Below are 56,372 nucleotides of genomic sequence, written 5' to 3' on the forward strand. Positions count from 1 at the left end.
CCAGCGGCCAACCAGAGAGCAAGCCGTGGCAGAAAGCTCCGCCGAAGGAGTCTCCGGCGCCTAGTCCGTTGGCGGTCTGCACCGGAACCGGCGCGGAAACCACGCGTTCGGTGCGGGTTTTGGCCATGACGCCTTCGGGGCCGAGCTTGACCACGGCGATCTGCACCCCGGCCTCCAGCAGGCGGTCGGCCTGCTCATCAGGGGTTCCTTCGCCAACGGCTACCGAGCATTCGGTATCGTTGCCAATGGCCACTGTGGCCGAGGGCAGAGCCCGGGCTACTTGCTCGCGGGCCTGCTCAACCGAGTCCCAGAACATTGGGCGGTAGTCCAAATCCAGGATGGTGAACTGCCCTGGGGCCAGCGAGCCGGCTGGGCGGGCCTCGTAGGCCGCCAGCTGCGCGGTGCGCGAAGGCTCTCGGCTCAAGCCGGTGACGGTGCTCCAGAAAATCTTGGAGTTCTTGACCGTGCGGAAGTCGATGTCGCTGCTTTTGATGTTCCAGTCCGGCGCCATCGGGAAGCGTCCATAGAAGTACAGCGGGAAGTCATCTGGTGGCATGATGGCGCAGAAGGTGACTGGCGTCTGCAGGCTGGCATCGCGGGTTACATGTGCGCGGGACACTCCGTAACGATCCAATTCACGTTCCAGGAACGTGCCGAAGTCGTCGTCACCGATTTTGGTGATCACCCCAGCCGTGCGGCCGTGCCGGGCAGCTGCCACTGCGACGTTGGTGGCAGAGCCACCGAGATACTTGCTGAAGGAGTTCACGTCCGCGAGGGATACACCGATGTCGTTCGGGTAGACGTCAACGCTGATGCGTCCGAGGGTGAGTACGTCGTAGGTCACGCAGATCGACGTCCTTTCGAGTCAGAAGTTCAGGGATCGGCCAGCTGCCGAAGATGTGAACGGTGCCACAAGAAATACTTTGCACTATGGATCTATCCCTGTCAAAGGTTTGTACTGACATATTTACAACATGAGTAACACTGTGGGTGAAAAACCTTGAAATTCTGCGGATATTGACCAGGCCAAGTCGACGAAGTTTATGATTCCATGGATAACTATGTCCTGACGTTAAGACCTGAGCGGCTTGGAATTCCTACTCCGAAGCTGACGGTGCCGCGTTCGATGCGGGCGGAACGCTAGGCTCTTAACGAGAACCCGGACCAAACCCAGGAGGCACCATGGCACTAGAACACCGCCGCGCGACAATCTACGATGTCGCCCAAGCAGCCGGTGTCTCCAAGTCGCTTGTCTCCTTGGTGCTGCGCGGCTCCCCCAGCGTCTCCGAGCAACGCCGCGCCGCGGTGCTGGCTGCCATCGAGCAGCTGAACTACCGCCCGAGCCAAGCCGCGGCCGCACTGGCCGGCGGCACCAGCCAGACCGTCGGCGTGGTGATCGATGACTACACCAACGTCTGGTTTGTCGAATTGCTTCGCGGACTGCAAGAGGGACTGGGCAACGCCGGACTGCGCATCGCCGTCTCGGACCGCACGCTGAACGCGCACGTGGAGTCAGACCCGCTGGATGGATTTCTCAGCACCCGCGTCGAGGCCCTGGTCCTGGCCACCGAGCCCACACCGGCCATGCGCTTCCCCTCCCAAGTTCCGGTGATCGTGGCAGGAAATCGAGCAACACAGGTGACCGGAGCGGATATTTCCGCGAGCGACGACCGGCTTGGCGCACGTCGAGCCATCGAATACCTGATTTCACTGGGGCATAAGCACATCGGGCACATCGGCGGCGGCGGCGGCGCATCAATGCTCAGGCGCAATGGCTACCGGGACGCGATGAGCGCGGCAGGTCTGGACGAGCACATCATGGCCCTGAGCGAATTGACCACCGAAGACAGTGGCTACCAGTGTGCTCAGCAGCTTTTGCAGGAAAACCCGGGAATTACCGCCATCTTGGCCGGCAATGATTCGATGGCCATGGGCGCCTTGGCCGCGGCCCGCGAGAATGGTCTCTCGGTCCCCGAGGATCTTTCGATTATCGGCTACGACAACTCCCCACTCTCCGACACGCACCTCCTGCGCCTGACCACCGTAGACAGTCGCAACCGCGAGCTCGGCATGCACGTGGCCGAACAGGTACTCTCCCGGCTCGCGGACCCTGAACGCGCATCGCAAAAGGTGTCGCTGGAGCCAGCACTAGTTGAACGCGGCACCTGCGCCCCTGCTCGCACCGCGTAGATAATCTCCACTCAAGACCCCTTGACCGCCGCCTGGATTCGGCTTTACACTTTTTTGGAGCGCTCCAAAATTTCTCTCTACTAACTTTCATTCAGGAGAACCCGTGACAAAAAGCATCGGAATCGCAGTCATCGGCGCAGGCATGGCCGGCTTGTCCCATATCGCCGGCTACCGCACCGCGCCCACCCTTTACAGCCCCGACCTGCCGCCGCTGCGCTACGTTGCGGTTGCCGACGTGAACACCGAGCTCGCAGCCAAAGTGGCCAAGCGTTACGGCTACGAAAAGGCACTGGGCTCCTGGCAAGAGGTGGCGAATGATCCAGATATCGACGTCGTTTCGGTAGTTATTGCCAACCGTTTCCACCGCGAAGCCGTTGAAGGTCTGCTGGCCGCCGGCAAGCACGTATTGTGCGAAAAGCCGTTGGCTGACACCCTAGAAGAAGCCGAGGCAATGGCCACTGCGGCCCGCAACGCTAACTCCATTGCCCGCGTCGGTTTCACCTTCCGCCGAACCCCGGGTATCGCCACTATCCGAAACCTGATCACCGATGGCACCCTGGGCAAGGTTTTGCATTTTTCTGGTCGCTATTGGACCGACTACGGCCACAATCCACAGGCTCCAATGAGCTGGCGCTTCAAGGGCGATGCCGGCTCTGGCGCATTGGCCGACGTGGGAAGCCACCTGTCCTATGTCGCCGAGTTCCTGGCCGGGGGCATTCTCTCGGTCAGTGGTGGTCAACTGAGCACCAGCATCACCGAACGCTTCCTGCCGGCCGGGGCCGTGACCGGACACGACCTGGTGGAACTAAGTGATAAATCGGAACCGGTGGAGAACGACGACTACGCGGCGTTCAATGTCCAGTTCGCGGATGCTTCCGGCAGTCTGGAAGTCTCCCGCGTGGCAGCCGGCCACCCAAATACGCTGACCTTCGAGGTCTTTTGCGAGAAGGGCGCGGCACGCTTCAGCCAGCTGCGTCCGTCGGAAATCGAAATCCTGCTCACCGAGGGACCTTCGGCAACCAACGGCTATCGCACGGTGAACCTCGGATCGGAACACGCTTACCTGGGCGGCGGGCTCCCCATGGACGCACCAGGTGTCGGCTTTGGCCAGAATGACGCCTTCGGCTACCAGGCCCGCGCCTTCCTCGACGAGGTCTGCGGCCTTAACACCGCACTTCCCACCAACGCAACATTCGACGAGGGCGTGCACAATATGCAAATCCTGCAGGCCGTCGTCCAGTCTGCAAACAATGACGGAAAGAAGGTCACCCTGTGAAACTCGGTGTCTACAACGCAATCCTCCACGACCGCTCACTACCCGAAGCACTGAAGGTCATTGCCGATCAGGGGCTTACCGGCATCGAGCTGAACACCGGTGGATTCTTGCCTCCGGTACACGTGCCAAACATCGATGAGATCTTGGAAAGTGACAGCACTCGGGATGACTTCCTCGCCCAATTTGAGGGCAGTGGCGTGGAAATCTACGGGCTGAACTGCAACGGCAATCCATTGCACCCAAACCGAGAAATCGGTGCGAAGCACGCCGAAGACATTCGCCGGTCAATCAAGTTGGCGGCACGCCTTGGCCAGACCCGAGTCGTCACCATGTCCGGCCTTCCCGGTGGAGAACCCAACGCCTCCGGCCCAAATTGGGTGGTTAATGCCTGGAATTCGGCTGCCCTTAATCAGTTGGACTACCAATTCGGCATCGCCGCGGAATTTTGGAAAGACATTGACGCGCTGGCTATCGAGCACGGAGTTAAGGTCGCTCTAGAACTACACCCCCAAAACCTGGTGTTCAATCCTGCCAGTTTCCGCGAGCTCATCAGCAGGGCCGGGACCAGCAATATCGGCGTTGAGCTAGATGCTTCACACCTGTTCTGGCAGCAGATGGATCCTGTGGCCGTCGTCCGCGACTTGGGCAAATGGATCTTCCACGCCGCTGCCAAAGACGTTCGCATCAATGCCAATGCCGCAATCCAAGGAGTGCTGGACAACAGCTTCCGTAAATTGCGCGAGGACGAACCCCGAACCAACCTCGGCGGGGACGAGTGGGCCAACGAATGGCCGAAGAACTCTGCTTGGGACTTCGTGGCCTTGGGCAAGGGACATGACACCGCCTTCTGGACCGAATTCCTACGCGCCCTGCACGAGGTGGACCCTGAGATGCTGGTGAACATCGAGCATGAAGATACCGAGCTGGGGGCCGTTGAAGGCCTCGAAGTAGCTGCCAAGGTGCTGCTTGACGCCGATGCCGCGCTGACCTCGTCGCTGATAGCAAACTAGTACCGCACCAATGAGCGCGCATCCTTAGAGTTTCGTCCTCGCCACTGAAATACGCCGAGAGCCCGGCGTTCACGAAATGTGAACGCCGGGCTCTCGGCGTGGAGTAAGTCATACACCCCGGGTCAAAAATCAGCCAGTACATGCAACGTATTCGCAAGAAATTATCCTACTGCCCGTGCTATGCGGTGTCGAAGTTGAGGATTGCTACCAGCGCAGCCACGACGGTCTTGGCCTGATATCCGTGAGTCAACGTGTCTAGAACAGACAAAAACTGTCCTCAGATACTAGTTGGTATCCCTCCGGTTGGGAGCCCCACCCAGCGCCGATGAAGCAAAGCGCACCCCGCCGCGCACAGCGCAATGACCACACCAAAGCAGGTCACTGCCATCGATTCGCCGGCGAGTTGGCCTATCCATCCTAACCCCAAGGCACCCAAAGCGGTCAGCGCGTAGCCCAGCACCCAAAATGCCGAGCTAACACTAGCTCGATGGCGCAATTCAATACGTCGCAACACGACCCCCAGCCCTACCGGGAACAACGCGCCATGGCTAAGTCCGGCAAGAATCAACCCGGCAAGATATACCGCCATGGCCGGGCCACCGGCCAACTGCGGGGCTAAAGCAATCAGCAACGCACCGGTCCCCAACCCGATATAACCTAAGAGCCCTCTCTCGCTGACAATCTTGCCGCCAAGTTTCTGTCCCACGGTTGTGGCGGCAAAGATCAACGAGCCAATCAACCCCAGAAGACGCAGGTCTGTAATGTCAAAAGCGCGGACTACCAGAATTGAGGTCATTGCGGTACATCCACCCATCACCGCGAAGCCCAGAGTCATAAAACCTCCCGCGCAAAAGTCGCGCCGGGCAAGGCGAGGCACCCGCGGAAGGCTGAGCGTCAACAGGTGTCCACGGTGCAGCACACTGTCCCGGATCAGTGCCAAAAGCACAATGCACAGGCCCGAAAGCACCGAGTGAACGCCGAAAGCAATCATGGGAGCACTCGGAAAGAAAAAGGTGAGGAAAGCTGCCATTGTTGGACCACTGCCCAGACCCACCATATTCGCCGCACTTGAAATGCTGGCGCCGCGGGCGGAACTGGAGACTAGATCTGTCAGATAAGCGGTGGCCGTTCCGGTTACTAATCCAGCGCACACTCCAGAGAGGACCCGGGCCATAAACAGCATGGGTGCCTCGGTCGCCACGGCATAAAGCATTCCGCTGGCCGCCGCGGCAAGTAGTCCGAGGATCATTACGGGTTTGCGACCAATGGCATCGGATAAAGAACCAAAGGTACACAACACGACTAGGACCACGATGGCATATATCGCGAAGAGCTGCGTGGAGGCGGCGGTGCTCAGACCATACTCGTCCTGAAGCATCGGATACAGCGCAGTGGGCATGGTGGTGCCACACATGGCTACTGCGTAAGTCACCAAAACCACGACTAACGGCCAATGAGGTCCCCCGCTTGGCCTATCTCGCAGAAGCATGCCAAGTCCTCGATCTCGTGATGGATAACATCACGAGCCTAGATAAGTCCTAATGTCCTGTCAATGTATTTTGTTATTTTCTGTTCTCTCGCGCCAGATCGGCGGCACCAATAAGTCCAGCTGCCGGCCCCAGCTCCGCCTGACGTATCCGAGCGAATGGACGATATCCTCGACCAGACAGCGTTCGGCGGTAGGTTTCTTCTGCCTTGGCAATTAACTGTTGCGAAGCTGTTCCAAGTCCGCCACCTATCACAACCATGCCGGGGTCTAGTACCGAGGCCAGATTTGAAATCCCCAAACCAAGCCATTCACCCATGTCAGATATTAGGTCCCGGCAGGCTGGATCCCCGGCTGCCGCCAGTTCGGTGACCACGATGCCACTGACCGCTTCTGGATCGTTGCCCACAGCGGCTCGAAGTCGAAAGGCAACCGGCGACTTAGTCCGGACCAGTTCGGCACCGTCCCTGCCTAACGCATTTCCCGATGCGTATTGTTCCCAGCATCCGCGATTACCGCAGGCACATCGATGCCCACCGGGAACAATGACCTGGTGGCCAAACTCCCCTGCGATTCCTGACTTTCCACGATGGATCTGCCCCCCAAGAATGACAGCACCGCCTATGCCAGTGCCGAGAGTCAGACACACCATGTCGCTCTCTCCACGGCCCGCGCCATAACGGTGTTCAGCCCAGCCAGCGGCGTCGGCGTCGTTAACTAGTGTGATGTCATGCCCAACAAGGTTCATCAGGCGTTCGCGAACTGGCTCATTCCGCCAAGATAAGTGGGGACTAAAGAGGACCGTCTTACCCTTTTTGTCCATCCACCCAGCCGCGCCAATCCCGACGGGCAGATCTTCGTGTCCCTCGGAGAGTTCCTTGATTAGTTCCGCGAGAACGTATTCCGTGGCCGCGACATCGTGTTGCGGAGTCTCCCGATGGATCTGTCCCGAGATGCTTCCGCGCTCGTCCACTAATGCCGCGAGTATTTTGGTGCCACCGATATCAACGCCGATGGAAAGATTAGCTGAATGCACAGTTTCCAATACTAAGAGTATTAGGTGTTCAAAACACAAGGCGAAACTCTTTAGGACTGTCGCCGTTGACATTAGTCGCACGATAACCAGACCGAATTTCCTGCTCGCCTTGACTTGATGGCTTTAATAATCAGCTGACATCCGGTGTAATTCGCTCCTAACTACAACTCGCACTTGCTATTAGAGCTTTCACGTGAAACCCGCGAAGTAGCAGCTAGAATACTAGTCTCTAGCCGCTACTTCGCATCGCAAATTATCCGTTGTCCCGTGGTTCACCATCATCTTCAACGACTCTGGCCTCGTCGTCAGTGCTCCGAGGTTTTGGCAATTTTGGGTACAGGCATCTCGATGGTCCCCGTCTGAATCTGTTCGAATTCTTCGGGTGTGACAACAGGGATCTCGTAACCTTCTTTATCGATGAGCTTTCCACCTTCATAGTGGTCACCCTCGATCAGTCCACAGATCTCTTCTGTCTTCACCATGCGCGGCGGGGCGGCAGAGAACACCGAAGAGTTCTTTGAGTTTCCGATTTTGAGTTCGTTGAACAACAGGTTCAGCAGAACCGCCATGATCGCGGCCGAGGAGATCCCCGAGTGGAAGATGGTTTCGAACCAGGTTGGGAAACTCGAGTAGAAGTCCGGTTTGACGATCGGGACGCAGCCAAAGGAGATGGAAGCTGCCACAATGACTAGGTTCATCCCGTCATATTTGATCTTGGACAGGGTACGAATTCCGGAAGCCGCCACGGTGCCGAAGAGCACGATTCCGGCTCCGCCGAGCACCGGGGTAGGAATCGCGGCAACCACACGTCCAAGGATCGGAAGCAGGCCGAGCACCACCAGAATACCGCCGCCGGCTGCGACCACGAAGCGACTGGTGATACCCGTGATGGCCACCAAACCAACGTTCTGCGCAAAGGCCGACTGCGTGAAGGTGTTGAACAGCGGAGCCACCGCGGAGGAGGCCATATCGGCACGCAGCCCGTCGGCGATGCGCTTTGAATCCACCCGGGATCCGGCGATTTCACCGACCGCGAGAATATCGGCGGTGGTTTCGGTCAGGATTACCAAGACCACGATGGTCATTGAAATGATCCCGCCCAGTTCAAAGACCGGCATGCCAAAGGCCAACGGCTGCGGGAAGGCGAAGACCGCTCCGGTTCCCACCTGGGAGAAATCTGCCATCCCCAGCAATGCGGCACCGACGGTTCCCAGCACAATAGCGAGCAGTATGGACATCCGCGAAATTGCGGCATTGCCGACCTTGGAAAGCAGCAGCACGGCGAGCAGCGTGCCAGCGGCGAGCCCGATGTTCGGCAAGGAGCCGTAATCGGGAGCCGCGGCGCTCCCTCCCATGGCCCAGTTCGCCGCGACCGGAGTCAACGAGATGCCGATCATCGTAATCACCACCCCGGTGACCACCGGCGGGAAGTATCTAATCACCCGTGCAAAGAACGGCGCGATGAGGAAGCCGATGAGCGCGGCAACCAGAACCGCGCCGAAGACCGCTTGAATGCCTCCTCCCCCGTTGACGATGGCAACCATCGTGGCGACCGAGGCAAAGGAGGTTCCCTGGACCAGCGGCAGCTGAGCTCCGAAGAAGGGAATTCCTACGGTCTGCAAGATGGTTGCCAGGCCGCCAATGAACAGGCAGCTGGCCACGAGCAACCCGACTTCTTCGCTGCTCAACCCCGCCGCCCCGCCGATGATCAACGGCGGGGCGATGATCCCGCCGTACATGGTCAGGACATGCTGGAGCCCGTAGGCCAATGACTTGCCAAATGGTAATCTAGCGTCCTCTGGCCGTCGTGCTTTGATAGATTCATCAGGTGTAGCGCTCAAGGCTGACCTCCTACGTCAGTCGCTGCCAAAAAGGGTGTGCCGGTGTGTCCGCACCGGCACACCCTTCTCACATCGGGTTAGATAAATGCAGGGATATTGGCCCACACCGGATGGTTGGCCTCGGTTCCCTCGCGGGAGAGGGTTGCTTCGATCAGTCCATAAGGCCGATCTGCGGCAAAGAACACTTCATTTGGGTTGTCCTGGCCGAAAACTTCCAGATCCACTAGGAAGTGGTGCTTGTTCGGCAGTGACATCTTGATCTCTGCAATTTCTGGATGCGCCTCAAGAACCGCTTGGCCCATGTTGTACATGCTCTGCTGCAGCGCGTACGAATGGGTCTGCGCGAATTGGGTCAGCATCAGCGAACGCACCGAGCTGTACACGGCGTCGTAGTCGATACCGGCTTCGACGGCTTCGGGGTTGTAGCGCCATCGGGCGGTGACGTCGGTGGCCAGAATGCGATCGGTGGTTTCCTTCAAGGTTGTGTACTTGTCAACCGGGAATCCATGGAACTCGCTGCCTGTGGACTTGAGGACCGTGAGGCCTTCGAGCCCAGCGACAATGCTCTTTTCACCGTCGGGTCCGATTTCCAGCACAGCCGTGCGTATTTCGGACTTGTTTTGCGAGAAGGCGTGATCGTGGTCGTTGATTCGGTCCCAGAAGAACTGCTGCGCCGCCCAGCGTCCGCCGGTGATCCACTCGAATTCTCCGGTGAAGTGGTCACCCAGCTGAACCAGGAACTCTTCGATGGCATCCACCCCATTTCGGGCCAGACCGTAGACGGTGTTCTTCTGGGTGTCGGTGGGAACAACTCGGCCGTTGTCTCCGTCGGTGTGCGCCGCCGTGAAGTCGCCGTGTAGCTGGCTGGTGACGTTCAGATCCTGAATCTGATGGCGGTCGGTGTCGCGGGTGATCTTCACCAGGCGGACCTCGGCCTTGCCGTACTGGTTGGATCCAAGCACAATTTTGGTTCCTGCTGGGGCATTGATTTCGGTAGTCATGGTTCTAACTTCCTCGGTACGTGGAATATGCAAACGGGCTGATAAGAAGAGGTACGTGGTAATGCTCGGCTATGTCATTGACGTAAAAGTCGATGCTTACCGTGGGGAAGAAGGTTTCCGTTCCCTGCTTCCCGAAGTAGTCGCCGGTTTCGAAGGAAATCCGGTAGCGTCCTGCTTCAACCTGAGTCGGTCCCATTGCCTTGATGCGGCCGTCCGCATCGGTGAGTCCGGATCCGATTTCTTGCCAGCCGGATGCCGTGTTGGCTTCCAGCGTGGCCTTGACACCGGAGGCTGGCCTCCCGGTCCCGGTGTCGAGAATGTGGGTGGTGATGTGGCTTCGCACTGCGATCGATTCATCCATGAAGAACTCCTGAACTCAAGGGTTGGCTTTAGTCGCTGACCGCGCTGGACATTCGAAGAAGCGCAATGGCGCGCAACTGCTCAGCCACTTCGCGCAACTCGGTGTCGTCGTCATTGTCGAGGCGGCGTTCGCATTCAGCGAGTATTTCGTTCGTGCTTCGGCCTGCTGCACGGATTAAGAAAACCCGGTTGAAGCGCGCTTCATAGCTGCGATTGGCTTCAGCGAGACGCGAGGTGACATCACCATCGAGATTCAGACTCGCTTGTTCACCCCGGGAAAGTGAGGCTTCGGCGGAATTCCCCGAGGCTCGTTCACCGATGCGTGGGTGATGCGCCAGGGCGGCAGAGATTTCAGACTCGCTGAAGGACGCCGCACTTTGCTGGGCGGCAGCCGTTAGCCCAGCACTATTTGCATAGGGGCGAGCGGCAACAAGGCTGGTGATCCAACGTTCCACATCAAGGCATGGCCGCAAGACGGCGGCAGCATCTGCCTCGGGAAGGTTGTTAAAAACGCGCAAGTCCATCGGGTGATCAGCTCTTTTCTTACTTCACGATCCGATGGCTGAACACCCTTACCACCGATGGTTCTATCGGCTTCGACTCGATGTTTTTGGATCGTGGAATCTTCGTTCCACTACTGTAAGCCACCTCACACCACTTCCGTCAAGTGCTTTTCGCGGCAATCTTTCTGAAGTGTGATTTATTGTCCGAAATTTCGGTCAAGAGAAGTTTTTACCCCAAATCCCTTGCCATGCCCCATGCTAAGCCGACATACTGTTTTCGTAGAACAAAAATAAACTTCCGTATTACGGAATCAAGTTATCGCAAAAAGGAGGGTCGCCATGACCGCCAACCAGTCGGCTAGCATCAACTACTCACCAAAGGAAGCGCGGGCCCTCTCGGCGACCGCGGCGCTCCGGACGGGCATGTTCCAGCCAGTCGAGAACCTGGATCCTGACATGTCCCCGCGGGCACACATCAACACATCTGCGCCAAGCTTCCTAGACCGCCTGCTGCGCAGAAGCTAATCCGCCGACCCTAAATAGGTTAAAGCTTCATAGAGACCATGCTCCGGAGGCGCCGAGCATGGTCTCTATGTTCTTAAAGTTGCGCGCTTTAGATGGGCCTGGAATTCGAGGCTGGCAAGAGATATCGATTAATGGCGCACTTGATGCCGAGAGCAATCCAGCAATCTGCATCGCCGCGGCATTCAGCCGTCCAGAGAAATGCCACCTACGAAGACCTATTTGAGCACCAGCTGCGCCAAAACTGGAAGCGCGATTACCGACAGAGCGCAGGTAATAACGATGGCCAGCGCCGTCGGCTCACCGTCGCCGGTGTCATTTTGAGCCATTATGTAGGCCGTGGCCGAGGTGGGCATAGCTGCCATGAGTACCGCGGTATTGAACCACATCGCTTCGAGATCCGGCGCGAGAATCCAGAGCAGCGAAACGGTCAGCAGGGGCAGAGCCGCCAGTTTGCCAACCACCATGATCAGCATGGTTCGCTTGGCGCCACGCACTTTGGTTTGTGTCGTCCCGGCGCGGCGATCCAAGGTGCGCTGAACGGTCCTCCGCAAGGAAAGGCCGATCACGAATAGCGCTCCGGGGGCGGCCGCGGCGGCTATGAGGTCCACTGTGCCATCCAGCGGTTTCGGAATGGGTATCCCCCAAATTACCACTGCGCCGCCAAACACCATGGCCCAGGTAACCGGGCTGTAGATCAGTGCGTTGCGAACAGTCAATGCGATCCGCCGCCCGCTGGGCTTATGCCTATTTCCCGGACCTGCCGGCATCATCAACTGCGCCAGAATGGGAAAACCCACCATAAAAATAACGTTGTGAACCAATTGCCCCATGCCTGCGGCGAGACCGGCTTGGCTACCGAGCACCCCGAGGATTACCGGAATTCCTAAATAGGAGACATTGCCGAAGCTGGTGCTGAGCATGCCAGCTAAACTTCGCCCGCGATCTACGCGTAGCAGATAACGAAAAAGCACCCAGCAGATGAGGGCGAACGCCAACGTCGAGGCGACGGTGACCCATAGGAAATCGAAAGGAACTCCCCGGCTTATATCGGCCCGGGCAACCACCTTGTACAGCAATGCCGGCAGTGCCACATAAAAGACAAAGACGTTCAGCGCCGGTTCTACGCTGGGCGGGAATTTCGGTGAGTAGCTGACCGCGTAGCCAATGAGCATCACGAAAAACAACGGCAAGACACCGAACAGCACGTCGAGGAACACAGGACTCCTCCAAAGTTCTTTTTTGAGTCTTCCTAAGCCTAGTAGCCATTCCCGGGTCTACCTGCATCGACTTTGCAGGTCATACAGAACTTCATGCATGCTTCGGGCGATTCACATGCACGGCCGCCGGAGGCAGCTGCGACTAGGCTGGAAGCCAAAAGGAGCAAATATGCCAACTGCTAACACGCCGGCTTCCACCATCCTTATCACCGGTGCCGGCTCCGGAATAGGTCGGGCCACCGCACGTACGCTACTAGCCCAAGGCTGGAATGTGGTCTTGGCCGGGCGCACCGAACAGACTCTGCACGAAGCGTCCCAAGGCCACCCAAACGCTTTAGTCGTCCAAACCGATGTGTCGTCCGCGCAAATGGTCAGTAGTTTATTTGCAAAAGCTACCGAACATTTTGGTCGACTCGACACGCTATTCAACAATGCTGGGACTTTCGGTCCGGCGGTCTCCATCGATGAACTAAGCGAGGAAGACTGGGACAAAGTCTGCCAGGTGAACCTCACCGGAGCGATAAATTGCGCCCGAGAAGCATTTAAACATATGAAGCTGCATGGCGGCGGAAGAATTATCAACAATGGATCAATTTCCGCTCAGGTGCCCCGGCCGCGGTCGGTGGCCTATGCGGTTACCAAGCACGCAATAACTGGACTGACTAAGTCCATTGAACTCGACGGCCGCCCGTTTGGTATTTGCGCTTCGCAGCTCGATATCGGAAATACGGCTAGCGACATCATGGACGAACTCGGCACCTCGCATGGAGCCTTGCAAGCCGACGGCTCGCGCAAGGTAGAGCCGACGTTTGAACTGCAGCAGGCAGCGCAGGCCGTAGCCTTTCTGGCCAATAGCCCTCTGACCGTCTCGGTCAATCAGCTCACGATTACCGCTGCAGGAATGCCCTATATCGGCCGCGGCTAGTTTCTACGCCCGCTGAGTTCACCGGGTGGCTATAGTGGGACGAACCATTTGGAGTCCAAACTCAGGCAAGTGAGAAGATGAGCGCCGAACCATCAGCAATGCAAGTGAGCTACCCGGCCAATTGCGGTAATGCCCCACGCCACCTGGTGATTCAGGATGTGATCGTGGCGCTTCACGGTCGCGATCTGGATCATCTCAGAAGGTGGCTCACCGAAGATGTCGAGTGGGAGATTGTTGGTTTCCAGACGCTGCACGGGATCGATGCACTTTGTAACTGGGTGATGATTTCAGGAGATATAAAATCTCTCGAATTCAAAAGCGTGCTCACGCACGGTCGCGAAGGAAGTGTCGATGGAAATATCACTAACGGTCAGAACATCTCAGCGGCTTTTAGCCACGTGCTGCGTTTTACGGGAGCCGTGAAAACCGCACGCATCAAGTCCGCGCGCAGCTATCTAGTGCCGAAGCCGGTTTAGAAGTATTCGGCCAAGAGTGATTCAAGCTTTGCAAACGCCGAATTCCACGCCTTGTTACTGCTCTCGATTACTTCATGTGGAAGCGGGCTCTGCGTCAGGGTCACGTAGGTCTGACCGGCGAATTCCTTGAATTCCACTTTGGTATGAATGATCAGATCTAGGGTCATCTCATGCGGTCCATCGGCGCTGGCAAAGCATTCCAGTTCGTCGAAGATCGTGACCACTGCCTTGAGTGGTACCTGAGCTTCCGGATTATCGCTTTGAGCCATGGTCAGCTCGTGGCGTCCACCGACCTTTGGCTCGAGAAATACCGAGCCTTCTTGCACGGTCCAACCGTGAGGCCCCCACCACTGGGAAATAATCTCCGGCTCGACGAATGCCGCCCAGACCGCGCTACGTGGAGCGGCGAATTGCCGGGACAATACAAGTTCATTCATTTCCTGCATACTCAGATTTTACCGTGCTCTTGGCAGGGAATCTAAAGCCGACTATTTGGGGCGACGGGATTCCATGCGGCTAGCGGTATATATGGTTAATTCATCGGCCTGAGTACCGGAAGCTTCGTGGGCACGCAAGACCATCATGGCGCGGTCCCATTTAATGCGTTCGCGGGGGCTACTCATGATCGAGCGTTCGGCCGGACCAAAAATACTCAAGCCCAAGTACTTCAAGCGCCATCGAGCGCGATACCCAAGGCTTAGGCCGGTGGTGTCACTGATGATGGGCAGTGGTGACTCATCCATGGGGAAACCTCAATTTATTGGGCACAGGCGCCGTATACGTCCGTAACTAAAGCTTACTCCAATACTTGGTGCACCAACTATATTCTTCATCACGCCGTGGGCGCCGCGATTCCCGCATCCACTACTCCGCTAAGAATTTCACACAACTCGACAACCTTTTGCTCACTCAAGTTCAGCCGATTCATCATCTCACTAGGAACGTTCAATGCCTGCTCACGCAGTTCTTTACCCCGTTCGGTAGTCTCAATTATGATCGCGCGCTCATCGCGCGGATTCTTTCTGCGTTCGAGCAACCCGGCTTTTTCAAGACGTTTAACTAGCGGGGAGAGAGTCCCTGGATCCAGGTGCAGCTTTTCGCTGAGCTCTCGCGCGCCGATTGGAGCAGACTCCCACAGAGCCAGCATCACCAGATATTGCGGGTGAGTCAGTCCCAGTGGGTCCAGTACCGGCTTATATGCTGAAATCACCGATCGTGACGCGACTGCCAATCCGAAACACAACTGCCGCTCAAGCTTGAGTAGATCATCACGACGAAGATTGGCGCTGTCCACGATGTTTTGTTCTCCTTGGGTCATGCCGCTACCGACACTTAGATCGTACGCCAGCATCCTGAGTCAGGGCTTGGTGGCAGAGCGTCGCAAGCGTTACCCTCAACATCGGGATATGAAGACTTCAAGGAGACCTAGGTGAACCCAGAACTGCGTGATATCCGGTCGCGATTCACGCGATGGGTAGCCACACTTGCCCCGTCGGTGTTTTCTAGCGTGATGGCCACCGGCATCGTAGGCATGGGTCTGGTTCTTTCCGGATTTTCCGCCCTGGGCCAGGCATTCTGCATCTTGGCCAGCTTCATGTTCCTCGGGCTGCTCGTGGTGTTGATGCTGCGGGTGGTGCGTTATCCGTCGGCAGTTCAAATAGATATGTTGAACCCCGCCGTTGGCTTTGGGTTCTTCACAGTGGTTGCGGCGTCGAATGTCTTAGCTCTCGCGTTGGCGGTGTTGAACCTCCCGGGCGCCGCAGTGACAGCACTGATTTTTGGGTCGCTCATCTGGCTGGTCATCACCTATGCAATTCCCGCCGGGTTGGTGCTGCATGAACGTCCAGAACCGGCACTCACCCATGCGAATGGGTCATGGTTCTTGTGGGTGGTAGCCACACAATCCGTTGCTGGTGGCTTGGCGCATAATACGAGTCTTGGCAGTTGGACCGCCATGTTTTCCTTAGCTATCTGGTTGCTAGGCTGTGCACTGTATTTGCTGACAGCTACCCTCGTGACGGTGCGCATGATCCGTTATCCTAACCGTGCAGAGACGCTCTCACCGACGTATTGGATCTTCATGGGCTCCACTGCAATCAGCGTACTGACCGGCTCACAACTACTTGGCTTGGCGAACCGCGGAGAGATTCCGAACTGGCTTCAGGCAAACATCGCCTTCACCACCTTGGCGTTGCTCGCCATCGGGTTATGGTTCATTCCCATGCTGCTGGTCTTCGGTTTCTGGCGGCACATCATTCATCGTCACCCTCTTAGCTATGAAACTAGCCTCTGGGCGATTGTTTTCCCGTTGGGCATGCTTGCCGCTTCATGCCTTTCTCTGGGGTCCATTCCGGATTTTTCCGCTCTCTTCATACTGGGGCAGTTTGTGATTTGGGTTGCCGTGGCTGCTTGGGTTGGAACCACCGCCCTGTGGGTGGCACGAATCAGATATCCTGCCTAGTCTTAGGTTATGAGCAACCTTGAACAGGCTCCGGCGGAGATCGACTGCAGCAACCTCGACGCACGGGCAGAGGTTCAAACACTGGAACCCCGCTTAGTCCCCCTCGGCGGCCCGCGAGCCATGACAGTCTCCCGGACTCTTCCGCAGAAACAGCGCAGCTTGATTGGCGCTTGGTGCTTCCTCGACCACTATGGACCTGACGAAGTATCAGTCACCGGTGGAATGAACGTGCCACGGCATCCTCACACCGGGCTGCAGACCGTCTCTTGGCTTTTTTCCGGCGAAATAGAACACATCGACTCGGCCGGGCATAAGGCCATAGTGCGCCCCGGTGAACTGAACCTCATGACCGCCGGATACGGAATCACGCACTCTGAAATACTGTGCGAAGAAACCACGATCCTGCACGGAGCCCAGCTCTGGACCGCCCTGCCCGATCGGGTGCGCAATATGGAACCAACCTTCGAAAGCTACAGTCCCGAACCGGCATACGGCAACGGATGGATGCTCAACGTTTTCCTCGGCACTCTCGCGATTGGCGAGAAGAGCCTCACCTCCCCGGTCAAGACGCATACCGAGCTCAGCGGGGCCGAGCTGCACCTTGACCCGCACACCGAGGTGGAAATCACGGTCCCAGCACATCACGAACACGGCGTACTCGTTGATCAAGGCCGTCCGACTGTCAACGGCCAACTACTAGAGCACCGTGAACTGGGCTTCGTACGGGCAGGGTGCAAGACGCTGCGTATCAAGGCCGGCGGGCAGCCGCTCCGTGCCTTGGTAATCGGTGGAGAGCCACTGAAAGAAGAGATCCTCATGTGGTGGAACTTCGTGGGCCGAAGCCATGAAGAAGTCCTCGCATTCCGCGCTCAGTACCAGGCGGAAATTGGTGCCGAGCCAGGAGACAGTTCTGAGGACCGGTTTGGGCCGTTCCCAGCAAATACTCCGGCGCCATTGCCAGCCCCGGCACTGCCTACAGTCCGACTACGTACGCGAGTTAACCCCTCATAGAAAGCGGTAATCAAATGAGTGAGATCACCCCGGTATTCCTCCCCGAACGTCGGCGGTACGCGCTGGACGATGATGGAAATCTTATTGGTGCGGCCCATTTTCGTGACTTCAGCGGTTCTGCTGGCATCGAGCGGATCTTCTTCCACACGACCGTGGATGAGAAATACAGCGGCCAAGGATTGGCCAGTGTGATGGTGAAATTCGCATTGGAGAATACCATTGCCGGTGGAGCCAAGATCGTCGCAGTCTGCCCATACGTCAAGGCCTACGTGGCCAAGCACGCAGAGTACCAGCCGCACCTCGTCGCGACGACCCCAGAACACCTGAAGGCCTTGCCGAGCGCCTAATCCTGCATTTCAAGGCCCCGCTCAGCTAAGGCTTCGCGGAGGATGCTGAGCACTTTTGGACCGACACCATGCAATTCGAGTAGTGCTTGCTCGCCGGTTTCACCTGCCAGTTCGAGGTTGGTGATGCCAACGCTTAGCAGCGCCCGGGTGGCGGGTGCGCCGATGGCTGGGAGTTCATTTTTCATACGCCTAGGCTACCTAAGGTCCGCCGTCGCAGAGGATGTGATCCGCGGCGTAATGATCAACAACGCGACCATGAGAAACAATGAGAAGGCAAAAACTGCGGCGAAGCCCAACCCCATGGCCACCGTGGCGAAGATGACTCCGCCAAGTGCGGTCACTCCCGCGTTGCCCAGCCCATCTGCCATGGTCATTGCCGATGAATTGAAGCCTTGTTCCTGCTTGCCCGACAGGGCCAGCATATTCACGTTCTGGCGTGGAAAGATCATCCCCATTCCGAACCCGCCTACTGCCCAACCAACCACGATGATCGTCACTGGCGGATGGAGCAGAGCAGCATAGAGCGCCGTGGTGATGGCCAAGGCCCCCGCCAGGGCGCCTACTCTGATGCAAGTGGAATTGTTCAAACGCCCAGCAAATTTCCCTTGAAGCCACGAACCGAGGGCCCAGAACAATGCGGAGGCGGTGAGCACCAAACCCGCTCTGTCCGGTGGCAGAAAATAGTCCTCGCGCAGCAAATAGGGCAGGTAGATTTCTGTGCCGAAAAATGCTCCGGCTACCAGAGAGCGGGTCAGCACCGTGGCTGGCAGTCCACGCCGGGCGGTGAAGGTTCCTGCGGGAAGCAACGGACGAATTGCCATAAGTGCAAGCGCCATAGCTGCCAGGAGTGCAACGATGGAGAACCACCCGTTGTCCATAAGGCCCAAAAGGTTCATGGCGATCACCGACGCTCCGGTGAGAGCCGCGAGAAATAGCCGCTTGATTGAGACTGGTCCGAGGGTTGTATCGCGTTCAGAATTCATCCGTTGCAGGGTCGGGACAACCGCCATGATCGCGAAGGCAATAAAGATCAGCACCCCAAGAAACACCCAACGCCAACCGAGATATGTGGCGATCAGGCCCGCGATCCACGGTCCGAGCAACGCAGGGATCACGCCCGCGGCGGCGAATAGTGCGAAAATTTTGCTGTGCAATCGTGCCGGGTAAGCCCGGGCGATCAGCACGAATAGTGCCACGGTCACGGCGCCGCCACCGATGCCTTGCAAAATTCTTCCCAGGATCAGCACTTGCATGTCCGCAGCGGTGCCGCAGATCAGCAGTCCCCCGGCAAAAATAGTTACGGAGCCGTACAGCGGAATTTTTGGGCCCCGTCGGTCCGAGATCTCTCCCGCGGCAACCATGCCAAGCATCGCGCTAGCGATCGGTGCGGCAAAGGCCAGCGCGAAGTATTTCTGCCCATCGAGAAGCTCGCTGACCAGCGGCATGATCGTGGAAACCGCCAATGCTTCGAATCCCACTAAGAAGACCAAGACGAACATGCCCAGGGTGGTTGCCAAATATTTGGCGGCATAGATGGACTCGACGGCTGCGGAATCTACCGCAGAGTCACGTGGTGATGGCATGCGGCCATTCTTTCATTGAACGTCTCGGACACCGATTCGGGACCGGTAGTTAGTGGTTGCACTGCATTACTTTGTAAGCTGGGCCCATGCTTAACGAAGATACGCGTCGCCGACTGGTCAAGATCACCGCGCTCTGCCTGGCGCTCATGGTGGGAGCTACCGGGATACTTTCCAGTGGTGTCCTAGGTCTATTCTAGGCAGCCGACCATATGTGCTGCGCGAGTGGGCAGAGTTAGATTCTCATTTGCCTGCATTCAGCGATGCAAAGCAACCAACAAAAGTGCAGAGGCCAAGGAATCTCGCGGATTTCTTGGCCTCTGCACTTTGTTTTTGGTCAGCTTCGGTTGGTTAGCCGTCGTTCTGCATGTTGCTGAAGCGCGAGTAGTGGCCTTGGAATGCCACCGTGATGGTCTTGGTGGGACCGGCACGGTGCTTGGCGATGATCACGTCGGCTTCACCCGGACGGTTTTCCTTGTCATAGACATCGTCACGGTGCAACAGGATGACCATGTCGGCGTCCTGCTCGATGGAGCCCGATTCACGAAGGTCCGAAATCATTGGCTTCTTGTCGGTACGCTGCTCGGAACCACGGTTCAGCTGCGAGAGGGCAACCAGCGGAACATCGAGTTCCTTGGCCAGCAGCTTGAGGTTACGCGAGAACTCGGACACTTCCTGCTGGCGCGATTCCACGCGCTTGCCCGAGCTCATCAGCTGCAGGTAGTCGAGGATGATCATGCGCAGCTCGTTGCGCTGCTTCAGCCGACGGCACTTGGCGCGGATTTCCATCATGGACATGTTCGGTGAATCATCGATGAACAGCGGCGCTTCATTCAACCGGCCCATGGTGGTGGCGATCTTGGTCCACTGCGCGTCCTCCACCGAGCCCTTTCGCAGATCCTGCAGCTGGATGGATGCTTCTGCCGAGAGCAGGCGCATCGCAATTTCGTTGCGGCCCATTTCCAAGGAGAAGAAGACGGTGGCCATGTTGTGCTTGATGGCCGCGGAACGGGCGAAGTCTAGGGCGAAGGTCGACTTACCCACAGCAGGACGGGCAGCGATGATGATCATCTGGCCACCCTTCAGCCCCTGGGTCAGTTCGTCGAACTCGTAGAAACCGGTGGGAACACCGGTGATGCCGTCCCCGGCGTTCGCAGCGTTTTCGATTTCATCAACAGTGCCTTCAATGATGTCCGAGAGGCGCACGTAGTCTTCACTGTTGCGGTTTTCGGCAACCTTGTACACCTCGGCCTGGGCTTCGTTGACGATTGCGTCAACTTCGCCGTCTGGTGAATAGCCCATCTGGACGATACGGGTTCCGGCGTCGACTAGACGGCGCAATACGGCGCGCTCGCGCACGATCTCAGCGTAATAGCCGGCGTTCGCGGCGGTGGGCACCTGCTGGATGAGGTTGTGCAGATAAGCGGCGCCACCCACGCGGGCGATTTCGCTGCGTTTGGTTAGGAGGTCGGAGACCGTCACGGCATCGGCGGGTTCACCACGTCCGTAGAGATCGATGATCGCATCAAAAATTGATTCGTGAGCCGGACGATAGAAATCTGTTCCGCGCAGCACCTCAACAACATCGGCGATTGCATCTTTCGACAGCATCATGCCGCCGAGAACCGACATTTCGGCAGGGATATCCTGCGGCGGGGTGCGACCCGCGTCCGAACCCTGGCTTTCGTAGACCGGCTCCGCGCTCATAACAGACACTTCCATCCCCTATTGACCCTCTGGGAAATACCCTTGTGCCATGATGGCAACACTCAAGCATGTCATCGCCGACCGACGTTATCGTGTTGGCGGTACCTGTGGATATATCAGTCCCAACGCCAACAGTAGGTCTCTTATCCATAGCCGCAAACTCTGTTATCCACAGGATCTGTGGATAATCCCCCTCTAGCTGTGGATAACCCTGTGTGCGACTTGGGGAGAAGCTTGTGGATTACCCCACTTAAACTCCATTAAATCTCAGTTGACTTGGCGTTTACTATTTTCACACCTGTGGATAGAAAGTTAATTTCTTTGTAGAGACAACCTTCGCGATTAGCGTTATCCACAGGATTATTAGCGGAATCCCGGTGTTTTTCAACCATAATCACGACTTATCAACGCCCCATCCACAGAGGTGTGGATAGTTTTGTGGATAGAGCCCTCACATAGAAAGCGGTAGTCACCGCCTCAAAAAGTTACTAAAGCGTAACTTCGAGGCAAGTAATCCACAATTCGATGCCAGACATCTCTGCGCGGCTATGTGAACTCGATGTGTCCATGGGACGTGAACCTAGCTGACCTATTAAACGACTTCGCGCCACTTGTCGGCAAGAGTGACAGGTGGCGCGAAGCGAAGAAAATTATTTAGACGAGTTCCGGGACTGGTAACGAGTGAAATCGTGAATCATGGAAAATCGACGGCGAATGCTGGGCGACCTTATGGCCATGGACCTGCAACAGAATGACCCAGTGGTCTCCAGCCTCAACCTCGTTGTAGACCGTCGTGTCGAGCCACAGCGTTGAGCCCTCGATAAACAACGAACCGTCGGCGCTGGTGTGGGTGTCAACGCCACGGAATCGATCTCCGCTCTTCGAAGCAATCTGCCCACAGACACCTTCGTTGCGCTCGCTGAGCACCGAAACGCCGATTCGCTTTGCGCTACGCAATTTCGGCCAAGTGTTCGATGATTTCTGCACTGCGAACATCACCAACGCCGGTTCCAGCGAGACGCCCACGGTGAAGGAAGATGCGACAATTCCCGTCTTTTCCCCGTTGACCTCGGCGCACAAAGTTGCAACGCCCGATGGGTGCTGCGCGAAAACTTTGCGCAGCGTCAGTGGGTCAAGTTCTTGATTCAAAGACATGCTTTGTTTCCTTTGCTTCGTGCCCACCGGTACGGCGACGGTCGACGGCAGGCTAAAGCATCTATTAGTTGCTCTTACCCGCCGACGAAGGTTTTACGCCTCGATGTGCGGTACTTGTATCGTGCTGTGTTGCGCGACACCGAATCTTCACCTGGAGCACCCCGCTACCGTATAGAGGGTTGCCGGCCAGCTAGCCAGGGCCTTTAGCTGACGCTCATGATTCTGATATAAACGATATTGGCCGGGACTCCTGCTCGTCAAACAAATTGCTTCGCAAATCGAAATATTCAACCTAAAATTCGATGGACGCCAAATATTCAAGGGTCTATCAAAAATTTATTCAATCGCCGGAGTGGGCGGGGTAAATGCGCAGACCGTGTTAAGTACCTTTTCTGATGCCTTTAAGAATCGGCGGACCTCTTGCGTAGCGAAAGGATCTTGCTAGCCTGAAACAATGCGGCCTCGAATAGCTGGTAGTCCAAAGATCACCGTCCGCCTCGGGGTCCTTGCATGCATCGCACTGCTCACCGCATGCGCTTCCCAAACCCCACCCGCACCCAGCGTTACGACAAGCAGCACCGCTATCGATACGGAGCCGCCCGGAGCGCGAACCATTGCAACGGAACTCAACGCTCCTTGGTCCATGGTCTTCGCCGAAGGTGCGCTGATCGTTTCCGAACGCGATTCGGGGCGAATTGTGGAAATAGATGCAGCCGGTCATGCCCGGCAGATCATCCACCTGGACGACGTGGTGCATGGCGGCGAAGGTGGACTCCTCGGATTGGCCTTTCAACAGCCCTATCTGTTCGTGTACTCCACAGCACAGGACGGCAATCGCATCCAACGATTCGAGCTTGCCGGCAAGAGTGGCGCTCTCACTCTGGGTAATCCACGGACAATCCTGTCCGGATTGCCTTCAGCACGCGTTCACAACGGCGGGCGCCTGGCCATTGGCCCGGATTCAATGCTCTACGTCACCGTGGGCGACGCTGGCAACGAATCCTCGGCCCAGGATCTGGAAAGTTTAGGCGGCAAGATTCTGCGGCTGACAGTTCAGGGCGAGGTACCCGAAGATAACCCGTTCCCCGGTTCTCCGGTTTTCAGTTTCGGCCATCGCAACCCCCAAGGTGTCGCTTGGGCTCCCGACGGAACCATGTATGCCAGCGAGTTTGGGCAGAACCGTTGGGATGAACTGAACATTATCGAGCCTGGTGGAAACTACGGCTGGCCGGTGAATGAAGGCATTGCGGAAGATGCCGAATTCCGCGACCCCGTCCAGCAATGGAGCACGCAGTCCGCGAGCCCCAGCGGAATCACCATTCATGATGGGGTCCTCTACATCGCTAACCTGCGCGGAGAGCGTCTGCGATCAGTCGATTTGAGTGCACCGGACGATTCATCCGAGTACTTCGTAGGTGAGCACGGCCGCCTTAGAGATGTGACGATTAGTGAAACCGGCCAGCTCCTGATCCTGACAAATAACACCGACGGCCGTGGCACCCCGCAAGAAGACGATGACAGGATTATCGGTATTTCCCCAGAAGTTTTGACCGACTGAACTGTCACTTGCCGCTGATATCCACCCACTGAACGAATTGATACTTCGGTTCCTGCTTTGACCCTGCGGTTCATGTGAGGATGAAGGCCCAAGTGCTTCAGCTCACACGCTTTGGCTGAAGGATTCCACGGATAAGAATCGAAGGACATCGCACACATGGTCATGACCCAAGCTAACCATTCGGAACTCACACCACTGCGATTCCTGCAGCGCTCAGCCGAGGTATATCCGTCGAAGACTGCGGTGATCCACGGGACCCGTAGCTATAGCTATGCTGAATTCGAGAGCCGCGTGCAACGCTTCGCCCAGGTCATCAAGGCAAGGATCCTTCCCGGGGACCGCGTCGCGGTGCTGGCGCCCAATACTCCCGAGATGCTCATGGCCCACTACGCGGTACCGCTGGCCGGGGGCGTTCTGATCGCACTGAATACCCGCCTTTCAGCACACGAACTGCGCTACATCATGGATCATTCCGAGTCGAAGCTGCTCTTCGCCGATACCGAACTGTTGGCTAACACCTCCACTCTGCGTTCCGAGCTCCCCACATTGGACGCGTTGATTGAGATTACCGACGACCAATTCACCGGAGAGCGACCGGTTGTCGCCGTGGACGCGGTACTTTCCGAACTTATGGATGAGGCCAGCGAGGAACGCCTGAGCTACGAGGTGGAAGATGAGCGCGCACCGATCACGTTGAACTACACCTCGGGCACCACTGGCAAACCCAAGGGCGTGCTTTATTCGCACCGAGGCAGCTACCTGAACTCGCTGAGCGAGGCCCACCACCAGGGCTTTAACGCAAAATCCCGTTACCTGTGGACCCTGCCGATGTTCCACTGCAACGGCTGGTGCACCCCTTGGGCGGTCACCGCAGCGGGTGGCACGCACCTGTGCTTGCGCGGGGTGCGCGAGGACTCGGTATGGGACGCCATTGAGAATCTTTGCGCCACGCATCTCTGCGGAGCGCCGACGGTCTGCTCGATCATTGCCGATTCAACGCGCGCCCACGAGCTGAGTGATCCACTGCGCATCACCACCGCCGGAGCTCCACCTTCCCCGGCAATTATCGCGAAACTGCAGAACTTGGGTATCGAGGTGATCCACGTGTACGGGCTGACCGAGGTCTATGGCCCCTACACCATCTGTGAATACCAGGATGACTGGGATGAACTGGATGAAGACACGAGGGCCTCCATGCTCTCCCGCCAAGGTGTGGGCATGCTGACCGCCGAAAGCGCACGCATTGTTGACGAGAATATGGTGGATGTCCCAGCCGATGGGCAAACCATGGGTGAGATCGTCTTGCGTGGGAACAACGTGATGATTGGCTATTACCGTGATGAGGCAGCCACCGAGCAGGCATTCTTTGGCGGTTACTTCCATACCGGAGATCTGGGGGTGATGCACCCGGACGGCTACATTCAGGTGCGGGACCGCGCCAAGGACATCATCATTTCGGGTGGGGAGAACATCTCGACCATTGAGGTCGAACAGGCTCTCGCCTCGCACCCGCAGGTGCTGGATCTCGCGGTGGTGGGCGTCCCCGATGAAAAATGGGGCGAGCGTCCGGTCGCCTATGTCATTCGCACCACCGGTTCGAGCCTCGATGAGGCGAGCCTGATCAATTTTGCCCGCGAACGGCTAGCGGGATTCAAGGTGCCGCGCACCATCGTGTTTCCGCAGGATCTTCCGCGTACCTCCACTGGCAAGGTGCAGAAGAACGTGCTGCGCAGTCGCAGTCTTGCAGAGGATCGGGAAGACGTTTGATTTAATGCCCGCTTTAAGTTCCCCCACGTACCTGCGAGGCGTAGGCTGGTGTGCACTTAGCGCCAATTTCACTGGGAGTTCCCATGGCAGCGACATACACCTTTGACATTTTCACTAGCCTCGACGGATTCGGCAGCGCGACCGGAAATTGGGGTGGATACTGGGGTAAACAGGGCCCGGAGCTGCTCGCTCGGCGCCTGGAGCACTACTCGCCACCCTGCCGGATGGTTTTCGGCGCAAACACCTATCGGCTCTTTGCCCAATTCTGGGCCGAGGCGGATAAATACACGGATGTTGATGATCCTTGGGGCGAGGCCATGCACGAACAGCCTGCCACCGTCATTTCCAATTCCCTCGTCGCCCCGCTGAGCTGGCCGGACGCTGTACTCGAACGCGGCGATGCCCTTGCCGTAGTACCGCGGCTGAAAGCCGAATCCACGGTGCCGCTGCGCTCCCATGGTTCGCTGTCAATGAACCGTTCGCTGTTGGCAGCCGGCCTTGTCGACTACATTCAGGTCACTATCTTCCCGGTGCTCACCGGTTTGACCGGGCAATCACCGATCTTCGAGGGTGTCGAGGACTTCGACTTGGAACTCGTAGAGTCCCGGCTGCTCGATGGCCGGACGCAGGAGCTCATCTATCGCCCAAGCCTGCATCGCTAGCGCTCCCGCGAATCCACCAAATACGGCTGCCGGATATTGGAAATTCGGCCGTCAAATGGTTTTTTGCCCTACCGGGCTCGTGGCGAAAGTCGGCCCACCAGCCAGAGTCCGAAACCCCGGATAAATAATTGACCGGGCGGTCAATCAATCATAAATTGGAACTTGACTCCCAAAGGGAGCATTTCGACCACTAGGAGGGCGATTTTCAATGAAGAAATGGACTCGGTGGCAAGATTGGGTAGTCGTGGTGGCAGGAGCCTACGCCGCACTGTCTACAATTTGGGTCACGGGCACCACAATGTCCATGAACCTGATGGTGGGCCTTGGGGCCCTGATGGTCGTCGTCGGCGTATGGAGTGCCGCAATGCCACGGCTAGTCAGCCTGGAGTGGCTTCTGGCCGCGATCAGCGCACTGTTGATCGTCTCGCCTTGGCTCGGATCCTACGCCAGCAGCTATGCCACTGCTTCTTGGGTCTCGTGGATCTGTGGCGCCGTTGGCTTGGCTGCTTCGCTCTGGGCCGTAGCACCGGCGATGAACTTGCGCCACGAAACCCATGGCGGTACGCGGGCCGCGCACTGACAACCATCATCAACACGCAACCGGACGCGTGCGGGACGACGGGCATAGCCCGCTGAGTCGCACGCGTCATTCTTGCCCGCAGCTCAACCGCTCAAGGATCCCTCAATGCCCCTGCGCACTCCTACCCATGGTGGCAAACACTCGCCCCGCGCCAAGGATGAAACCGGGGCCGCCGCACGCACCCGCATCCTGGACGCCGCCGAACAACTGTTCGCGAAGCAGGGATTCGATGGGACCCCTACATCGCATATCGCGAGAGATGCTGGCGTGCCCAAAGGGCTGCTGTTCTATTATTTCCCAGCGAAGTTCGCGCTACTCACGGCGTTGCTGGAGGAGCGTTTCCAGGGCGAAAAGATCGACTCCGAGCCGTTGGCCGTTCCCGGCGATCCCGTTCTTGGCCTGGTGCGGATCGCCGAGCGCTACACCGCGGACCAAGCGCGTTCGACGATGCTACGCGTGGTGGTGTGGCGCGAACAGCATACCCACTTAGAGGTGGCAGATGCCTTGGCGCATTATCTGGAGAACCTAGAGCAGTCAATCGAACAGCTGCTAGCTACGAGCGTGAGTTCCCCTGTGGATCAGCGAATTCTGCAGACCACCAGCCGGCTCTGGGCCAGCTATCTGACGACTCGACCGCTGCCGGGCGCATCAACTGGCGGGCCGCGGTCCGGGTCGGAACTGCGCCTGGCCGCGGGCCTAGTCTATTCGGGGATGATTTCAGAGTTGTGAAAGAGCGCGAGCCCGCGAAAACCTTCGGGTTCCCACGGGCTCGCTGCACGGGATGCGAGCGGTTATTCGGCCGGGCGCATGTCCCCGGTCTCGTAGTAGCGCTGGTGCCAGCTCAAGGCTTCGCCTAACAGGTGTGGCGTGTGCTTGCCGTAGCTGTCCTTGCGGGCACGGTCGAAGTAATCCTGCAGCATCGGACGGTACGTAGGGTGCGCGCACTTGTCGATAACCAGCTGGGCACGCTGCTTGGGTGAAAGCCCACGCAGGTCGGCTAGGCCCTGTTCGGTAATCAGGATCATGGTGTCGTGCTCGGTGTGGTCCACGTGGCTGGCCATCGGCACGATGCCCGAAATCTTGCCGCCCTTGGCGGTCGATGGGGACATGAAGACCGACAGGTAGCCGTTGCGCGCAAAGTCGCCCGAGCCGCCGATCCCGTTCATCACATGCGAACCGAGCACGTTGGTGGAGTTCACGTTGCCGTAGATATCCGCCTCGATCATGCCGTTCAGCGCGATACAGCCTAACCGGCGAATGATCTCCGGGTGGTTGGAGATTTCCTGGGCACGCAGCAAGATGCGTTCGCGGTAGTGGTCCACGTGCTTGTTGAACTCATCGATGCCGTCGGCCGACAATGAGAAGCTGGTGGCGGAGGCGAACTCGATGGTCCCGTCCTTGATCAGCTCCAGCATTCCGTCCTGGATGACCTCGGTGTAGGCAGTCAAGCCCTTGTAGCCGCCGCGGGCCAGTCCCGCGAGCACCGCGTTGGCAATGTTTCCCACCCCCGACTGCAGCGGCAGCAGCTTCTCGGTGAGCCGTCCCTGGCGGATCTCGTAATCCAGGAAGTCCAGAAGATGATCGGCAATCTTCGTGCTGGTCTCGTCCACCGGAGCGAAAGGGCTCAGGCGGTCAGGCGCGTCGGTTTCGACGACCGCCACCACCTTGGTGACGTCGATGTCCATGTACTTCTGTCCGATGCGGTCGCGCACCGTGGTCAAGTTGATCGGTTTGCGCCGCGGTGGCAGCGCGGTTCCGTAGTAGATATCGTGCATGCCGTCCAAAGAGGCCGACTGCTGGGTGTTAACCTCGATGATGATCTGGTCTGCCATTTCCAACCAGGTCTTGTTATTGCCTACCGAACTGGAAGGGATGAGGTCGCCTTCTGCGGTCACCCCGACCACCTCGACGATAGCTACATCGATCTTGCCGTAGAAGCCGAACCAGGCGTGCTGAGCGACGTGGGACAGGTGAATGTCCATGTACTCCATGTTGCCTTCGTTGATCCGGCGGCGTAGCTCCGGATCGGACATATAAGGCAGGCGCAGGTTCATGCCCTCCGCCTTAGCCAGGACCCCGTCAAGCTCGGGAGCGGTCGATGCGCCGGTGAGCACATTGATCTTGAAGTCTTTGCCTTCGCCATGCTGGCGTTCCATCTGCGCCGCGAGCGCGCCCGGGACCGCTTTGGGGTATCCCGCACCGGTAAAGCCACTCATGGCCACTGTCATACCGGGTTTGATGAAAGTTGCCGCCTGTTCGGCACTCATCAAACGGTCAGCAAAGGCTCGGTGGTGAATACGCTCGTGCAAAATAACCCCTTCTAAACTTCCTTGTGATTCAGGTCTATAACCTGCATCTCATCGGAACACTTTAGCCGTTATTTGCAGAGAATGAGAACGCCACTAGGCCTTATTCGCGATAGGTGGGGATTTTAGCGACGAGGTGCGTTCAATTTGCGCTGACCGGTCTGACCGGAGTCGACCCTATGCCCTAGTTCAACTCCACGTGGATGGCTTCGCCGACAGCCTTTATCTGCAGCCTGCCGCCCATTGCTTCGACGTAACGGCGCAAGGTGGCGAACTGCACGCGGTCTATGTCTCCGGTTTCCATGCGGGCAACGCGATCAACACTCAACTTCAGCAAGGCGGCCAGTTCCACCTGGCTCAATTCCGCTTCTTCGCGCATTTCGCGTAGCGACAGCTTGCGCGATTCTTCCTGCACGGTGCGCCGGTGTTCGGCTACCGCGTCGCGTTGGGAATCAGTTAATACATCTGGATCGGCATACGCAAAGCCCATGTGTTCCACCGCTTCTTTTATTTTCGTCAGTCATAGTCACTCTCACCTTCGAGATTATGGGCGGTGGCATCGATCCCCAATGATTGTGACGCCATTAGTTCGCCACAACTAGATGAATTGTGCACTAACTCCGGGTTATGCCACGGCGTGGAGCCACAGCAAGCCCGCATGACTTGGGCGGACAGGGAATGTCATCCAAAAGTTGGACGAAAACGCATCTATGTATGAAACATACTTAAGGCATGAACGAGAATAAGGTAGTTCATCAGGTCAAGCGTTCCATGCTGCCCGTCGTGATCCTGAGCCAACTACTCCAAGAGCCCAGCCACGGTTACTCCATGCTTTCAAAACTCGAAGAGCACGGCATCACCGGGATCAAGAGCGGCACCTTGTACCCCCTGCTTCGCACCATGGAAGAAGCCGGAGACATCGCAGCTGAATGGGAAATCGCAGCTCGCGGACCGGCACGCAAGAACTTCAAAATCACCGAACAGGGCCAACAGACTCTGCAAGAAATTCGACTCTGGCTACGCCAGATTGGTTAGGAGCTCCACATGAAAAATATCGACACTTACCTCGAAGAGCTGCGTTTCAACCTCTCCCTGCGCAACCAGAATACCGATACCATTCGCGATATTCTGCGCGAGGTGAGTTCGGAGTGCAGTGACTACGAAGAGGCAACGAACAACTTCGGCACGCCAAATGACTACGCCCAAAGCTTCCCCAAAAAAGACGCGGCAAAGGGCCACCAAATGTTCATGATGATCGGACTAGCCCTGGGAATACTATGGCCGGTATTTCAACTTATCAATCGCGACCAAGATCCCGAAGGGCTCAATGGACTTGGAACGATAGCCAGAACCTGGCTCCCAGCTTTGGGCTTTATCGCACTCGGAATCCTCATCGACTTCTCCCGCGCTTTGGGCCGTTCTCGAAAGAGCCGTTAAACGCCAATGGGTGGTGCATTCCCTTTCGGAGAATGCACCACCCATTGAAAAGAGGTGAGTCTAAGAAGACTTACTTCTTGGCAGCAGCTACAACCTGAAGCTTCAGGTTTGCAACAACATCCGCGTGAATGCGAACGGTTGCGCTGTAGTTGCCAGTCGACTTGATGTGGTCGTTGACCTCAACGTTGCGCTTGTCGATCTTACCCAGACCGGCAGCCTCAACTGCGTCAGCGATGTCAGCGGTCTTAACGGTGCCGAACAGGCGGCCGTTAGCGCCAGCCTTGACGGTGATCTTCACCGGCTGGGACTTCAGCTTCGCTGCAATTGCCTGAGCTTCCTCAAGGTTTGCAACGGCACGAGCGGCACGAGCAGCCTTGATGGACTCAACCTGCTTCTCACCGCCCTTGGTCCACACGAGTGCGAACCCGCGTGGAAGGAGGTAGTTACGGGCGTAGCCGTTCTTTACCTCAACAATGTCGCCTGCAGCACCCAGACCGGATACTTCGTGAGTCAGAATGATCTTTGCCATTTTGCTATCCCTCTTCCTTAGCCTCGGCCAGCGCCGGAGTAAGGCAGCAGGGCTACTTCACGTGCGTTCTTGATTGCCTGTGCGATCTTGCGCTGTTCCTGAACCGATACACCGGTCACGCGACGAGCGCGGATCTTTCCGCGATCAGAGATGAACTTGCGCAGCAACGCTACGTCCTTGTAGTCGATGACGGTGATGTCAGCGGCCTTCAAGGGATTGGACTTTGGTTTGGGCTTACGGATTTCAGCCTTAGCCATCGTGGAGCTCCTTAGGTTTGGAGCCCGCAGAGAGATCTGCGGGATGGTGAATAAATAATTGTTAGAAAGGTGGCTCGTCGTTGCCTGGGTTGCCCCAGCCACCGCCGCCGCCGTTGTTACCGCCGGAGTTGCCTCCGGTGCTCCACGGGTCGTTGGATGGAGCATTCCATCCACCGCCCTGCTGTGGCTGCTGTTGCGGCTGCGCTTGTGGGGCGTTTTGCTGCGGCGCGTTGGAGAAACCTCCACCGCCACCGTTGTTGCCAAAGCCGCCCTGGCCACCGCCGGAGCGCTGGGTGCGGGTTACCTTGGCAGACGCAAAGCGGAGCGACGGGCCGATTTCATCGACCTCTAGCTCCATGACGGTGCGACGTTCGCCTTCCTTGGTGTCGTACGAACGCGAGCGCAGACGACCCTGAGCGATGACTCGCATGCCCTTGGTGAACGTCTCGGCTACGTTTTCTGCAGCCTCACGCCACACCGATGCACGCAAGAACAGGGCTTCCCCGTCCTTCCATTCATTGGACTGGCGATCGAAGGTGCGAGGAGTCGAAGCGATCGTAAAGTTCGCTACGGCTGAACCGGATGGCGTGAATCGCAGCTCCGGATCGGCGGTCAGATTTCCGATGACGGTAATAACAGTCTCGCCTGCCATTGACTCTCCTTACTCAGAATGAACGTTTGTCGTACAACGAAAGATGTTGCAAGCGTAATTAAACGCGAGCCTCTTCCGGACGGGTGACCTTGTGGCGCAGGATCTGCTCGTTGATCTTGAGCTGACGCTCAAGCTCGAACGAAGTAGCTGGATCCGCGGTGTAGTTCACCACGATGTAGATGGCTTCTGCCTTCTTCTGGATCTCGTAAGACATCTTGCGACGTCCCCAGATATCGACCTTCTCGATCGATCCACCAGCAGCGCGAACAACCTCGAGGTACTTCTCGATGGTTGGCTCTACGGTGCGGTCATCGACCTCTGGATCGATGAGGACCATAAGTTCATAAGCACGCATGTGAACCCACCTCCTTTGGGCTAAACGGTCGCGGCATTTCCGCAACAGGAGGTTCTTGCGTTATCAATGCTCCGCGGCACCCAAGTTTCGGGCGTGCAGTAGCACAGACCTTTCAATCCTACCCGAGATGTCGGTCGGGACAGAACCCTTGGTGTCCTAGATCATGAACTCATTTTTGTTTGCCGTCCATTGCGGCTTCCAGGCGTTCGCCGAGCACCGGCGCCAACGTGCGCATATAGGTGTCAGAGACATGATGCTTATCCCGGTAAACAAGGACATTTCCGATGACGGCCGGGCAGCGCTGGGCAATGCAGAACTGGTCGCTGAAATCCAGCACCTGGACCCGGGGTTCAAGCTTGGCGGCCTGGCGGGTGGCATCCCCCTCTTCGAAGGCGGATTCCTTGTCAAAGGAACACTCTTCTGGGTTGGATGAGTGCTCCTCCACGCAGTCGCGCGCATAGGAATCCTGAGGAGGTCGCGGCGTATCAACCACCGCGTACACCTGGCGTCCGCCGTCCTCTAGCTTGCCCCACTGCTCGGCGTACCCCTGAGCCGCGTCCCCGACGAAGCTCGCGCCGCCCCAGTTGGCCGCAACAATCGCGTTGAGGTCCTCGCGTTCGCCCAGTTTCTTCAGTGTCTGCTCATTGGCTTCGGCGCAATTGATCCCTCCGTCGCGTTCGGCGGTGCGGCTTTCGGCGCTGAACGGGCAGGAATTCTTCAAATAGGTCACGACTTTCCAGCCGCGTTCCTTGGCATGGCCGGCGAGCGCCTCGAACCAGTGGGCTGCGTGGGAGTCGCCAACTAAGGCCACGGTGAAGGTGGCATCCTCACTGCCGAATTCGCATTCCTTGATCTGGGTGGATTGCGGGTCCTGCACGCAGTCGCCTAAGTCCGGCTGATCGTCTTCGGCTGTTGCCGGCACCGGAATGATCTGAGGCTGGTCTGCCAAATAGGCCGGCGCGCCCACCGATACGGAGGCTGCGCCAAAACCGGCCGGAGGGTCCTGCAGCATCGCGGCGACTTCTTGCTGATCGCGTTCGATCGATTCGCGTTGCGCAACGCCCGGAATCAGCGCCACGGAGGCAACCACCGCGATCAATGTGGCACCTGCAAGCAGCGAACGCTTCGCGGAGGCGGCCACCGGCCGCCAATTCCGTAGCGGGGTCTCGACGAAACGCAGGCTGGCCCAGGCTAATCCTAGTGACCCTGCCAACAGCGCCAGGGATTCCACCGGGGTCGGATCATGCCCGGTGAGGTGGGTGGCGAAAACTATCAGCGGCCAGTGCCAGAGATACAAAGAGTACGAGGCCAAGCCCACCCATTGCACCGGAGCAAAATTCACCAGTGGGTGTAGCGAGCCGGGGCCCGAGGTAGTGCCTGCGGCAATGATTGCCGCGCAGCCAAGCACCGGGAGGGCGGCGGCGATTCCGGGGAATACGGTTTGCGCGTCATAGGTGAAGGCCGCACCGAGAATTGCCACGAGCGCGAGGAGTACCAGCGCATTGCGCACCGACCATGAGCTAGCCCAGCGCGGAAGTTTGAAGGCGCCGTGTGCATGCCCATCGGCCGCAAGGGCCAGCAGTCCCCCGGCCGCTAGCTCCCAGATGCGGGTAGTTGTCATGAAGTAGCCGGCGGCATCCCCGGAGTATCCGGTGAAGATCGAATAGCCCAAGGAGACGAGTGCGGTAACCGTAAAAACGATCCACAGCATGCGACGGCGGGAGGCAAAGCGATCGGTTCGTGGACCGGGGAGATTGTGTTTGACCAGCATGCAGACCGCCAGCACCAGCAGCGGCCAGAATAGGTAGAACTGCTCCTCAACCCCTAGGGACCAAAAGTGCTGCAGGGGCCCTGGCGCCTGCTCAGCTGCCAAATAGTCTACGGAATCCGCGGCCAGCACCCAGTTCTGCACCGAGAAGGCCGAGGCGAGCGCCTGCACGCCGAGTGTCCCCCACTGAGTTTTCGGGAGGATGAGCAGAGCCGCCGCAACGACCACCAGAATGACGAGCATTGCCGCCGGCAAGATCCTCCGGGCACGCCCGGCGAAGAAGGACGCTAGGTTCACCGTCCCGGTACGCTGTGCCTCCCGCAGAAGGTGCGAGGTGATCAAGAAGCCGGAGATGACGAAAAAGATGTCCACGCCAATATATCCGCCGGGCAGCAGTCCAGGCTCCAGGTGATAGGCAACCACCAAAAGGACCGCGAGGGCACGCAATGCCTGGATTTCGGGTCTGAAATTTTTGGTGTTTGCCGAAAGTGAACTCATATTCTTTGATCAGACCAGCTCCTGGTTAACAGCAGGTAATCGCTGGGCGTCTGCAAACAAAACTACAGGTGGGAAACTCATGGGTGCTTGTAACCCGCATATGAGTTGCCAACAGCCTTAGTTAGCCCAAGAGTTTCCTATTGGCCATGGAGAGTGGATATTTGGCATCCAGCTTTGGATCAATTCTCAGACGGAACACCGCTTCAAGCAGCAACCGTCCCACTGCCCAGTAGGCCGGTATGAGAAGCCAGATATACCAGCCAAAATTTCCTACCGTGGCAAGAATGAGGGTTGCGAAAGTAACTAGTATTCCCAGTCCTCGATAAATCAGCACGATTCCTTGCGTCGCCGAATCCCGACGCTCTTGATCTACCCGAGTTCGGGACTCTAATCCGTCGACGGCCTCTGAGAAGCGTGGGGTTTGCACGCTGATAAAAAGCTCGCCAACCTGCACGTCCAACGCTTTGGCGATCAATGAGAGCGTCTCCAGGCTGGCATCATTGCCGGCTTCCAGTCGCTGAACAGTTCTGACAGTGATGCTGCTTTCCGTGGCCAGACGTTCTTGCGTCCAACCTTTAGCGCGGCGAAGTTCTGCAATCCGTGATTCATTCATGGAACTGACACTACTGGCGGCACCCACGAAAGCACCACGACTTGCCCCCGACTGTTATCCGACAGCAACCCGACAGGCCACGACAACTAGGCCTTATCCACAGATGACAAGCAGTTAAAGGTATTCCTCCTGGCGACTATTTCTGCCGCCAGAACTTCCCAGTTAGCTACGCTGGCGCTTTTCCCTGATGAGGTCTAACGCCAAGACCGACCCGATGATCGCTTGGCGTTGCTGCGTGGTGAGGTTTTCAGCCAACTTCAACGCATAAGTTGATTTGCCCATCAGAGCGTTGCCCATCCCCGACCATTCGCGGGTCACCGTACCCAGAACACCGCCGGGACCGGTGATCTGGAAATCAAAGTCCCAGACGCTACCGAGCAAATCCAATTCTTCGCCCTGCATGGACATGGTGACTCGCGTCTTGAAGAAGGTGACCCGTTTGACGAGACTCGCCAGTGGAGCCCCCTGGCCGTCTGAGATTTCGAAACGGTCGCGGCCCATGGTCATGGTGTCCTTGACCTGGATAACAGGGTTATCCGGGCCATCAAAGACCGTCAGTTGCCGCGCACCGGCAAACATGCGGCCCAGTGCGCTGCCGCCCGTTTCAACGTGTGCGATCTGCCCGCCAGCGCCGTCCATGATGGCGAAGTCATTCCTTGAGATGTTCTTGGTCTGTTGGAAGACCAGCAGGTCTTGAGCGAAGATCGTCATGCAGGCGATTATGCCATCATGTGCCACGACATATGAAGGAGCGCAAACGCCATAGATCTCAGCCGTTATGGCAACCTCCAACCCCAAATGAATTCAGCATCAAAAGATCCTGAATTCATTTGGAGCGAGGTAGATTTTCTAGGCTCCGAAAAATACCCGGGAGACCTTCGAGAGGTACCAAGGATCATCCACGCCGCACATCTCGCGAGCCGAGTGCATCGATAGCAGCGCGACACCCACATCCAAGGTACGTATGCCCAAACGGGTGGCGGTCAGCGGGCCGATGGTGGAACCGCACGGTACGCGGTTATTCGAGACGAACTCTTGGTACGGGACTCCGGCGCTCTCGCACCAGTTCGCGAAGGCTGCGGCCCCGACCGCGTCGGTGGCGTAGCGCTGATTGGCGTTGATCTTCAGCAATGGACCACCGTTGAGCTGCGGCCGGTTGGCCGGGTCATGACGCTCCGCATAGTTCGGGTGCACCGCGTGACCGGCATCCGCGGAGAGGCAGATCGAAGCGGACATCGCGCGAGCGGTATCTTCGGTGCTCGCGCCGAAGGAAGCCTGAATCCGCCCCAGCAGCTCTTCCAAGAATGGTCCGCTGGCACCGGAACGTGATGCCGAACCGATTTCCTCGTGGTCAAAGGCGGCGAGCATGGCGATGTGGTTGCCCGATGGGCTCCTGGAGTGACCGGTCAACGCGATCAGTCCAGCATGCACGCTGGTGAGGTTATCCAGTCGTGAACTGGCGAAGAAGTCTTTGCCGTGACCGAATACCTCGCCGCGCTGAGCGGGAGCGGTGAGCACGTCGTAGCCCGCAACCAATGCCGGATCCACGCCCGCTGAGGCCGCCAGAATTCCCAGAATGTCTGCGTCTGCCAGATCCCCGGCACCGAATATCGGGTTCGTGTGGGTCTGCTTGTCCAAGGTCAGACCCTCGTTCACCTGTCGATCCAGATGAATTGCGAGCTGCGGAATGCGCAGAAGCGGTTCGGTCTGAGCCAGGTGCACGGATCCGTCGCGCAGCACCAGACGCCCTGCGAGCACCAGTTCGCGGTCCAACCAGGAATTCAGCAGCGGACCACCGTAAACCTCGACGCCTGCCTGCCACCATCCGTTGGAGCTGGTGGTTGGTTTGGGCTTGAGTTTAAAACCTGGTGAATCTGTGTGTGCGCCGAGGATGTGGAAACCACTGGTCGCGGTGGCTCCTTCGGGCTGAACCCACGCGATGACGGCGCCGTCACGCACCACGTAGTAGGAGCCCGCGCTCAGAGTCCACGCGGCGGATTCGTCCAATGCAGTAAAACCCGCAGCGTCCAATCGTTTGGCAGCGCTGGCTGCCGCATGGAAGCTCGACGGGGAGGTCGCTACGTATTCGGCCAGGTCTGCAATGTGGGCCATTGCTGCGGCTTGTGCCATAACTGGGTGCTCACTTCTTTCATCAGGTTGCGGTGTCGGCCTGAATTGCCGAGCTTTGTCCAGCTTAGTGGGCTTCAACAGATACCGGCTATGCCCGCGGATGCTCCACGGAGTTTTCGGCAACTTGCCTGCCGATCTTTCGGAGTCAGTAGTCGTTGCGGCAATCCACAATCGTGATTGGCCGCCTCGTGACAAGGAGCCCGAATGTAGCCTGCCGCGCCGCTTCAAGTTCCGATTGCGCTGATCGAAGTGGCGGAAAGTGTGCAGGAAACTTCACAGGCCACGGTGCAACGCCTCTCGCAGCCTGCGCCAAAGGGGCAGGAACACCACGAAGCACATGGCCCAACTTCGGCATTCTCGAGCCACGACGACCTCTGACCAGCGCATCAAAAGGTATTGCACTTGACGAAGTGCCCATTTTCCGGCAATGCTGGCAGAAAGTAGCCAACTAGGAAACGAGCGGAATCATGACATCGACTCCTCACAACCCAGATCAGATCCCGGTAGGTCACGAGCCAACACCACATCCAGAAGAGGTTGCGGCAACGAAACCGGTGCCTGCCCCGGTTGATAAACCGAAGAAATCCAAGGGTAAGACCGCGCCGCCGGCACCAGAGACAAAGTTGCCTGCAACAAAGCTCGGACGGATCTGGACCGCATCCGTTCTGGGCCTCATTGTTCTGGTGCTGCTGATCATTTTCATTGCCCAGAATCAGGATCAGGTGACGTTGCGCTACTTCACCTATGAGGGTCAGGTGAATCTCGGCTTGGCACTGTTCATCGCGGCAGTTGCAGGTGGTTTGCTCATCGCGGCTGCCGGGGCGGCCCGCGTGATTCAGCTGCGCGCCACAGCCAGGAAAGACCGTAAGGCGCAGAACCGCCGTTAAGCTCGACAACGCCGCTGGCTGCACCCGATGCGGGTGTAGCCAGCGGCGTTTTTCTTTGTTCGAACCTTAGAAGTCCAGCCCCTGGGAAGGGATGACCAACCCGGTCTCGTAGGCATAAACCACGGCCTGCACTCTGTCTCGCAGATGCAGCTTGGTCAGAATGCGCCGCACATGTGTCTTAACTGTCGCCTCGGAGAGGAAAAACCGATGCGCAATCTCCGCATTCGACAACCCTTCGGACAGGGCGCGCAGCACCTCCTGCTCACGAGGTGTCAGATCATCGAGCAGTGGATCGCGTTCCGGAGCCTCGGCGTTCTTCGCCGGCTGTCCCTTGGCGCCGTTACGCACATAGGTCTCCAGCAGCCGAGCGGTCACACGCGGGGCAACAACGGCATCCCCGGAAGCAACCAGACGCACCGCGGAGACGAGTTCCTCGGGAGCCACATCCTTGAGCAAGAAAGCACTCGCACCCGCCTGCAAACCGGAGAATGCGTACTCGTCCAGGTCGAAGGTGGTCAAGATGATGATCTTCGTATCCGGGTACTGCTTGGCAATCCGTTCGGTAGCTTCCAGGCCATCCATCTTCGGCATCCGCACATCCATGAGCACCACGTCCGGGTTCAATGCGGCGGTCTGCGTCAACGCTTCCAAACCGTCTGCGGCCTCCCCCACGATATGCATATCGCTTTCACCTTCGAGGATCAGCCGGAAGCCCATGCGCAGCAGTGGCTGGTCATCGACCAGCAGCACCTTAATATTTTCTTCCATGAGCTACTCCTTGGGACTTGGATTCTGGTTGCTGCATTCGGGCAATTGCAAAGTGGCTTTAACGATCCAACCTCCATTGGCCGCCGGCCCAGCGTTTACCGTTCCATCAAAAAGCGCCACGCGTTCACGCATCCCGCGCAGCCCCTGGCCGGTACCGACACTTGGCACACGGGTCGCATCACCGTCATCGATGATTTCGATCCGCACCTGGCTCGCGCAGCGTTCCATCCGCACCTGCACGTTGCTGACATTGTGGGCGTAGCGCAAGGAGTTAGTCAATGACTCTTGGATAATGCGGAAGACCGTCAGCTGGAAAGCAACGTCTTCGGGAAGTGGCTTGCCGGAGTACGTGTAAGTCAGTGGCAATCCGGCAACACGGAAGCCTTCAAGTAATTGCTCGAGGCTGCCTCCGGTTGGTTTTAGCTCCGGCTCACCGGTCTCATTCTGGCGCAAGACCCCGAGCATGCGCCGCATATCGGCGAGCGCCGCCCGGCCGGTGCCAGAGAGTTCTTTGAGCACCTGCTCCGAGCGCTCCTGGTCGCGCCGACCGACCACGCGCGCCCCCTCGGACAGCGCAATCATCACCGAGAGCGAGTGGGCGACCACGTCATGCATTTCGCGGGCGATGCGATTTCGTTCCTGCACCTGGGCTAGGCGCGAGACCTGCGAAGCCCAATGGTTGAGCTCGGCTTCGTGAATACGCGCATTGCGGATGTTCGTTCCAATGGCAGCGGCCGCCGCGTAGATTCCGATCAGGAATCCGCCGGTGACACCGATGAGGATTCCGGAGGCTGCGGCGTCATCGAGGTTTTCTTCACCTGGTTCCGCCGTCAGGTCCGACAGGTCCGGGTAACCCATCAGCACCATCATCAACAGTTGGAAGCAGCCGGCAAGCAGTGCGATGGGGATCGCACGCCGTCCGGAATAACTGGTTCCCACCGTGTACAGGGCAATGGCCATGCCGACCCCGCCCATTCCGCCGCTTTGGCCGGCAATCAAAATGCCAACAAATTCAAGGACGAAAACGATGCTCAGCACGGTCAACGGCGCCTTGCGGCGCCCGAGCAGCACCAGCCCGATACTCACCGTCAGCAGCAAATAGAACGCCGAAGGCACCTGCGGCAAGTAGGCCATCATGACGGTGTTGGGGAGGGCCAAGAAAAAGTAAATAACTACGGTTCCCACAACGACCACACGCGGATGGGTGCGCAGGTACCTGCGTACCCGGCCCATCCGCTTGGCCGCCAGCTCGTCGAAGGAGACTATCGGCTCCTGCAGCGATGTTTGGCTCATGTCATCCAGTCTAGTTTGTTCAGTTATTTCAACGCGTCTTAGACGTCGCGGCTCTTCAGCAACCACGCACCGAGAATTAGCGGGATCAGCGTCCATCCGGCTACCCCGAGCAGCTGCTGCCATTGCTCAAGCTCGCTGGGGTAGGACAGCGGCAGGGCCAATGACATGCTCAAATTATCTGGAAGGAAACGCACGATGTCCTGAACCCAGTCGGCAACCAATGTGAGCAGCCCGGTGACCGCGGGAAGAACGAAGAACAATGCCACCAGGGAGGTAATTCCACCGGCAGAGTTGCGCAGCAGTGCGCCCAGCGCCAAACCGATCAGCGCAGCCATCACCACGGCCAAGACTCCGTACCAGAGCACATTCTGGAAATCGCCGCCGAAGTAGTCCAGCTTCATGTTGTAGTTCTTGGCCAGTGGCATGCATACCAGGTAGGCAAGGGTTCCGCCGATGACCTGGACTATGGCGCTGAGCAAGGTAATCAGCACCACCTTGGCAGCCAGCACGCGCAGGCGCTGCGGGCTGGCCAAGAAGGTGCTCACCGCGGAACCTGTGGTGAATTCACCGCTGATGAGCAGCACGCCCAAAACGCCGAGGATCAGTTGGGAGAAAGCCAGGCCGGATCCGACGAGCTCCGCGGTAAAGGCCGCGCTTGTCATATCCGGGACCCCTGGCATCGGCGGGGTATCACCGGCAAAGGAGCCAACTCCCCACACGCCAATGGCGGCAATGCCCATATTGAGCACGATCGCCACAAGCAGCAGAATACGAGTGGAATTCAGCGAGAAGAAACGAATTGATTCCGAACGCAGCACACCGCCGAAGGTGACCTTGCCGCGTGTTGGGGTTGCGAGGTGAGTACTCATTAGTTCGTTCCTCCGGCAACTGCTTCGTTGAGTATTTGTGATTTGTATTCGACCTCGTCGCGGGTCAATTCCATGTACGCGTCTTCCAGGGTTCGCTGCAGCGGGCGAAGCTCGCTGAGCACAATTCCCGCCTCCAAGGCGCGGCGGCCGATTGATTCGGAATCCGGGCCGGAGACCCGCAGGGTTCTGGCATCCAGGCGGGTCAGCTGCACTCCATCGGCCGCCAAGCTGCTCATCAACAGCTCCAGATCGCTGGCGCGGACAATGGTTTGCGATAGCCCGTCATCGATGAACTCGTTGATCGGGGCATCCGCGAGGATCCGACCGCGGCCAATCACGATCAGATGATCAGCGGTCTGCGCCATCTCGCTCATCAAGTGCGAGGAGATGAACACGGTCTTCCCCTCGGCTGCCTGCTGGCGGGCCAGGTTGCGCACCCAGGCGACACCCTCGGGGTCCAGTCCGTTGACCGGTTCGTCCAGAATCAGCACCTGCGGGTCGCCCAGCAGTGCCGAAGCGATCCCCAGACGCTGTCCCATGCCCAGCGAGAAACCGCCAACCTTCTTGCGATTCAGTTGGCTCAGGCCAGTGAGTTCCAGAACCTCATCCACCCGGGAAGTGGGAATTCCGCCGGTGGCCGCCATGGCTCGCAAATGGGAGCGTGCGGAGAGCGACTTATGCACAGATTTGGCTTCAAGTAACGCGCCGACCTCAGTCAGCGGGTGCTTGGAGGAGGTGAAGTTCTTGCCGTTCACGGCGACCTGCCCAACGGTCGGCTTGGCAAGGCCCACGATCATGCGCATGGTCGTTGACTTACCGGCGCCATTGGGGCCGAGGAATCCGGTGACCATTCCGGGCTGCACCGTGAACGACACGTTGTCGACAACGGTTTTCGCACCATATTTTTTGGTTAACTCATGTGCCTGAATCATACTTCCAGCTTAGAAACCGAACTGCAGGAAAGCACCGCCCCGAATGCTGATTTTGGCTCTCACTCCAAAGACTGAGCCGGAGGCTCAGCAACGATCCGCATACACCTATAGGTGCACGTTCGCGCTGTTTAGAGCACGTGATCGTAGTTCAGCAGAAGCATCAAGGCTCCGATGACCGCCGCGGCGAAAGGTAGTGCAAGCAACCCCATGATCAGCTTGTGGTCTCTCACAATTGCCACGCATTCACGCAAGAAGGCACTGGGACGATAATAGGCAGCGGTTTTGCCCCCGAAAGCCCGGGCGTCCAACCCGAGCTGGCGCGATGCGAATCCTGCCCGCAGCGCGTGATAATCGCTGGTCACCACCCATAGCTGGCCTTCACCTGTCCGTTGGCGTACCAACGCATCGGAGAAGGTCAGATTCTGGATGGTGTCCTTGGCCTGATCTTCGATCATGATCTGTTCCGCAGGTATCCCCTGTTCCTGCAGGTAGCGTCCCATGCTGACGCCTTCGGGCTCCACCTCGTCGCCACCTTGTCCACCGCTTGGAACTAACAAGGGTTTAGGCTCAGCTGCGGTTTCGTAAAGCGAGATTCCCCTATCCAATCGCCCACGCAGCAAGGGAGTGACTTTGCCTTTAATGGTGCGTGCCCCCAGCACCACCACCGCGGCTGCCTGCCCCTTGGAGGGGAACTTCGCCTGCACCCAGGCATAGAGCAACAGCATGGAGAAGAGGCAGGCTGCCAGCGAGGACGACATGAACAGAACAAAGGCGAACGCATAGGCCCACCAAGTGTTAATAGACAAGATCACGAACGCGGCGACGGGCAGTCCAAGCACCGCCAGTCCCGCGGCCAGCGAGAGCAAATTCGACATCCTCGGGCCCTCGCGGCGCCACATCACGACACCGTTGTGGATTAATGCGCCTGCAAACAAGATATAGATCAGTGGAGTGAGCAAGAAGACCAGCACAAGCACCAGTCCGAGGCCGGGAACCAGACTGGTAAGCAGGTTGATGCACAGCGAGATAGTCCCCAGCACCAATGGAAAGAGCAATATCGCGTTGCTCAATCGGCGCGGGTCCTTGCGGTAACGAACAATGAAAACCGCCCACAAGATCAACAAGATGAACGCCGGGAAAATCCCGTAGTACGTCGAATCCATCAACAGTCCTTAGATCCTATATTCAGTGAGAGTATTCGCGACGGAGCATTGCTTTGGCTCCGAGATATCCGGCCATGCCATGTACCGACGGGCCCGGAGGCGTTGCCGAAGAAACTAGGTATAGTCCCTTGGACTGCAAGTACCAAGGCTCCGGGGAGAACCGGGGACGCATGACGCTGCCGAGCAGGTCCATGGTTCCGCCCGAGAGGTCACCACCCACCAGCGCTGCGTTCTGCCGTTCTAACCCGGTGGCCGGAACGACGTAGGTTTCCTTGACTAAGTCGTGAAAGCCCGGAGCTGCCGCTTCAATTTGAGCGGTGATCTGGCGTCGCATATCTGCCGCAGAGCCCAGTGGAACGTGGCAGTAAGCCCAGATGACCTGTTCTCCACCCGGGGCCCGCGAATCGTCAAATACCGAGGGCTGCGCGACGATCAAGTATGGATGCTCGGCGGTACGCCGATTGGCTGCGCGTTCAGCCCGACCCACTTGGAGAGCCGTCCCGCCAAGATGGACAGTTCCGGTCTGACCCAGAACCGGGTCCTTCCATGGAATTGCTTCGCGAAGCACAAAATGCACCAAACAGCTCCCCGGCGAGCGCCGGGTCTTGGACAATGCCTTGGCTAGTTTGTCCGGGATTTTTCCGGTGGTCAGTCTCGCCGCATCTTCGGCAGAGGTATCGAGAAGAACCGATTCGGCATCCAACTCATCGACATGGGACACCCTGTGCCCGGTATGGATTTTGCCCCCGTGGGCGGTAACTTCCGCGGCGAGCGCGTCCGAAATTGCCTGCGATCCCCCGCGTGGGATAGCCCATCCCTGGCTATGCGCCGCGGCGGCGAGAAATAGCCCGGCTCCGGCGTTCGCCGGGCCGCGCGATCCACCAGCCACGTGCGCGGCGCAGCCGGCATAGAGCGCAGCCGCCTGCGGGAATTTCCCTGCCAGCACATCCTTGAGCGCCATGCCGCCTAGCGCTGCAGCGCCAAAGATACCCAGGGTCACCGGATGCGCCGGGACTTTCAGCAAGGGGTTGAGCAAGGTGTCCCCCAGCTGCGTCATTCGGTCCACCAAAGGGCCAAGCAGCCGGGTATAGACGGCGCCGTCTCGTGGGCCCAGGTCATCACCGGTGCGCTTCAAATCCCGCCAGGCGTAGGCCGTGCGTTCGTCAAGCACATGAGCAAAGGATAGCTCCGGAACAATAAATTCAACCCGTTCGTGCACGTTGAGCTCATGCATTGCCTCGGAGAGCATCGCCATCGGATGCACCGCGCTACCTAGATCGAACTTCGCACTCGAACCCTCCAGAGGTTGAGTTCTCGCGGCCCCGCCGATCGTCTCGTTCGCCTCGTATACCTCGACATGCATGCCCGCTCGGGCCGCCACCGCAGCGGCGGCTAAGCCGTTGGGCCCAGAACCAACCACTGCAATCGAGCTCATACCTGTTGCTCCTGCGAAGTGATTTTGGACTTGCGCAGCCCGCGCAAGGTGAAAACGTCTTTGGCTCCGGCGAAGGCGCCAGCCAGTGGGTCATCCTGGCCTACCGCGCGAATTGGATCGCGGCGCGGATCAAGAATCGAGAGGACCACCTGGAACATCAGGTAGGCAAGCATGGCCATATGCGCGAGCACAAGCACAACGTAGCCGATTTCCGGGAAGATCTTATGTGGATCTTTCTCCCCGGAGAACGCATCGAGATAGTTCCAAAGCCCGTAGAAGTGGGCGACTTCCACGATCATCCAGACCACGAACAACCGCCAGCGCGGCAATGCCAGCGCGAACAACGGAATCAGCCAGACAATGAACTGCGGAGAGTAGACCTTATTGACCAGCACAAAGGAGGCAATAATGAGGAATGCCAGCGACCCCAAGCGAGGAGTACGCTTGGCCAGCAGACCGAGCGCCGCAACGCCGACGCACAGGATAAAGAATAGAACCAGGCCGTAACGGGAGATCTGTTCTGCCTCGAAGGTGCCCATGGAGTCGGTCTTCGCAGCCACTGCGTTCCACGCATGCCAAAAACTTGAAAGCCCGGCACCGCGTTCCGAGGAGAAGGTGAAGAAGTGCTTGAAGGAATCCGGGTAGGCCAGCGCGTAGGGCAGATTTACCAGGACCCAGGTGCCTGCGGCGACGCCGCCGGTCGTCCAGAAGACCTTGAGCTTCCCGGTGCGAATTGCGATTACTAGAATCGCGCCGAGAATGAAGAACGGGTAGATCTTCATCGCCGCGCCCAAACCGATCAGCACCCCAGCAAGGATTGTATGTCCGCGGGCAAAGGACAGCATGCCCATGGCCAGCAGGGCAACGGCCCACATATCCCAGTTGATGCTCGCCGTCAGGATGATGCCCGGTGCGATCGCCACGATCGCCGCGTCCCACGGGCGACGCCCGCCCATGCGCAGCGTGCACACCACGGTGACCACCCAGAGGATCGCCACGATAGTCAGGTTCATATCAAAGTAGAGCAGCGAACGATTCTCAAGGCCCTGCGGGACCAGCGCGGCAACCGCCGAGGCCACAGCGCTCATCAGCACCGGGTACTCGAACTCTGCCCCGCTGCTGAACGGAACCCACGGGTTGTCGGCGAATCCGCGCGCCCCAAAGAGCGGGACCCAATCGGTGTAGCAGGCATATACGTAGGGGTTTGAGCCGCCCCAACCATTGAGTCTGCAGGGGTTCTTAGCCAAGAGCATGAGCAGCGCGCCGAGTGTGGTCAGCAAGATCATGACGCGTTCAATGCTGAAGAATCCGGGGCTGACTCGCCCCGGATCGCTGTGACGGCCTAACGGGCCGCCGATCAGCGCGGTGAACTGGCGCAGGAATCCGTCGGCCCTCGAAGGGACGGTAATTCGCAGCGGACCACGCTGGTTCGGCTTTTTCGGGGCACTCATAGGTTCCAGCCTAGTTTGCCGAGACACCGCGCTGCACCATTTAGTCCGCTGATTCGGTTATTCGCACCCCTTCGATCGCATTCGAGCAGGTGGCAGGATGCCACTATGCATAGTCAATCCAAGGAAGCCCTGAGCCAGTCGATGCAGCTTCTTCAGGCTCTGGCCCTAGCTATCGAACGGCGCGAGGAGGTTTTCGCGGCAATCGAAAAATCCGATTCGCCCGTCTCCGCCGTAACGACCCTGAGCGACCTCTTGAAGGTAGATGAGTCTGGCGCCCGGGCCATCCTGGATATGCAGGCCCACCGCTTCACCGGTGAAGGACGCCGGAAGCTCGACGAGCATTTAACCGTACTGCGTGGCCAACTAGACGCCCTGGAACCGTAAAACGACTGGATAAGCTCAATGACATGGGCATACAGGTTATTCCCAGCAAGCTAAACCTGTTCTTCACCCTGCGTTAACCTGATGTAGGGCAGGTGGACAACTCGGCTTCCTAGGCTCATGGATGTGAGTAAAACCGACAAGCCCAGCGTCCTAGCGATCATCCCAGCCCGGGGTGGTTCCAAGGGCGTTAAGCTCAAGAATCTACGCACCATCGGGGGCATCTCCCTGGTGGGCAGGGCCATCCTTGCGGCGCGTTCTGCGACGACAGTCAGCGAAGTCGTGGTCAGCACCGATCATGAACAAATCAAGGCCGAGGCCCTCGCCTACGGGGCCACCGTGATCAGCCGACCGGCAGATATCGCCGGAGACACGGCTAGCAGCGAAGCGGTGCTTCTCGATGTTTTGTCCAAGGTCTCCGACACTCCGGATATCACCTTGTTCATTCAATGCACCAGCCCGCTGATCGATCCTGCGGACCTGGACGCGGCTGTAGGTGCGGTCCGCGACGGCGAAGCCGAAGTCAGCTTCGCCGCGGTGCCCGACCATGGATTCCACTGGACCGCCGATGCCCAAGGGCTCGCGGTAGCCAGCGGACATGACGCGGCAAACCGGCCGCGCCGCCAAGACCGCGAGGCCCGCTGGCTGGAGACCGGAGCGTTCTACGCGATGGACACCATCGGCTTCCAAGCGGTCAAGCACCGGTTCTTCGGCCGAGTTCGCATCTGCGAGGTCGCCGCGGAACACGGGATGGACATCGACACCGAAGCGGATCTGGCGCTGGCGCAGCTGCGCGTCCCGCAGCGCAACGAACCGATTCTTGTTGATGCTGTAGTCACCGATTTTGACGGGGTGCATACCCCGGACACAGCCTATGTGGACGAACACGGTACCGAAACCGTGCGCGTTTCGCGCTCCGATGGCATGGGCGTAGCCCGGCTAAGAGCGGCCGGCGTGAAGTTCCTGATTCTGTCCAAGGAACGAAACCCGGTAGTCGCCGCCCGAGCGGCAAAGCTGAACGTCGAGGTCGCCCACGGCATCGACAACAAGGCCGAATATCTGGCCCGCTGGTTGGCCGACGAATCGATCAACCCGGCTCGCGTTGCCTATGTAGGCAACGACATCAACGATCTGGCACCAATGGAGCTGGTCGGCTGGCCAATCACAGTCGCCGACGCCAGCGAAGAGGTGCATCGTGCCGCACGCCACCGGCTGTCCCGCAGCGGCGGGAACGGTGCCGTTCGCGAGCTCGCCGAGCTGGTCCTGACGGCCCGCTCCAATTCACTAGTTTGAAACCCAAAGTTTTCCCAATGAAAGGCAAGTCAATGACCTCCGTGAACACCGAAATCAAGCCAGTAGCCATCGGCGAATCCCTGCTCGGCACCGGCCAGCAGGTCTACGTCATCGGCGAGATCGGCATCAACCACAATGGCGACATCGAGATCGCCAAGCAGCTGATCGATGTCTCGGCCGAGGCCGGCGCCAACGCGGTCAAGTTCCAGAAGCGCACCCCGGACATCTCCACCCCGATGGACATGCGCGACAAGATCCGCTCCACCCCATGGGGCGACATGACTTACCTGGACTACCGCTACCGCGTCGAGTTCGATCAGGCCCAGTACAAGGAGCTCATCTCCTACGCGGCTTCCAAGGGCCTGCACGCCTTCGCTTCCCCATGGGACGTTCCTTCGGTTGAGTTCATGGAAGACCAGGGTGCCGTCACCCACAAGGTAGCTTCCGCTTCGGTCACCGATATCGAGCTGCTCAAGGCTCTCGCGCAGACCGGCAAGCCAATCATCTTGTCCACCGGAATGTCGACCATCGAGCAGATCGATACCGCGGTGGAAACCCTGGGCACCGACAAGCTGGTCATGATGCACGCAACTTCCACCTACCCATTGCCTCCAGAAGAGGCGAACCTGCGTATGGTCGAGACCCTGCGCGACCGCTACCAGGTTCCGGTAGGCTACTCGGGCCACGAGCGCGGCCTGCAGATCTCGCTGGCAGCCGTCGCCTTGGGCGCCGTCACCGTCGAGCGCCACATCACCCTTGACCGCACCATGTGGGGCTCGGATCAGGCTTCCTCGCTGGAGCCAAAGGGCTTCGAATCGCTGATCCGCGACATCCGCATCCTCGAGCAGGCCATGGGTGACGGCGTGAAGAAGGTCTTCCCAGGCGAGCTGGCACCGCTCTCGCGCCTGCGCCGCGTCGACGCCTAGTCACGGCACACAACCGGCGGTTGGACTCACCGACGGGTCCAACCGCCGTTTATTTTTGCCCCGCCTAGCCCAGAAGGAACCATGAGTTTGATCCCCGGTCGTATATCAGTGGTGATTCCCGCCTATAACCAGGAGGAATACATCTGCGATGCCCTTACCTCGTTGACCCGCCAGAAGCTGGGCAAGTGGGAACTAGAGGTGCTGGTGGTCGATGATGCTTCCACCGATCAGACCGCGAATCTGGTGCTTGGCTACCAGCAAAAGCTCGAAGGCCTCAAATTGGTCAGCCTCATCGAGAATTCCGGAGTCTCCGCGGCCCGCAACGCCGGGCTCGAGATGGCCACCGGCGAATTCTTCACCTTCCTTGACCCGGACGACTGGTACGCTCCGGAGCACCTCGCAACGCTGGCCGCTGCCTTGGAAGATCTGCACGTGGATTTCGTACGCACCGACCACGTTCGTGTCACCGGGACCAACCGGGTGCTGCACCGCGCTCCGCAGGCCCTGCGCGGCCTGCCACTGCACCCAGCAGATGATATCGAGCCGATCGACTCCCCCTCGATGGTGGATTATGCCTTCGTTTGGGCGGGAATGTATCGCACCGAACTGATGCGCACCAAGGACACCTACCTGTTCGACGCGGACTTGCACAGCGCCGAAGACCGGCTATGGCTGTGGAAGCTGCACCTGCGTACCAGCCGCTACGCGGTCATTTCCTACCCCGGGGTGTTCTACCGCCGCGGGTTGCCCGGTTCGCTCACCCAGGTTTTCGACCAGCGCCAGCTGGGCTTCATTCCGGCCTATGCACGGATCCTGGACGAGGTGCGCGCCCACGAGCACGCCGAACGCCATCTGCCCAAAGCGATGCGGCAGTTCTTCGCGATCGTTTGCCACCACGAGAAACGCGCCAAGCACTACCCGCCACAGGTGCGTCTTGAAATGAAACAGCAGCTACGAAAGATCTTCACGACCATCGACGTTAATATCGCACAACAGGTAGCGCTCGAAATGGATATTGCGCGCCGTCGCCACATCCTTTCCTTCCTTCAGGTCGGAGCCGCTAAATGATCGCTTTAGTCGAGGCCAGCAGCTATTTTCAATTAGCTTCTCTGGCCGCCATGGCCGACGCCGGACTACTGCCACAGGCAGATGAATATGTCCTTGTACTCGCCAATGGCTCGCAATTGCCCGAACTGACCACGCCACTGGATGAAGCCCCGGGATTCGCCGAGCTTGCCGCGCGATTCGATCGCGTGGTGGATTTCGCCGCCTTAATTTCGCCGCGCAGACCTTCCCAGTTCAACCCACGTGAAGACGAACTGCTCATCTTCGAACGATTGCTGCGCAGCGCTTGGGACCTGGGAGAGGAGCGGTTGACGCTTGTTCTCGAATCGATTCAGGTAAACCCCGCGCGAGCGCTGGCTCGAATCTTCTTCGATGCCTCGCTCTGGGTGCATTCGGACGGGCTGATGTCCTACGGTCCGACGCGCAATAAACTTCAGGTCCCGATGGCTCAGCGTCTGGCCGGGACCATCCACGTGGATCTGGTGCCGGGTCTGGAGCCGCAGCTGCTTGCCGAGCAACAACCATCGCGTCTGGTCTTGCCGGCCTCCGCGCTGGCGCCGGTCTTCGCCCAACTGGCAGAAGAGTCGAATCTGCAGTTACCCGAGGGTGCCGCCCTGATCCTTGGCCAATATTTAGGCTCACTTGGTCTGGTGGATGCCGAAGAAGAACTTGAGTTGCACGAGCAGATGCTCCGGGCCGCCAAGGACCGCGGACTGCATACCATCTTGTTCAAGGCCCACCCGTCGGCCAGTGCCACTTCAGCGGCCCGCTTGCGCGCACGCGCCCAAGATCTCGATCTGGATTTCCACCTGCTCGATACCGATCATCTGGCCGAAACCGTGATCCTCGCGGCGAAGCCTGAAGTTGTCATCTCCTGCTTCTCCACGGCATTGGTCACCGCCAAATACGTGCTCGATACCCAGGTGCACGCAGTGGGTACCGCCAAGATGCTGCAGTTGCTGGCGCCCTATGAGAATTCGAACCGAATTCCGCTGTCAATCATCCACGGACTTTTTGTACAGGACCTGCCGGTGCCCGCTCGAGCCGGAAGCATCGACATGTTCAGTGACTTGCTCGCTGCCATTTCCTATTGCATGCAGTCCAAACAGCTCCCGCATTTGCGCTCCGTAGCCGAAGCTTTCCTTGCCGAACACTACGGCGTGTATTCCGCGCACTTCAAGCGTCGGCGCATCACCAAACTTGCACTGCCTCCCCAGTGGGCCCACTTGCAAGCACGTCGTTCGGTGCCTGCCAAGGTCCGTGGAGTATCTCGCCACATGTTGCGCCACGGCTCTCGGACCTTGGACTCCATGTCCAAATCCCTGAGTCGACTGGCAAAATGAACGATACGATGATCAAAATTTCCCATCCCGACACCCAGGAAGTGCCACGGCCACGCTTTGGCACCGCCCACGTATGGGTGGAATCTCCCTTGCAATTGCTCTCGGCAGTGGAAACTCACGCTGCCGGATTGCTCGGAGATGAAGTGCGCATCATTCCTCGACGAGGGATGCCGCTAGAGGCAACCACCGGCGCGTTGCTGAAAAATTCGCCGGCTGGTTTGCACTTCATGACTGCAGCTAAACGACCACCGCAGCCTAGCTCTGCGCGAGACAGGTACGTCACTGGCGATGCCTATTCGGGCCGGATACAGCGCGCTATGCTGACCGGGGTCAAGTCCAAGGAAATTATCATCATTGATGATGGGTTAGCCACTTTGGCACTGATACGTCAGCTTGTCAGCGCTGAACCTACACCTGTGGTGCGTGCCCGCGCGAAAAAAACAGCTGCCCGTCAGGGCCTCGGGTTGGCAATGTGGCACCGTCTGCGCGGCCTGGCCAAGGAGGGACGCCTGTTGATCGTCTCTGCCCTGCAGGTTGAACCGGAAATTAGGGAGCGTATGGATGCGCTGGGCATCAAGTTCGCTCAGCATAAGTTCGAATGGTTAGCTACCCAACCCGTCGCCGAACGATTCACCGAGCCTACCTTGCTCATCGGTTCGGCCATGGCCGCAGACGGAATTATTCATACCGAAGCATATCTGGAATGGATTCGTTCCATAGCCGAGGAAGGGCCAGTAGCTTACTTCCCGCACCGCCGAGAGACTCCACAGATATTGGAAGAACTACAGCAGAGCCCCAACGTCGTATTGAAAGAGCATACGATTCCCATTGAGATGCGCTTGCGCGATTTGCGTCCGGGACAAGAAATCAGAGCGCTGCCTTCAACTGTCATCCCTTCCTTGCGCCTTTTGCTCGGTAACGAAGCTCGTAACTTATATGCGCAACCGATACCGGATCATTGGTGGACGCCAAGCACCTCGCAAGATCTTCGTGACCACCTGTCAAGCTCGTTGAAGGTGTGACAGTCCTCGTGAAACCAGCAATTCTCGCGGTCGCGGATTCGGATTCGTATCTGAAACTCGCCACCAGCTTTCTGCACCGATTGGGCCCAAGTTGGGACCGTCGGGTAGTTTTGGCGCGTACTCCTGTCATGCCCACCGACGAACAGATTGCCGCGGCATTCGAGGGTACCGATCTCGACCCCACAGATCTAGAGGTCTTAGCGTTGAACCAGTTCAATGCGCAAACGGTTGGCGAAGATATTGTCTTCGCTGCCGCCACGGGGCCGGTCGTTGCCGAGTTATATGCCCGGATGCTGCGTACCGAACCGGTGGATCAACGAAGCACCGCACTGATCTCCGCTCTTCCCGGGGTCGCTTATCCGGCCACCCTCAAGGGATGGAACTATCGCCGACCAGGTGACGCATTCATTTGCCATTCGCACGCCGAGGCGCGAGATTTTTCATTTATGAATCTCGACAATGAGGGTCATCAGCCAACGATCATGGTCAGCAAGCTTCCCTTTCTGCGCTCTTCCGGTTTCCCCACCGATTCATCTGCCCCGATCAAGCGACTCGTCTTTGCGCCTCAGGCCAAAGTGCCATTTGGCAAATCAGAACGCGAAAGCATTCTCGTATCGCTCGAGCGGGCCGCACGGCTCAATCCGGGACTAGAAGTCATGGTCAAATTGCGAGCGCGCGCAGGTGAACCTCAGACTCATCTCGAGGCCTACCCCTATGACTTACTTTTCGAAGAACTTGTTCACTCAGGCCGATTGGGAAAGTCCACGCATCTGCGTTTTGTAACCGGCAGCATGTCCGAAGTACTCACGGAGAATAGTGCGCTCGTGACCGTTTCATCCACAGCGGCGCTCGAGTCAATCGATCGCGGACTACCGACCATGGTGCTCTCAGACTTCGGTGTAAATGCTGACATGATCAATGTTGTTTTCGAATCCTCCGGACTGCTCGGTACTCTGCAGGACCTCGAGGATTTGAACTTTGAACCTGCAAACAAACCCTGGTTGCGCGAGAACTACTTTCACCGTGTGGACAACACGTTCAATGAGTCTTTGACCATCCTCGCGCATAGAGCCCGAGCCGGTCAGCTAAAAACAGATCCCGAAATACTGGCTTACATCAAGCACCAGCCACTGCGTCAACGAGTGCGCACGGCACTCCCGACACCGGTGCTCAGGGTATTACTGAAAATTCGCAGATCCATCAATTTGTCACGACAACCAAACTCAAGATCACTGTCATGATCAAAATCCACTTTGCACATGAAGTCCATCAATAGTTGCAAAGTGGGTACCAGTCATAGGCATATCAAATTTTGGTCATGTACAAAACCGGTAGGTTGATCGGCACTATTACGGGTTGCTGCGCGACTTCCAGGTGATGGACTGCAAACGCTTCGTCGAAACATCCGGTGATTGCAACCACTATGGGAATGTTTCTTGACCAAAAGGTCTTAAGATCATTAAGGGCCCATTAATAGACTGTGCTATCGCGCGGCCATTTTGCCCACAGTTTTGTATATTTCATTAGGAGTTCATGTGTCGGCGAACCCGATTCGCGTTGCCATTGTTGGTGTGGGTAACTGCGCCACTTCCCTTATCCAAGGTGTCGAGTACTACCGAAGTGCCGACGAAAATGTCTCTATACCAGGCCTGATGCACGTTCGATTCGGTGCGTACCACGTGGCCGACGTAGAGTTCGTTGCTGCGTTCGATGTGGATGCGAAGAAGGTCGGACTCGACCTATCCGACGCCATCCTGGCCAGCGAAAACAACACCATCAAAATCGCCGATGTACCAACCACCGGTGTCACAGTGCAGCGCGGGCCCACCTTAGATGGTCTGGGCAAGTACTACCGAGAGACCATTGAAGAGTCGACCGCTGATCCTGTCGACGTCGTCAAGGCATTGAAGGACAACAAGGTAGACGTCATGGTCTGCTACCTGCCAGTGGGCTCCGAGGACGCAGCAAAGTTCTACGCTCAGTGCGCTATCGATGCAGGCGTTGGCTTTGTCAACGCCCTGCCGGTCTTCATCGCAGGCACCCCAGAATGGGCTCAGAAGTTCACCGACGCGGGCGTACCTATCGTGGGTGACGACATCAAGTCGCAGATCGGTGCCACCATCACACACCGTGTGATGGCTAAGCTCTTCGAAGACCGCGGCGTGGTGCTTGATCGCACCTACCAGCTCAATGTCGGCGGCAACATGGACTTCAAGAACATGTTGGAACGCGATCGCTTGGAATCCAAGAAGATCTCCAAGACTCAGGCAGTTACCTCGAACACCTCGGCTAAGCTCACCGCTGACGACGTGCACATCGGCCCAAGCGACTATGTTGCCTGGCTAGATGACCGCAAGTGGGCGTTCGTTCGCCTCGAGGGACGTAACTTCGGTGACGCTCCAGTGAACTTGGAATACAAGCTGGAGGTTTGGGACTCGCCAAACTCGGCCGGCGTCATCATTGACGCTGTGCGTGCAGCCAAGATCGCGCTCGACCGCGGCATCGGCGGCCCGATCCTGTCGGCTTCTAGCTACTTCATGAAGTCCCCGCCAGAGCAGTACGACGACGAGTCTGCTCGCGCTAAGGTCGAGGCCTTCATCCGCGGCGATATCGAACGCTAAACAGTCCCAACCGGGGCGAATTAAAAAGATCCGTGCGTAGAATTCTGAAATAGAGTTCTACGCACGGATCTTTTTAAGTTTCACCGTCTTTTCGGCGTGGTTTGCCCCGGACGCGGAGAAGCCCGCCGGCTGATAGGCCGGCGGGCCTCTGCTGAATCGTATGCGAGTTCATTTCGCACCCCTTTTCCTATAGTTCAGAACAACGGTAATGGCGTTGAACTCAACTAGCGGATACGGAGGTACATTTCTGGTGGCACATGGTTAACCAGCTCCCGCTGACTCAGTCGGCGGTTTAATTCGGCGCTATCCAGTTGTTTCCGGTTCTTACCAAAACGCTTTTTCATCACTATTCCCTCCCTTCTAAACAGATTGGGGAGGTGGGAAGATCTTGATGCGTAGTAGAAACTGCGCGAGCTTTCAGGCTTTCAGGGCCGGCGAAGATGAGTTCCGAGGTCCGAACTGCCCGTTGCGTAGAGCTATCAAAAAGTGGAGCAGACATGAAAAAAGTTCCTAAGGGAGAGTGTCGATTACTGACTAACCACCCCAGGAACTTTTGTTTGAATTCGTAGAAGTCTAGGAATCCATCATTCCGGAGGCAGGGGAAACGCCATGGCGCGCGGCAAAGCCGAGCCAGCGATTTGCAATGGTCATATTGCCTGATCGCATGCCGCCATAATTCCAGTTATCTCGATTTGTAATCACGTTTCCCACCTCCTAAAGATCTGTCCGAATCAATCGCGCAAAGCACGAGACTCATTTGTTATTGTCTTTTTGATCTGCAAGTCTCATTGAGACTTCCCAATCACAATATTCAGCATACATGGATAAATTCGCACGCGCTAGTGATTTACCCAAATTCTTAATTAAGTTTCTTAAAGCCATGAAGGGACGATTCGGGTTCACCCCATATCGTCCCTCCGTGCGCAAACTACAACTATTTCTCAGTTGCAGGTTGCTCAGCTTCTGGTTGTTCCGCCCACCACGCACGGAGCCGCTCTGCGGCAACCTGCTCTCCAAGTGGTCCGTCATCCAACCTCAGATTCAGCATGAAATTGTATGCGCGACCGACCAACGGACCGGCCTTAATGTCTAGCAAGGCCATGATCTGTTCACCGTTCAGATCAGGGCGAATTGATTTCAACTCTTCCTGCTCGGTGATTTCGGCAATGCGCGTTTCTAGATCGTCATAGGCGAATGCGAGGCGCTCGGCCTTGCGACGGTTTCGGGTAGTTACATCCGAACGAGTCAATCGATGCAAACGGTCGAGCAGGTCACCTGCGTCGGTAACGTAACGACGAACTGCCGAATCGGTCCAACCGGCGTCTCCGTAGCCATAGAAACGCATGTGCAGTTCAACCAGACGTGCCACAGCCTTAGTGGTTTCTTTGTCGAATCGCAGGGCACGCATGCGCTGCTTCACCAATTTCGAACCGACCATGTCGTGGTGTCGGAAAGAAACTGCGCCATTAGATTCGAACTTACGCGTGGCAGGCTTCCCAACGTCATGCATTAACGATGCAAAGCGAAGAATGAAATCTGGGCCCGGTACAGGACCTTCGCTATCTGTTTCATGTCCGATCGCTTGTTCAAGCACAGTCAGCGAGTGCTGATAGACATCCTTGTGTCGATGGTGTTCGTCGATTTCCAGGCGCAGTGCTGCTACCTCGGGCAGAACCTTGTCGGCCAACCCCGAATCAACGAGTA

At 57.9% G+C, this 56,372-nt stretch carries 59 protein-coding genes and 1 riboswitch (2 of these 60 running past the window's edge); of the genes, 25 read left to right on the forward strand and 34 right to left on the reverse strand.

The genetic code is table 11. The features are described 5' to 3' along the window. Positions 1 to 844, reverse strand: partial view of a 5-dehydro-2-deoxygluconokinase gene (iolC, locus tag LG294_RS17890; RefSeq protein ID WP_404288164.1) — the 5' portion only. 149 nt of this gene lie to the left of the window's left edge; 844 of the gene's 993 nt are visible here — the first part of the coding sequence; the start codon lies at positions 842 to 844; its stop codon lies beyond the left edge, outside the window. A 338-nt stretch (positions 845 to 1,182) separates the two neighbouring features. Here iolC and LG294_RS17895 point away from each other — a divergent pair, with 338 nt between their 5' ends. The 3 genes from LG294_RS17895 (at position 1,183) to LG294_RS17905 (ending at position 4,476) form a co-directional block, all read left to right on the forward strand. Further along, complete coding sequence (locus tag LG294_RS17895) at positions 1,183 to 2,190, forward strand: LacI family DNA-binding transcriptional regulator (protein WP_404288166.1); 1,008 nt, start codon at positions 1,183 to 1,185, stop codon at positions 2,188 to 2,190. Positions 2,191 to 2,293: 103 nt separating this feature from the next. Beyond that, a complete protein-coding gene (locus tag LG294_RS17900; RefSeq protein ID WP_404288168.1) occupies positions 2,294 to 3,466 on the forward strand; it encodes a Gfo/Idh/MocA family protein in 1,173 nt (390 codons plus the stop codon). Continuing rightward, positions 3,463 to 4,476 carry a sugar phosphate isomerase/epimerase family protein gene (locus LG294_RS17905; RefSeq protein WP_404288170.1) on the forward strand — a complete coding sequence of 338 codons (1,014 nt, stop codon included), beginning with the start codon at positions 3,463 to 3,465 and terminating at the stop codon, positions 4,474 to 4,476. The genes LG294_RS17900 and LG294_RS17905 overlap by 4 nt, the downstream gene beginning before the upstream one ends. Positions 4,477 to 4,753: 277 nt before the next feature. Here LG294_RS17905 and LG294_RS17910 read toward each other — a convergent pair whose 3' ends face one another. The 6 genes from LG294_RS17910 to uraD all read right to left on the reverse strand — a co-directional run bounded on the left by LG294_RS17910 (position 4,754) and on the right by uraD (position 10,724). Continuing rightward, complete coding sequence (locus LG294_RS17910; protein ID WP_404288172.1) at positions 4,754 to 5,908, reverse strand: MFS transporter; 1,155 nt, start codon at positions 5,906 to 5,908, stop codon at positions 4,754 to 4,756. A 130-nt stretch (positions 5,909 to 6,038) separates the two neighbouring features. After that, positions 6,039 to 6,998 carry an ROK family protein gene (locus LG294_RS17915; RefSeq protein ID WP_404288174.1) on the reverse strand — a complete coding sequence of 320 codons (960 nt, stop codon included), beginning with the start codon at positions 6,996 to 6,998 and terminating at the stop codon, positions 6,039 to 6,041. A gap of 305 nt (positions 6,999 to 7,303) precedes the next feature. Next, positions 7,304 to 8,839, reverse strand: a complete 1,536-nt coding sequence (locus LG294_RS17920; protein ID WP_404288176.1) for a nucleobase:cation symporter-2 family protein — start codon at positions 8,837 to 8,839, stop codon at positions 7,304 to 7,306. Between the two features lie 77 nt (positions 8,840 to 8,916). Then, on the reverse strand, positions 8,917 to 9,840 hold the full coding sequence (pucL, locus tag LG294_RS17925) for a factor-independent urate hydroxylase (RefSeq protein WP_404288178.1): 924 nt from the start codon (positions 9,838 to 9,840) through the stop codon (positions 8,917 to 8,919). A gap of 4 nt (positions 9,841 to 9,844) precedes the next feature. Further along, complete coding sequence (uraH, locus tag LG294_RS17930; protein WP_404288180.1) at positions 9,845 to 10,201, reverse strand: hydroxyisourate hydrolase; 357 nt, start codon at positions 10,199 to 10,201, stop codon at positions 9,845 to 9,847. A gap of 28 nt (positions 10,202 to 10,229) precedes the next feature. Further along, positions 10,230 to 10,724: a 2-oxo-4-hydroxy-4-carboxy-5-ureidoimidazoline decarboxylase gene (gene uraD / locus LG294_RS17935; protein WP_404288182.1), complete on the reverse strand. Its 495-nt coding sequence runs from the start codon at positions 10,722 to 10,724 to the stop codon at positions 10,230 to 10,232. A 318-nt stretch (positions 10,725 to 11,042) separates the two neighbouring features. On the opposite strand from uraD, the gene LG294_RS17940 reads away from it, so the two are divergent. Next, positions 11,043 to 11,228 carry a hypothetical protein gene (locus tag LG294_RS17940; protein WP_404288184.1) on the forward strand — a complete coding sequence of 62 codons (186 nt, stop codon included), beginning with the start codon at positions 11,043 to 11,045 and terminating at the stop codon, positions 11,226 to 11,228. Between the two features lie 215 nt (positions 11,229 to 11,443). Here the strand turns inward: LG294_RS17940 and LG294_RS17945 are convergent, their stop codons facing one another. Further along, on the reverse strand, positions 11,444 to 12,445 hold the full coding sequence (locus LG294_RS17945; protein ID WP_404288186.1) for an AEC family transporter: 1,002 nt from the start codon (positions 12,443 to 12,445) through the stop codon (positions 11,444 to 11,446). Positions 12,446 to 12,614: 169 nt separating this feature from the next. On the opposite strand from LG294_RS17945, the gene LG294_RS17950 reads away from it, so the two are divergent. After that, positions 12,615 to 13,370 carry an SDR family oxidoreductase gene (locus tag LG294_RS17950; protein WP_404288188.1) on the forward strand — a complete coding sequence of 252 codons (756 nt, stop codon included), beginning with the start codon at positions 12,615 to 12,617 and terminating at the stop codon, positions 13,368 to 13,370. Between the two features lie 77 nt (positions 13,371 to 13,447). Then, the gene (locus LG294_RS17955) at positions 13,448 to 13,846 is read left to right on the forward strand and encodes a hypothetical protein (protein ID WP_404288190.1); all 399 of its coding nucleotides are present in this window, start codon (positions 13,448 to 13,450) and stop codon (positions 13,844 to 13,846) included. On the opposite strand, the gene LG294_RS17960 is transcribed toward LG294_RS17955, so the two are convergent. From LG294_RS17960 to LG294_RS17970, 3 genes are all read right to left on the reverse strand, one after another. Continuing rightward, positions 13,843 to 14,283 (reverse strand): SRPBCC domain-containing protein, encoded by a 441-nt coding sequence (locus tag LG294_RS17960; RefSeq protein ID WP_404288192.1) that lies wholly within the window; start codon positions 14,281 to 14,283, stop codon positions 13,843 to 13,845. The two genes, LG294_RS17955 and LG294_RS17960, sit on opposite strands and share 4 nt — an antisense overlap. A 51-nt stretch (positions 14,284 to 14,334) precedes the next feature. After that, positions 14,335 to 14,589, reverse strand: coding sequence for a hypothetical protein (locus LG294_RS17965; RefSeq protein WP_404288194.1), 255 nt, complete (start codon positions 14,587 to 14,589; stop codon positions 14,335 to 14,337). Positions 14,590 to 14,678: 89 nt separating this feature from the next. Beyond that, on the reverse strand, positions 14,679 to 15,140 hold the full coding sequence (locus tag LG294_RS17970; RefSeq protein WP_404288196.1) for a MarR family winged helix-turn-helix transcriptional regulator: 462 nt from the start codon (positions 15,138 to 15,140) through the stop codon (positions 14,679 to 14,681). A gap of 135 nt (positions 15,141 to 15,275) precedes the next feature. Between LG294_RS17970 and LG294_RS17975 the strand changes: the two genes are divergently transcribed. The 3 genes from LG294_RS17975 to LG294_RS17985 are packed head-to-tail and all read left to right on the forward strand — an operon-like array spanning position 15,276 to position 17,665. Beyond that, a complete protein-coding gene (locus LG294_RS17975; protein ID WP_404288197.1) occupies positions 15,276 to 16,307 on the forward strand; it encodes a tellurite resistance/C4-dicarboxylate transporter family protein in 1,032 nt (343 codons plus the stop codon). 9 nt (positions 16,308 to 16,316) lie between these two features. Further along, on the forward strand, positions 16,317 to 17,318 hold the full coding sequence (locus LG294_RS17980) for a pirin family protein (RefSeq protein ID WP_404288199.1): 1,002 nt from the start codon (positions 16,317 to 16,319) through the stop codon (positions 17,316 to 17,318). A gap of 14 nt (positions 17,319 to 17,332) precedes the next feature. Beyond that, positions 17,333 to 17,665 carry a GNAT family N-acetyltransferase gene (locus LG294_RS17985; RefSeq protein WP_404288201.1) on the forward strand — a complete coding sequence of 111 codons (333 nt, stop codon included), beginning with the start codon at positions 17,333 to 17,335 and terminating at the stop codon, positions 17,663 to 17,665. Here LG294_RS17985 and LG294_RS17990 read toward each other — a convergent pair. The 4 genes from LG294_RS17990 to LG294_RS18005 form a co-directional block, all read right to left on the reverse strand. Continuing rightward, a complete protein-coding gene (locus tag LG294_RS17990) occupies positions 17,662 to 17,850 on the reverse strand; it encodes a DNA-binding protein (RefSeq protein WP_404288203.1) in 189 nt (62 codons plus the stop codon). The two genes, LG294_RS17985 and LG294_RS17990, sit on opposite strands and share 4 nt — an antisense overlap. Before the next feature lie 9 nt (positions 17,851 to 17,859). Beyond that, positions 17,860 to 19,248 (reverse strand): MFS transporter, encoded by a 1,389-nt coding sequence (locus tag LG294_RS17995; protein WP_404288205.1) that lies wholly within the window; start codon positions 19,246 to 19,248, stop codon positions 17,860 to 17,862. Between the two features lie 348 nt (positions 19,249 to 19,596). Further along, positions 19,597 to 20,952 (reverse strand): replicative DNA helicase, encoded by a 1,356-nt coding sequence (gene dnaB / locus LG294_RS18000; RefSeq protein WP_404288207.1) that lies wholly within the window; start codon positions 20,950 to 20,952, stop codon positions 19,597 to 19,599. Positions 20,953 to 21,606: 654 nt separating this feature from the next. Beyond that, positions 21,607 to 22,107, reverse strand: a complete 501-nt coding sequence (locus tag LG294_RS18005) for a flavin reductase family protein (protein ID WP_404288209.1) — start codon at positions 22,105 to 22,107, stop codon at positions 21,607 to 21,609. A 105-nt stretch (positions 22,108 to 22,212) separates the two neighbouring features. Next, positions 22,213 to 22,329: riboswitch (SAM riboswitch) on the reverse strand. 232 nt (positions 22,330 to 22,561) lie between these two features. Here LG294_RS18005 and LG294_RS18010 point away from each other — a divergent pair. From LG294_RS18010 to LG294_RS18030, 5 genes are all read left to right on the forward strand, one after another. Then, entirely contained in the window at positions 22,562 to 23,665 is a 1,104-nt protein-coding gene (locus tag LG294_RS18010) for a PQQ-dependent sugar dehydrogenase (RefSeq protein WP_404288211.1), read from the forward strand. Positions 23,666 to 23,821: 156 nt separating this feature from the next. Beyond that, positions 23,822 to 25,432: an AMP-binding protein gene (locus LG294_RS18015; protein WP_404288213.1), complete on the forward strand. Its 1,611-nt coding sequence runs from the start codon at positions 23,822 to 23,824 to the stop codon at positions 25,430 to 25,432. A gap of 83 nt (positions 25,433 to 25,515) precedes the next feature. Next, positions 25,516 to 26,094 (forward strand): dihydrofolate reductase family protein, encoded by a 579-nt coding sequence (locus LG294_RS18020; protein ID WP_404288215.1) that lies wholly within the window; start codon positions 25,516 to 25,518, stop codon positions 26,092 to 26,094. A 208-nt stretch (positions 26,095 to 26,302) separates the two neighbouring features. Continuing rightward, positions 26,303 to 26,674, forward strand: a complete 372-nt coding sequence (locus LG294_RS18025) for a hypothetical protein (RefSeq protein ID WP_404288217.1) — start codon at positions 26,303 to 26,305, stop codon at positions 26,672 to 26,674. A 105-nt stretch (positions 26,675 to 26,779) separates the two neighbouring features. Then, on the forward strand, positions 26,780 to 27,403 hold the full coding sequence (locus tag LG294_RS18030; protein ID WP_404288219.1) for a TetR/AcrR family transcriptional regulator: 624 nt from the start codon (positions 26,780 to 26,782) through the stop codon (positions 27,401 to 27,403). A gap of 62 nt (positions 27,404 to 27,465) precedes the next feature. On the opposite strand, the gene LG294_RS18035 is transcribed toward LG294_RS18030, so the two are convergent. Next, on the reverse strand, positions 27,466 to 28,941 hold the full coding sequence (locus LG294_RS18035) for an acetyl-CoA hydrolase/transferase family protein (RefSeq protein WP_404288221.1): 1,476 nt from the start codon (positions 28,939 to 28,941) through the stop codon (positions 27,466 to 27,468). 223 nt (positions 28,942 to 29,164) lie between these two features. Then, a complete protein-coding gene (locus tag LG294_RS18040) occupies positions 29,165 to 29,470 on the reverse strand; it encodes a helix-turn-helix domain-containing protein (RefSeq protein WP_404288223.1) in 306 nt (101 codons plus the stop codon). A gap of 242 nt (positions 29,471 to 29,712) precedes the next feature. Between LG294_RS18040 and LG294_RS18045 the strand changes: the two genes are divergently transcribed. After that, a complete protein-coding gene (locus LG294_RS18045) occupies positions 29,713 to 30,015 on the forward strand; it encodes a PadR family transcriptional regulator (protein ID WP_404288225.1) in 303 nt (100 codons plus the stop codon). Between the two features lie 9 nt (positions 30,016 to 30,024). Further along, the gene (locus LG294_RS18050) at positions 30,025 to 30,417 is read left to right on the forward strand and encodes a hypothetical protein (protein WP_404288227.1); all 393 of its coding nucleotides are present in this window, start codon (positions 30,025 to 30,027) and stop codon (positions 30,415 to 30,417) included. Between the two features lie 70 nt (positions 30,418 to 30,487). Here the strand turns inward: LG294_RS18050 and rplI are convergent, their stop codons facing one another. The 8 genes from rplI to LG294_RS18090 all read right to left on the reverse strand — a co-directional run bounded on the left by rplI (position 30,488) and on the right by LG294_RS18090 (position 37,219). Then, positions 30,488 to 30,946 (reverse strand): 50S ribosomal protein L9, encoded by a 459-nt coding sequence (gene rplI, locus LG294_RS18055; protein WP_096282849.1) that lies wholly within the window; start codon positions 30,944 to 30,946, stop codon positions 30,488 to 30,490. A 17-nt stretch (positions 30,947 to 30,963) separates the two neighbouring features. Next, positions 30,964 to 31,203 carry a 30S ribosomal protein S18 gene (gene rpsR / locus LG294_RS18060; RefSeq protein ID WP_026820365.1) on the reverse strand — a complete coding sequence of 80 codons (240 nt, stop codon included), beginning with the start codon at positions 31,201 to 31,203 and terminating at the stop codon, positions 30,964 to 30,966. A gap of 61 nt (positions 31,204 to 31,264) precedes the next feature. After that, on the reverse strand, positions 31,265 to 31,855 hold the full coding sequence (locus LG294_RS18065; RefSeq protein ID WP_404288229.1) for a single-stranded DNA-binding protein: 591 nt from the start codon (positions 31,853 to 31,855) through the stop codon (positions 31,265 to 31,267). Positions 31,856 to 31,913: 58 nt separating this feature from the next. After that, positions 31,914 to 32,210: a 30S ribosomal protein S6 gene (gene rpsF / locus LG294_RS18070; RefSeq protein ID WP_096282853.1), complete on the reverse strand. Its 297-nt coding sequence runs from the start codon at positions 32,208 to 32,210 to the stop codon at positions 31,914 to 31,916. Positions 32,211 to 32,379: 169 nt separating this feature from the next. Further along, the gene (locus tag LG294_RS18075; protein ID WP_404288232.1) at positions 32,380 to 34,476 is read right to left on the reverse strand and encodes an acyltransferase family protein; all 2,097 of its coding nucleotides are present in this window, start codon (positions 34,474 to 34,476) and stop codon (positions 32,380 to 32,382) included. A gap of 121 nt (positions 34,477 to 34,597) precedes the next feature. Next, positions 34,598 to 35,089 (reverse strand): helix-turn-helix domain-containing protein, encoded by a 492-nt coding sequence (locus tag LG294_RS18080; protein ID WP_404288234.1) that lies wholly within the window; start codon positions 35,087 to 35,089, stop codon positions 34,598 to 34,600. A 162-nt stretch (positions 35,090 to 35,251) separates the two neighbouring features. Further along, positions 35,252 to 35,800 carry an LURP-one-related/scramblase family protein gene (locus LG294_RS18085; protein ID WP_404288236.1) on the reverse strand — a complete coding sequence of 183 codons (549 nt, stop codon included), beginning with the start codon at positions 35,798 to 35,800 and terminating at the stop codon, positions 35,252 to 35,254. A gap of 138 nt (positions 35,801 to 35,938) precedes the next feature. Further along, positions 35,939 to 37,219, reverse strand: a complete 1,281-nt coding sequence (locus tag LG294_RS18090; protein ID WP_404288238.1) for a M18 family aminopeptidase — start codon at positions 37,217 to 37,219, stop codon at positions 35,939 to 35,941. A 467-nt stretch (positions 37,220 to 37,686) separates the two neighbouring features. Here LG294_RS18090 and LG294_RS18095 point away from each other — a divergent pair, with 467 nt between their 5' ends. Continuing rightward, positions 37,687 to 38,106 (forward strand): lipopolysaccharide assembly protein LapA domain-containing protein, encoded by a 420-nt coding sequence (locus LG294_RS18095; protein WP_404288239.1) that lies wholly within the window; start codon positions 37,687 to 37,689, stop codon positions 38,104 to 38,106. Positions 38,107 to 38,172: 66 nt separating this feature from the next. Here the strand turns inward: LG294_RS18095 and LG294_RS18100 are convergent, their stop codons facing one another. The 7 genes from LG294_RS18100 to LG294_RS18130 form a co-directional block, all read right to left on the reverse strand. Next, positions 38,173 to 38,874, reverse strand: coding sequence for a response regulator (locus LG294_RS18100; RefSeq protein WP_404288241.1), 702 nt, complete (start codon positions 38,872 to 38,874; stop codon positions 38,173 to 38,175). Positions 38,875 to 38,877: 3 nt separating this feature from the next. Continuing rightward, positions 38,878 to 40,167 carry a sensor histidine kinase gene (locus tag LG294_RS18105; RefSeq protein ID WP_404288243.1) on the reverse strand — a complete coding sequence of 430 codons (1,290 nt, stop codon included), beginning with the start codon at positions 40,165 to 40,167 and terminating at the stop codon, positions 38,878 to 38,880. Positions 40,168 to 40,205: 38 nt separating this feature from the next. Further along, complete coding sequence (locus LG294_RS18110) at positions 40,206 to 41,036, reverse strand: ABC transporter permease (protein WP_404288245.1); 831 nt, start codon at positions 41,034 to 41,036, stop codon at positions 40,206 to 40,208. Then, a complete protein-coding gene (locus LG294_RS18115; protein WP_404288247.1) occupies positions 41,036 to 41,968 on the reverse strand; it encodes an ATP-binding cassette domain-containing protein in 933 nt (310 codons plus the stop codon). The genes LG294_RS18110 and LG294_RS18115 overlap by 1 nt, the downstream gene beginning before the upstream one ends. 128 nt (positions 41,969 to 42,096) lie before the next feature. Continuing rightward, on the reverse strand, positions 42,097 to 43,131 hold the full coding sequence (locus LG294_RS18120; protein ID WP_404288249.1) for a YdcF family protein: 1,035 nt from the start codon (positions 43,129 to 43,131) through the stop codon (positions 42,097 to 42,099). 22 nt (positions 43,132 to 43,153) lie between these two features. Then, on the reverse strand, positions 43,154 to 44,566 hold the full coding sequence (locus tag LG294_RS18125; protein WP_404288251.1) for a phytoene desaturase family protein: 1,413 nt from the start codon (positions 44,564 to 44,566) through the stop codon (positions 43,154 to 43,156). Beyond that, a complete protein-coding gene (locus tag LG294_RS18130) occupies positions 44,563 to 46,017 on the reverse strand; it encodes a glycosyltransferase family 87 protein (protein WP_404288253.1) in 1,455 nt (484 codons plus the stop codon). The genes LG294_RS18125 and LG294_RS18130 overlap by 4 nt, the downstream gene beginning before the upstream one ends. A gap of 105 nt (positions 46,018 to 46,122) precedes the next feature. On the opposite strand from LG294_RS18130, the gene LG294_RS18135 reads away from it, so the two are divergent. From LG294_RS18135 to LG294_RS18170, 8 genes are all read left to right on the forward strand, one after another. Then, positions 46,123 to 46,401: a DNA gyrase subunit A gene (locus tag LG294_RS18135; protein ID WP_404288255.1), complete on the forward strand. Its 279-nt coding sequence runs from the start codon at positions 46,123 to 46,125 to the stop codon at positions 46,399 to 46,401. A 123-nt stretch (positions 46,402 to 46,524) separates the two neighbouring features. Then, the gene (locus tag LG294_RS18140; RefSeq protein WP_404288257.1) at positions 46,525 to 47,691 is read left to right on the forward strand and encodes a cytidylyltransferase domain-containing protein; all 1,167 of its coding nucleotides are present in this window, start codon (positions 46,525 to 46,527) and stop codon (positions 47,689 to 47,691) included. Between the two features lie 32 nt (positions 47,692 to 47,723). Further along, on the forward strand, positions 47,724 to 48,617 hold the full coding sequence (locus LG294_RS18145) for an N-acetylneuraminate synthase family protein (RefSeq protein WP_404291828.1): 894 nt from the start codon (positions 47,724 to 47,726) through the stop codon (positions 48,615 to 48,617). 81 nt (positions 48,618 to 48,698) lie between these two features. Beyond that, positions 48,699 to 49,685, forward strand: coding sequence for a glycosyltransferase family 2 protein (locus LG294_RS18150; protein WP_404288259.1), 987 nt, complete (start codon positions 48,699 to 48,701; stop codon positions 49,683 to 49,685). Further along, positions 49,682 to 51,025, forward strand: a complete 1,344-nt coding sequence (locus LG294_RS18155; RefSeq protein WP_404288261.1) for a polysialyltransferase family glycosyltransferase — start codon at positions 49,682 to 49,684, stop codon at positions 51,023 to 51,025. Before LG294_RS18150 ends, LG294_RS18155 begins: the two co-directional genes overlap by 4 nt. Beyond that, positions 51,022 to 52,047 (forward strand): hypothetical protein, encoded by a 1,026-nt coding sequence (locus LG294_RS18160; RefSeq protein WP_404288262.1) that lies wholly within the window; start codon positions 51,022 to 51,024, stop codon positions 52,045 to 52,047. The genes LG294_RS18155 and LG294_RS18160 overlap by 4 nt, the downstream gene beginning before the upstream one ends. 8 nt (positions 52,048 to 52,055) lie before the next feature. Continuing rightward, on the forward strand, positions 52,056 to 53,288 hold the full coding sequence (locus tag LG294_RS18165; RefSeq protein ID WP_404288264.1) for a DUF6716 putative glycosyltransferase: 1,233 nt from the start codon (positions 52,056 to 52,058) through the stop codon (positions 53,286 to 53,288). Positions 53,289 to 53,582: 294 nt separating this feature from the next. Then, positions 53,583 to 54,668 carry an inositol-3-phosphate synthase gene (locus LG294_RS18170; protein ID WP_404288266.1) on the forward strand — a complete coding sequence of 362 codons (1,086 nt, stop codon included), beginning with the start codon at positions 53,583 to 53,585 and terminating at the stop codon, positions 54,666 to 54,668. Between the two features lie 573 nt (positions 54,669 to 55,241). Here the strand turns inward: LG294_RS18170 and LG294_RS18175 are convergent. Together LG294_RS18175 and LG294_RS18180 are read right to left on the reverse strand one after the other, a co-directional pair. After that, entirely contained in the window at positions 55,242 to 55,370 is a 129-nt protein-coding gene (locus tag LG294_RS18175; protein WP_404288268.1) for a hypothetical protein, read from the reverse strand. Between the two features lie 232 nt (positions 55,371 to 55,602). Continuing rightward, positions 55,603 to 56,372 carry the 3' portion of a CCA tRNA nucleotidyltransferase gene (locus LG294_RS18180; protein WP_404288270.1) on the reverse strand. 682 nt of this gene lie beyond the right edge of the window, so only the last 770 of its 1,452 coding nucleotides appear in the window; its start codon lies beyond the right edge, outside the window; the stop codon is at positions 55,603 to 55,605.

Source organism: Glutamicibacter arilaitensis (genome assembly GCF_044793945.1).
Classification (GTDB): Bacteria; Actinomycetota; Actinomycetes; order Actinomycetales; family Micrococcaceae; genus Glutamicibacter; species Glutamicibacter arilaitensis_B.

Bases quoted from the DNA above. Each gene is read 5' to 3' on its own strand.
- LG294_RS17985 (WP_404288201.1), top strand. From the start codon at position 17,333: ATGAGTGAGATCACCCCGGTATTCCTCCCCGAACGTCGGCGGTACGCG.
- dnaB (WP_404288207.1), bottom strand. From the start codon at position 20,952: ATGAGCGCGGAGCCGGTCTACGAAAGCCAGGGTTCGGACGCGGGTCGC.
- LG294_RS18120 (WP_404288249.1), bottom strand. From the start codon at position 43,131: ATGGATTCGACGTACTACGGGATTTTCCCGGCGTTCATCTTGTTGATC.
- LG294_RS17980 (WP_404288199.1), top strand. From the start codon at position 16,317: ATGAGCAACCTTGAACAGGCTCCGGCGGAGATCGACTGCAGCAACCTC.
- LG294_RS18090 (WP_404288238.1), bottom strand. From the start codon at position 37,219: ATGGCACAAGCCGCAGCAATGGCCCACATTGCAGACCTGGCCGAATAC.
- LG294_RS18035 (WP_404288221.1), bottom strand. From the start codon at position 28,941: ATGAGTGCCGAACAGGCGGCAACTTTCATCAAACCCGGTATGACAGTG.
- LG294_RS17960 (WP_404288192.1), bottom strand. From the start codon at position 14,283: ATGAATGAACTTGTATTGTCCCGGCAATTCGCCGCTCCACGTAGCGCG.
- LG294_RS17990 (WP_404288203.1), bottom strand. From the start codon at position 17,850: ATGAAAAATGAACTCCCAGCCATCGGCGCACCCGCCACCCGGGCGCTG.
- uraD (WP_404288182.1), bottom strand. From the start codon at position 10,724: ATGGACTTGCGCGTTTTTAACAACCTTCCCGAGGCAGATGCTGCCGCC.
- pucL (WP_404288178.1), bottom strand. From the start codon at position 9,840: ATGACTACCGAAATCAATGCCCCAGCAGGAACCAAAATTGTGCTTGGA.
- LG294_RS17965 (WP_404288194.1), bottom strand. From the start codon at position 14,589: ATGGATGAGTCACCACTGCCCATCATCAGTGACACCACCGGCCTAAGC.
- LG294_RS17995 (WP_404288205.1), bottom strand. From the start codon at position 19,248: ATGCCATCACCACGTGACTCTGCGGTAGATTCCGCAGCCGTCGAGTCC.
- LG294_RS18045 (WP_404288225.1), top strand. From the start codon at position 29,713: ATGAACGAGAATAAGGTAGTTCATCAGGTCAAGCGTTCCATGCTGCCC.
- LG294_RS18115 (WP_404288247.1), bottom strand. From the start codon at position 41,968: ATGATTCAGGCACATGAGTTAACCAAAAAATATGGTGCGAAAACCGTT.
- LG294_RS17940 (WP_404288184.1), top strand. From the start codon at position 11,043: ATGACCGCCAACCAGTCGGCTAGCATCAACTACTCACCAAAGGAAGCG.
- uraH (WP_404288180.1), bottom strand. From the start codon at position 10,201: ATGGATGAATCGATCGCAGTGCGAAGCCACATCACCACCCACATTCTC.
- LG294_RS18075 (WP_404288232.1), bottom strand. From the start codon at position 34,476: ATGAGTTCACTTTCGGCAAACACCAAAAATTTCAGACCCGAAATCCAG.
- LG294_RS18005 (WP_404288209.1), bottom strand. From the start codon at position 22,107: ATGTCTTTGAATCAAGAACTTGACCCACTGACGCTGCGCAAAGTTTTC.
- LG294_RS18130 (WP_404288253.1), bottom strand. From the start codon at position 46,017: ATGAGTGCCCCGAAAAAGCCGAACCAGCGTGGTCCGCTGCGAATTACC.
- LG294_RS18065 (WP_404288229.1), bottom strand. From the start codon at position 31,855: ATGGCAGGCGAGACTGTTATTACCGTCATCGGAAATCTGACCGCCGAT.
- LG294_RS18030 (WP_404288219.1), top strand. From the start codon at position 26,780: ATGCCCCTGCGCACTCCTACCCATGGTGGCAAACACTCGCCCCGCGCC.
- LG294_RS18150 (WP_404288259.1), top strand. From the start codon at position 48,699: ATGAGTTTGATCCCCGGTCGTATATCAGTGGTGATTCCCGCCTATAAC.
- LG294_RS18085 (WP_404288236.1), bottom strand. From the start codon at position 35,800: ATGACGATCTTCGCTCAAGACCTGCTGGTCTTCCAACAGACCAAGAAC.
- LG294_RS18105 (WP_404288243.1), bottom strand. From the start codon at position 40,167: ATGAGCCAAACATCGCTGCAGGAGCCGATAGTCTCCTTCGACGAGCTG.
- LG294_RS17955 (WP_404288190.1), top strand. From the start codon at position 13,448: ATGAGCGCCGAACCATCAGCAATGCAAGTGAGCTACCCGGCCAATTGC.
- rplI (WP_096282849.1), bottom strand. From the start codon at position 30,946: ATGGCAAAGATCATTCTGACTCACGAAGTATCCGGTCTGGGTGCTGCA.
- LG294_RS18095 (WP_404288239.1), top strand. From the start codon at position 37,687: ATGACATCGACTCCTCACAACCCAGATCAGATCCCGGTAGGTCACGAG.
- LG294_RS18050 (WP_404288227.1), top strand. From the start codon at position 30,025: ATGAAAAATATCGACACTTACCTCGAAGAGCTGCGTTTCAACCTCTCC.
- LG294_RS17895 (WP_404288166.1), top strand. From the start codon at position 1,183: ATGGCACTAGAACACCGCCGCGCGACAATCTACGATGTCGCCCAAGCA.
- LG294_RS18015 (WP_404288213.1), top strand. From the start codon at position 23,822: ATGGTCATGACCCAAGCTAACCATTCGGAACTCACACCACTGCGATTC.
- LG294_RS18135 (WP_404288255.1), top strand. From the start codon at position 46,123: ATGCATAGTCAATCCAAGGAAGCCCTGAGCCAGTCGATGCAGCTTCTT.
- LG294_RS17950 (WP_404288188.1), top strand. From the start codon at position 12,615: ATGCCAACTGCTAACACGCCGGCTTCCACCATCCTTATCACCGGTGCC.
- rpsR (WP_026820365.1), bottom strand. From the start codon at position 31,203: ATGGCTAAGGCTGAAATCCGTAAGCCCAAACCAAAGTCCAATCCCTTG.
- LG294_RS18040 (WP_404288223.1), bottom strand. From the start codon at position 29,470: ATGGGCTTTGCGTATGCCGATCCAGATGTATTAACTGATTCCCAACGC.
- LG294_RS18010 (WP_404288211.1), top strand. From the start codon at position 22,562: ATGCGGCCTCGAATAGCTGGTAGTCCAAAGATCACCGTCCGCCTCGGG.
- LG294_RS18025 (WP_404288217.1), top strand. From the start codon at position 26,303: ATGAAGAAATGGACTCGGTGGCAAGATTGGGTAGTCGTGGTGGCAGGA.
- LG294_RS18080 (WP_404288234.1), bottom strand. From the start codon at position 35,089: ATGAATGAATCACGGATTGCAGAACTTCGCCGCGCTAAAGGTTGGACG.
- LG294_RS18100 (WP_404288241.1), bottom strand. From the start codon at position 38,874: ATGGAAGAAAATATTAAGGTGCTGCTGGTCGATGACCAGCCACTGCTG.
- LG294_RS18110 (WP_404288245.1), bottom strand. From the start codon at position 41,036: ATGAGTACTCACCTCGCAACCCCAACACGCGGCAAGGTCACCTTCGGC.
- LG294_RS18125 (WP_404288251.1), bottom strand. From the start codon at position 44,566: ATGAGCTCGATTGCAGTGGTTGGTTCTGGGCCCAACGGCTTAGCCGCC.
- LG294_RS18160 (WP_404288262.1), top strand. From the start codon at position 51,022: ATGAACGATACGATGATCAAAATTTCCCATCCCGACACCCAGGAAGTG.
- LG294_RS18145 (WP_404291828.1), top strand. From the start codon at position 47,724: ATGACCTCCGTGAACACCGAAATCAAGCCAGTAGCCATCGGCGAATCC.
- LG294_RS18155 (WP_404288261.1), top strand. From the start codon at position 49,682: ATGATCGCTTTAGTCGAGGCCAGCAGCTATTTTCAATTAGCTTCTCTG.
- LG294_RS18020 (WP_404288215.1), top strand. From the start codon at position 25,516: ATGGCAGCGACATACACCTTTGACATTTTCACTAGCCTCGACGGATTC.
- rpsF (WP_096282853.1), bottom strand. From the start codon at position 32,210: ATGCGTGCTTATGAACTTATGGTCCTCATCGATCCAGAGGTCGATGAC.